Annotated in this window: 57 protein-coding genes, 2 tRNA genes and 2 pseudogenes (1 of these 61 running past the window's edge); 12 read left to right on the forward strand and 49 right to left on the reverse strand. The window is 67.3% G+C overall.

What is annotated here, in order from left to right; genetic code table 11:
• From PJB24_RS11660 to PJB24_RS11675, 5 genes and pseudogenes are all read right to left on the reverse strand, one after another.
• A pseudogene (locus PJB24_RS11660) lies at window positions 1-136 on the reverse strand (NAD-dependent epimerase/dehydratase family protein); the annotation flags it as partial.
• Between the two features lie 5 nt (window positions 137-141).
• A complete protein-coding gene (locus PJB24_RS11665) occupies window positions 142-822 on the reverse strand; it encodes a response regulator (RefSeq protein WP_273846092.1) in 681 nt (226 codons plus the stop codon).
• A complete protein-coding gene (locus tag PJB24_RS11670; protein ID WP_273846094.1) occupies window positions 812-1,888 on the reverse strand; it encodes a sensor histidine kinase in 1,077 nt (358 codons plus the stop codon). Before PJB24_RS11670 ends, PJB24_RS11665 begins: the two co-directional genes overlap by 11 nt.
• 149 nt (window positions 1,889-2,037) lie before the next feature.
• Window positions 2,038-2,244, reverse strand: a pseudogene (locus PJB24_RS15935) (PAS domain S-box protein); the annotation flags it as partial.
• Window positions 2,245-2,314: 70 nt separating this feature from the next.
• On the reverse strand, window positions 2,315-2,551 hold the full coding sequence (locus tag PJB24_RS11675) for a sugar transferase (RefSeq protein ID WP_273846095.1): 237 nt from the start codon (window positions 2,549-2,551) through the stop codon (window positions 2,315-2,317).
• Between the two features lie 329 nt (window positions 2,552-2,880).
• Between PJB24_RS11675 and PJB24_RS11680 the strand changes: the two genes are divergently transcribed.
• Complete coding sequence (locus PJB24_RS11680) at window positions 2,881-3,471, forward strand: IS630 family transposase (RefSeq protein WP_273846097.1); 591 nt, start codon at window positions 2,881-2,883, stop codon at window positions 3,469-3,471.
• Window positions 3,472-3,514: 43 nt separating this feature from the next.
• On the opposite strand, the gene PJB24_RS15985 is transcribed toward PJB24_RS11680, so the two are convergent.
• Window positions 3,515-4,666, reverse strand: a complete 1,152-nt coding sequence (locus tag PJB24_RS15985) for a sugar transferase (RefSeq protein WP_273846101.1) — start codon at window positions 4,664-4,666, stop codon at window positions 3,515-3,517.
• A gap of 212 nt (window positions 4,667-4,878) precedes the next feature.
• A complete protein-coding gene (gene lepA, locus PJB24_RS11690) occupies window positions 4,879-6,660 on the reverse strand; it encodes a translation elongation factor 4 (protein ID WP_273846103.1) in 1,782 nt (593 codons plus the stop codon).
• Window positions 6,661-6,751: 91 nt separating this feature from the next.
• Here lepA and rpsT point away from each other — a divergent pair, with 91 nt between their 5' ends.
• Window positions 6,752-7,027 carry a 30S ribosomal protein S20 gene (rpsT, locus tag PJB24_RS11695; RefSeq protein WP_273846105.1) on the forward strand — a complete coding sequence of 92 codons (276 nt, stop codon included), beginning with the start codon at window positions 6,752-6,754 and terminating at the stop codon, window positions 7,025-7,027.
• On the opposite strand, the gene holA is transcribed toward rpsT, so the two are convergent.
• The 26 genes from holA to PJB24_RS11825 form a co-directional block, all read right to left on the reverse strand.
• A complete protein-coding gene (gene holA, locus PJB24_RS11700) occupies window positions 7,024-7,956 on the reverse strand; it encodes a DNA polymerase III subunit delta (RefSeq protein ID WP_273846107.1) in 933 nt (310 codons plus the stop codon). The genes rpsT and holA overlap by 4 nt on opposite strands.
• 10 nt (window positions 7,957-7,966) lie before the next feature.
• Window positions 7,967-9,544: a ComEC/Rec2 family competence protein gene (locus tag PJB24_RS11705; RefSeq protein WP_273846109.1), complete on the reverse strand. Its 1,578-nt coding sequence runs from the start codon at window positions 9,542-9,544 to the stop codon at window positions 7,967-7,969.
• Window positions 9,528-9,923 (reverse strand): ComEA family DNA-binding protein, encoded by a 396-nt coding sequence (locus PJB24_RS11710; RefSeq protein ID WP_273846110.1) that lies wholly within the window; start codon window positions 9,921-9,923, stop codon window positions 9,528-9,530. Before PJB24_RS11710 ends, PJB24_RS11705 begins: the two co-directional genes overlap by 17 nt.
• 43 nt (window positions 9,924-9,966) lie before the next feature.
• On the reverse strand, window positions 9,967-10,926 hold the full coding sequence (locus tag PJB24_RS11715) for an NAD-dependent epimerase/dehydratase family protein (RefSeq protein ID WP_273846112.1): 960 nt from the start codon (window positions 10,924-10,926) through the stop codon (window positions 9,967-9,969).
• 77 nt (window positions 10,927-11,003) lie between these two features.
• A tRNA-Ala gene (locus PJB24_RS11720) sits at window positions 11,004-11,076 on the reverse strand.
• Window positions 11,077-11,131: 55 nt separating this feature from the next.
• Entirely contained in the window at window positions 11,132-11,533 is a 402-nt protein-coding gene (gene rsfS / locus PJB24_RS11725) for a ribosome silencing factor (protein ID WP_273846113.1), read from the reverse strand.
• Window positions 11,530-12,174, reverse strand: coding sequence for a nicotinate-nucleotide adenylyltransferase (gene nadD / locus PJB24_RS11730; RefSeq protein WP_273846115.1), 645 nt, complete (start codon window positions 12,172-12,174; stop codon window positions 11,530-11,532). The genes rsfS and nadD overlap by 4 nt, the downstream gene beginning before the upstream one ends.
• Window positions 12,171-13,415 carry a GTPase ObgE gene (obgE, locus tag PJB24_RS11735; RefSeq protein ID WP_273846117.1) on the reverse strand — a complete coding sequence of 415 codons (1,245 nt, stop codon included), beginning with the start codon at window positions 13,413-13,415 and terminating at the stop codon, window positions 12,171-12,173. Before obgE ends, nadD begins: the two co-directional genes overlap by 4 nt.
• A 28-nt stretch (window positions 13,416-13,443) precedes the next feature.
• Window positions 13,444-13,704, reverse strand: a complete 261-nt coding sequence (gene rpmA, locus PJB24_RS11740) for a 50S ribosomal protein L27 (RefSeq protein ID WP_273846119.1) — start codon at window positions 13,702-13,704, stop codon at window positions 13,444-13,446.
• 3 nt (window positions 13,705-13,707) lie between these two features.
• Window positions 13,708-13,992, reverse strand: coding sequence for a 50S ribosomal protein L21 (gene rplU / locus PJB24_RS11745; RefSeq protein ID WP_273846120.1), 285 nt, complete (start codon window positions 13,990-13,992; stop codon window positions 13,708-13,710).
• A gap of 92 nt (window positions 13,993-14,084) precedes the next feature.
• Window positions 14,085-15,230 carry a rod shape-determining protein RodA gene (gene rodA / locus PJB24_RS11750; protein WP_273846122.1) on the reverse strand — a complete coding sequence of 382 codons (1,146 nt, stop codon included), beginning with the start codon at window positions 15,228-15,230 and terminating at the stop codon, window positions 14,085-14,087.
• A complete protein-coding gene (gene mreD, locus PJB24_RS11755; protein WP_273846123.1) occupies window positions 15,221-15,733 on the reverse strand; it encodes a rod shape-determining protein MreD in 513 nt (170 codons plus the stop codon). Before mreD ends, rodA begins: the two co-directional genes overlap by 10 nt.
• Window positions 15,727-16,593 carry a rod shape-determining protein MreC gene (gene mreC / locus PJB24_RS11760; protein ID WP_273846125.1) on the reverse strand — a complete coding sequence of 289 codons (867 nt, stop codon included), beginning with the start codon at window positions 16,591-16,593 and terminating at the stop codon, window positions 15,727-15,729. Before mreC ends, mreD begins: the two co-directional genes overlap by 7 nt.
• 6 nt (window positions 16,594-16,599) lie before the next feature.
• The gene (locus PJB24_RS11765) at window positions 16,600-17,625 is read right to left on the reverse strand and encodes a rod shape-determining protein (RefSeq protein WP_273846126.1); all 1,026 of its coding nucleotides are present in this window, start codon (window positions 17,623-17,625) and stop codon (window positions 16,600-16,602) included.
• Between the two features lie 49 nt (window positions 17,626-17,674).
• Window positions 17,675-18,364: a RadC family protein gene (gene radC / locus PJB24_RS11770; protein ID WP_273846128.1), complete on the reverse strand. Its 690-nt coding sequence runs from the start codon at window positions 18,362-18,364 to the stop codon at window positions 17,675-17,677.
• A 6-nt stretch (window positions 18,365-18,370) separates the two neighbouring features.
• A complete protein-coding gene (locus PJB24_RS11775; protein ID WP_337959021.1) occupies window positions 18,371-18,949 on the reverse strand; it encodes a Maf family protein in 579 nt (192 codons plus the stop codon).
• Window positions 18,946-19,350 carry a nucleoside-diphosphate kinase gene (gene ndk, locus PJB24_RS11780; protein WP_273846130.1) on the reverse strand — a complete coding sequence of 135 codons (405 nt, stop codon included), beginning with the start codon at window positions 19,348-19,350 and terminating at the stop codon, window positions 18,946-18,948. Before ndk ends, PJB24_RS11775 begins: the two co-directional genes overlap by 4 nt.
• 34 nt (window positions 19,351-19,384) lie before the next feature.
• Complete coding sequence (locus PJB24_RS11785; protein WP_273846131.1) at window positions 19,385-19,864, reverse strand: double zinc ribbon domain-containing protein; 480 nt, start codon at window positions 19,862-19,864, stop codon at window positions 19,385-19,387.
• Between the two features lie 90 nt (window positions 19,865-19,954).
• Entirely contained in the window at window positions 19,955-21,193 is a 1,239-nt protein-coding gene (locus tag PJB24_RS11790; RefSeq protein ID WP_273846133.1) for a bifunctional folylpolyglutamate synthase/dihydrofolate synthase, read from the reverse strand.
• A complete protein-coding gene (locus PJB24_RS11795) occupies window positions 21,177-23,723 on the reverse strand; it encodes a valine--tRNA ligase (RefSeq protein ID WP_273846134.1) in 2,547 nt (848 codons plus the stop codon). The genes PJB24_RS11790 and PJB24_RS11795 overlap by 17 nt, the downstream gene beginning before the upstream one ends.
• An 11-nt stretch (window positions 23,724-23,734) precedes the next feature.
• Complete coding sequence (gene clpX, locus PJB24_RS11800) at window positions 23,735-25,000, reverse strand: ATP-dependent Clp protease ATP-binding subunit ClpX (protein WP_273846137.1); 1,266 nt, start codon at window positions 24,998-25,000, stop codon at window positions 23,735-23,737.
• 33 nt (window positions 25,001-25,033) lie between these two features.
• Entirely contained in the window at window positions 25,034-25,636 is a 603-nt protein-coding gene (locus PJB24_RS11805; protein ID WP_273846138.1) for an ATP-dependent Clp protease proteolytic subunit, read from the reverse strand.
• Window positions 25,637-25,642: 6 nt separating this feature from the next.
• A complete protein-coding gene (gene tig / locus PJB24_RS11810; protein ID WP_273846139.1) occupies window positions 25,643-27,022 on the reverse strand; it encodes a trigger factor in 1,380 nt (459 codons plus the stop codon).
• A 57-nt stretch (window positions 27,023-27,079) separates the two neighbouring features.
• Window positions 27,080-27,163 (reverse strand) — tRNA-Leu (locus PJB24_RS11815).
• A 102-nt stretch (window positions 27,164-27,265) separates the two neighbouring features.
• Window positions 27,266-28,345 carry a magnesium transporter CorA family protein gene (locus PJB24_RS11820; protein ID WP_273846142.1) on the reverse strand — a complete coding sequence of 360 codons (1,080 nt, stop codon included), beginning with the start codon at window positions 28,343-28,345 and terminating at the stop codon, window positions 27,266-27,268.
• Complete coding sequence (locus PJB24_RS11825) at window positions 28,308-29,114, reverse strand: SGNH/GDSL hydrolase family protein (RefSeq protein WP_273846145.1); 807 nt, start codon at window positions 29,112-29,114, stop codon at window positions 28,308-28,310. The genes PJB24_RS11820 and PJB24_RS11825 overlap by 38 nt, the downstream gene beginning before the upstream one ends.
• A 132-nt stretch (window positions 29,115-29,246) precedes the next feature.
• Between PJB24_RS11825 and PJB24_RS11830 the strand changes: the two genes are divergently transcribed.
• Window positions 29,247-29,588, forward strand: a complete 342-nt coding sequence (locus tag PJB24_RS11830; RefSeq protein ID WP_273846146.1) for an ArsR/SmtB family transcription factor — start codon at window positions 29,247-29,249, stop codon at window positions 29,586-29,588.
• 84 nt (window positions 29,589-29,672) lie between these two features.
• Here the strand turns inward: PJB24_RS11830 and PJB24_RS11835 are convergent, their stop codons facing one another.
• From PJB24_RS11835 to nrfD, 8 genes are all read right to left on the reverse strand, one after another.
• Entirely contained in the window at window positions 29,673-30,020 is a 348-nt protein-coding gene (locus PJB24_RS11835) for a rhodanese-like domain-containing protein (protein WP_273846147.1), read from the reverse strand.
• Complete coding sequence (gene trxA, locus PJB24_RS11840) at window positions 30,020-30,361, reverse strand: thioredoxin (protein WP_273846149.1); 342 nt, start codon at window positions 30,359-30,361, stop codon at window positions 30,020-30,022. Before trxA ends, PJB24_RS11835 begins: the two co-directional genes overlap by 1 nt.
• A 32-nt stretch (window positions 30,362-30,393) precedes the next feature.
• A complete protein-coding gene (locus tag PJB24_RS11845; protein ID WP_273846152.1) occupies window positions 30,394-30,636 on the reverse strand; it encodes a glutaredoxin family protein in 243 nt (80 codons plus the stop codon).
• Between the two features lie 22 nt (window positions 30,637-30,658).
• The gene (locus PJB24_RS11850; RefSeq protein ID WP_273846154.1) at window positions 30,659-31,057 is read right to left on the reverse strand and encodes a DUF302 domain-containing protein; all 399 of its coding nucleotides are present in this window, start codon (window positions 31,055-31,057) and stop codon (window positions 30,659-30,661) included.
• A gap of 115 nt (window positions 31,058-31,172) precedes the next feature.
• Window positions 31,173-31,541, reverse strand: coding sequence for a YidH family protein (locus PJB24_RS11855; RefSeq protein WP_273846156.1), 369 nt, complete (start codon window positions 31,539-31,541; stop codon window positions 31,173-31,175).
• A gap of 1 nt (window position 31,542) precedes the next feature.
• A complete protein-coding gene (locus PJB24_RS11860; RefSeq protein ID WP_273846158.1) occupies window positions 31,543-31,935 on the reverse strand; it encodes a YidH family protein in 393 nt (130 codons plus the stop codon).
• Window positions 31,936-32,004: 69 nt separating this feature from the next.
• Window positions 32,005-34,908 carry a molybdopterin-dependent oxidoreductase gene (locus PJB24_RS11865; RefSeq protein WP_273846160.1) on the reverse strand — a complete coding sequence of 968 codons (2,904 nt, stop codon included), beginning with the start codon at window positions 34,906-34,908 and terminating at the stop codon, window positions 32,005-32,007.
• Window positions 34,909-34,935: 27 nt separating this feature from the next.
• Entirely contained in the window at window positions 34,936-36,558 is a 1,623-nt protein-coding gene (nrfD, locus tag PJB24_RS11870) for an NrfD/PsrC family molybdoenzyme membrane anchor subunit (protein WP_273846161.1), read from the reverse strand.
• A 156-nt stretch (window positions 36,559-36,714) separates the two neighbouring features.
• Between nrfD and PJB24_RS11875 the strand changes: the two genes are divergently transcribed.
• Complete coding sequence (locus PJB24_RS11875) at window positions 36,715-37,161, forward strand: hypothetical protein (RefSeq protein WP_273846163.1); 447 nt, start codon at window positions 36,715-36,717, stop codon at window positions 37,159-37,161.
• On the opposite strand, the gene PJB24_RS11880 is transcribed toward PJB24_RS11875, so the two are convergent.
• Window positions 37,149-38,045 (reverse strand): LysR family transcriptional regulator, encoded by an 897-nt coding sequence (locus tag PJB24_RS11880; RefSeq protein WP_273846166.1) that lies wholly within the window; start codon window positions 38,043-38,045, stop codon window positions 37,149-37,151. The genes PJB24_RS11875 and PJB24_RS11880 overlap by 13 nt on opposite strands.
• Window positions 38,046-38,261: 216 nt before the next feature.
• On the opposite strand from PJB24_RS11880, the gene PJB24_RS11885 reads away from it, so the two are divergent.
• On the forward strand, window positions 38,262-39,563 hold the full coding sequence (locus tag PJB24_RS11885; RefSeq protein ID WP_273846168.1) for an NAD(P)/FAD-dependent oxidoreductase: 1,302 nt from the start codon (window positions 38,262-38,264) through the stop codon (window positions 39,561-39,563).
• Here PJB24_RS11885 and PJB24_RS11890 read toward each other — a convergent pair.
• From PJB24_RS11890 to PJB24_RS11900, 3 genes are read right to left on the reverse strand one after another with little or no spacing between them, the layout of a single operon-like run.
• A complete protein-coding gene (locus tag PJB24_RS11890) occupies window positions 39,546-40,787 on the reverse strand; it encodes an MFS transporter (protein ID WP_273846170.1) in 1,242 nt (413 codons plus the stop codon). The genes PJB24_RS11885 and PJB24_RS11890 overlap by 18 nt on opposite strands.
• Window positions 40,788-40,828: 41 nt before the next feature.
• Window positions 40,829-41,518: an ArsR/SmtB family transcription factor gene (locus PJB24_RS11895; RefSeq protein ID WP_273846172.1), complete on the reverse strand. Its 690-nt coding sequence runs from the start codon at window positions 41,516-41,518 to the stop codon at window positions 40,829-40,831.
• A 59-nt stretch (window positions 41,519-41,577) separates the two neighbouring features.
• A complete protein-coding gene (locus PJB24_RS11900; protein WP_273846174.1) occupies window positions 41,578-42,693 on the reverse strand; it encodes an NAD(P)/FAD-dependent oxidoreductase in 1,116 nt (371 codons plus the stop codon).
• Window positions 42,694-42,786: 93 nt separating this feature from the next.
• Here PJB24_RS11900 and PJB24_RS11905 point away from each other — a divergent pair, with 93 nt between their 5' ends.
• The 4 genes from PJB24_RS11905 (at window position 42,787) to PJB24_RS11920 (ending at window position 47,434) form a co-directional block, all read left to right on the forward strand.
• Entirely contained in the window at window positions 42,787-43,335 is a 549-nt protein-coding gene (locus PJB24_RS11905; protein WP_273846176.1) for a TetR/AcrR family transcriptional regulator, read from the forward strand.
• Between the two features lie 123 nt (window positions 43,336-43,458).
• Window positions 43,459-44,202 (forward strand): Crp/Fnr family transcriptional regulator, encoded by a 744-nt coding sequence (locus PJB24_RS11910; protein WP_273846178.1) that lies wholly within the window; start codon window positions 43,459-43,461, stop codon window positions 44,200-44,202.
• Window positions 44,203-44,223: 21 nt separating this feature from the next.
• A complete protein-coding gene (locus PJB24_RS11915) occupies window positions 44,224-46,647 on the forward strand; it encodes a Lon protease family protein (protein WP_273846180.1) in 2,424 nt (807 codons plus the stop codon).
• Window positions 46,640-47,434, forward strand: coding sequence for a histidine kinase (locus PJB24_RS11920; RefSeq protein WP_273846182.1), 795 nt, complete (start codon window positions 46,640-46,642; stop codon window positions 47,432-47,434). Before PJB24_RS11915 ends, PJB24_RS11920 begins: the two co-directional genes overlap by 8 nt.
• Here the strand turns inward: PJB24_RS11920 and PJB24_RS11925 are convergent.
• Window positions 47,418-47,885, reverse strand: coding sequence for a DUF6691 family protein (locus tag PJB24_RS11925; protein WP_273846185.1), 468 nt, complete (start codon window positions 47,883-47,885; stop codon window positions 47,418-47,420). The genes PJB24_RS11920 and PJB24_RS11925 overlap by 17 nt on opposite strands.
• A 10-nt stretch (window positions 47,886-47,895) precedes the next feature.
• On the reverse strand, window positions 47,896-48,312 hold the full coding sequence (locus PJB24_RS11930; RefSeq protein ID WP_420541936.1) for a YeeE/YedE family protein: 417 nt from the start codon (window positions 48,310-48,312) through the stop codon (window positions 47,896-47,898).
• A gap of 155 nt (window positions 48,313-48,467) precedes the next feature.
• On the opposite strand from PJB24_RS11930, the gene PJB24_RS11935 reads away from it, so the two are divergent.
• The 3 genes from PJB24_RS11935 to PJB24_RS11945 all read left to right on the forward strand — a co-directional run bounded on the left by PJB24_RS11935 (window position 48,468) and on the right by PJB24_RS11945 (window position 54,990).
• Window positions 48,468-49,874 carry an MBL fold metallo-hydrolase gene (locus PJB24_RS11935; RefSeq protein ID WP_273846188.1) on the forward strand — a complete coding sequence of 469 codons (1,407 nt, stop codon included), beginning with the start codon at window positions 48,468-48,470 and terminating at the stop codon, window positions 49,872-49,874.
• 106 nt (window positions 49,875-49,980) lie between these two features.
• Window positions 49,981-54,774 (forward strand): NAD-glutamate dehydrogenase, encoded by a 4,794-nt coding sequence (locus tag PJB24_RS11940; RefSeq protein WP_273846190.1) that lies wholly within the window; start codon window positions 49,981-49,983, stop codon window positions 54,772-54,774.
• A 51-nt stretch (window positions 54,775-54,825) separates the two neighbouring features.
• On the forward strand, window positions 54,826-54,990 hold the full coding sequence (locus PJB24_RS11945) for a hypothetical protein (protein ID WP_273846192.1): 165 nt from the start codon (window positions 54,826-54,828) through the stop codon (window positions 54,988-54,990).
• Between the two features lie 13 nt (window positions 54,991-55,003).
• Here PJB24_RS11945 and PJB24_RS11950 read toward each other — a convergent pair whose 3' ends face one another.
• Window positions 55,004-55,795, reverse strand: a complete 792-nt coding sequence (locus PJB24_RS11950) for a hypothetical protein (protein WP_273846194.1) — start codon at window positions 55,793-55,795, stop codon at window positions 55,004-55,006.
• Window positions 55,795-56,060 carry the 3' end of a CDP-diacylglycerol--glycerol-3-phosphate 3-phosphatidyltransferase gene (gene pgsA, locus PJB24_RS11955; protein WP_273846196.1) on the reverse strand. The gene runs 301 nt beyond the window's last position, so 266 of the gene's 567 nt are visible here — the last part of the coding sequence; the start codon falls outside the window, past its right edge; its stop codon occupies window positions 55,795-55,797. The genes PJB24_RS11950 and pgsA overlap by 1 nt, the downstream gene beginning before the upstream one ends.

Here is a 56,060-nt window from a genome sequence, read left to right on the forward strand (position 1 = left end):
GGTAGATGCACGAACTGCCAAGGAAAAGGAGCTTTTTCACCCCGTGGCGGTGGGCGGCTTCGATGACGTTGAGCTCTATCGCGAGGTTATCGCGGATGAACCCGGCCGGGCAGGTGGCGTTGGCGAGTTTCGCACCCCGCGTCAGATCCCGCTGATCAGGCCGAGCTCGACGCCGCGGACGGCGGCCTGGGTGCGGTCGGAGACACTGAGCTTGTTGAAGATGTGCTGCACGTGGAGCTTGACGGCGCTCACGCTGATGTAGAGCTCGTCGGCGATCTCGTTGTTGGTCTTGCCCTGCGCGACGTGGTGGAGGATGTCGAGCTCCCGCCGGGTGAGCGGGCTGGTCGGCTTGGGCACTCCGCGTGCCGAAACACCCTCACGGGCGAGGCGCAGCAGGAGGTTCGAAGCGAGCTCGCTGTCGAGCGGGGACCGGCCGGAGAGGACGTCCCGGATCGCGGAGACGAGGTCCGGCTCCCTGGCGTCCTTGAGGACGTAGCCGGCGGCCCCGGCCTTGAGCGCCTCGAGCAGGTAGTCCGGGTCCTCGTGCACGGTGAGGATGAGGACCGGGGTCTTCGGGAGGAGGTGCTTTATCCTGCGGGTCGCCTCGATCCCGTCCATGAACGGCATCCTGACGTCCATGAGGACGATGTCCGGCTTGAGGCGCTGCGCGAGCTCGACGGCCTGCCGGCCGTCGGTCGCGTGCTCTTCGAGCAGCCGCACGCCGGGTATGTCCGAGAGGGCGTCGTAGAGGCTCTCGACGTAGTCCGGGCTGTCGTCGGCGATCAGGACCCTGGCCGTACGGGTCGCATTCTCATAGGCCATCCTCGCCCTCCCTGCAGGCGGGGATGGAGGCGCGCACGAGCGTCCCTTCGCTCGGCGAGCTCTCTATCTCGAGCACCCCGCCGGCGAGCTCCATCCTCTCGCGCATCGCCGGGATGCCCACCCCGCCGGGACCGTCCCGCAGCACCCCCTCGAACCCGCACCCGAAGTCGCGCACGTCGAGCCTGGCCCGTCCGTCCTCGACGCGCAGCTCCACGAAGACCGGCGTCTCACCGGCGTGCTTCTCAACGTTGTGGAGCGCCTCCTGGGCGACCCGGAAGAGCGCCACCTCCACGTACCCGGCTAGGCGCTCCTCACCGATCGCCTCGCGGTAGTAGATCTCCCGGCCGTCCTCCCGCATCCGCTCGACGAGCCGGCGCAGCGCCGGGGCGAGGCCGAAGTCCTCCAGCAGCGGGGGGCGCAGGTCCTCTATGAGGTTGCGTCCGGTGTCGATCATCTCGTCGATGATCTCGCCCATCCTCCGGAAGCTGCGCTCCTCCAGCCCGGTCTGCGGGGCGCGGCGGCGGGCGAGGGTCTGCAGGCGGCGGCTCAGCGCGGTGGCGCGCTGGATGATATAGTCGTGGATCTCGTAGGCGATCTTCCGGCGCTCTTCTTCCTGCGCGAGCAGGATGCCGGCGGCGGCGCGTTCGATCAGGGGATCTTCGCCGTCGAGGTAGCGGCCCTCTAACCCCCGACCCACCAGGACACCGAGCCAGGCGGAGATCGCACGCACCCCCGCCACGCTCCCCTCGCTCCCGAGCGCGGAGCCCCCGGCGACCTCGAGCACCTTACCGCCGGATTCCGCGAGCGGCGCATAGACGGCCACGCCACTCTCGTTCTTCTCCACGAGCACATCCCCCGGCCCGAGCGCCGCGACGCGGCCGGGGTCGGGCCGGGGAGCCGACGCCCCTACCTCGCCCCTGCGCACCTCGGCCAGCACCCGGAGCCGGCCGTCCTCGCACGCGCAGATCGCCGCGCGGTCGGCCGGGACGGCCCCGCAGACGAACCCCAGCAGGTGCCGGGTCGCCGCCGAGCGGAACCGGAGGCCCCTCTCGGCAGCACCATCCACCGTACGCGCCGCGTCGAGCGCCTCCAGGAACAGATCCGCGTCTCGGCCCCGCGCGACGGGCCCGCGTGCAGCGAGAGGATGCCGACCCCGGACCCCCCCGCCGGGGAGAAGTCTAGCCAGAGGCCTTCACCCGCGGGATGTCCATCGCCGGCGTCGCGCAGGCCGAGGATCTCATGCAGGCAACTGCCGACCATCTCCTCCTGCGAGATCCCGAGCATGGAACATGCGGCCGGGTTCGCGGCGAACACCACCCCCTCGGCGGATAAGATGATCAGGCCGGCCTCACACCTCTCGAAAGCAAGCCTGTACAGGCCTTCCTGATCGTAGAAGCGAAGCCCCCTCTCTGCAACATCCACGATACGCCCCCTACTTACCTGTACCGGTGATATTTTAGCAATGTTTCTGTAATAAAGGGAAGAACGATATTCAGAATGCGCCCCGCCTGCCCAGGATATGGGAGACGGTGCGGGCCAGTATGACGAGGTCGAGCCAGATGGACCACCGGCGTACGTAATAGAGATCCATCGTCACCCTCCTGTCGAACTCGAGCTCGCTGCGGCCACTCACCTGCCAGAGCCCGGTTATGCCCGGCGCGACCCGCAGGATCTCGGTCTGCGCCCGGCCTACAGCGGTAGTCAAAGCTATTGACCTGTGTGCGATCATGGAGAAATGAAATCCTACTCGGAAGACCTGCGCCAGAAGATCGTTGTTGCCGTCGAACGCGGCATGTCCAAGTCCGAGGCGGCCCGTCTTTTTTGATATGAGCCTCTCCTCGGTCAAACGTTATGTCAGGATGGCAAGCAGTGAGCAGTCTCTGGCTCCAAAGAAGAGGCCCGGCAGAACCCCAAAGGTGGACGAGAAAATCGAAAAGCTTTTGAGCGAGGATATGAAAGATCGTCCTGCTGCGACCATCGCCCAAAGGCGCCGTTTTCTGGAGGTGATCACGGGCAAGCCTCTGAGCTACTCGACTCTCTGGCGAGTATTGAAACGTCTTGGATGGAGTCGAAAAAAGATCGGTGGGTGCATCGGAGCGAGATGAGTTCAAAAGGGCTGCCTGGCGGGTGACAGTCGCTTCACAGATAGATCCAGAGCAGTTGGTATTTGTAGACGAAATGGGAGCCAACACCTCGCTTTCACAGCTCTACGCCTACTCTCGGGTTGGACAGAGGGCGCAATGCTCGGTTCCTCGCAACCGTGGGAAGAACACGACGCTGCTTTCTAGCATTAGCGTAGAGGGAATGGCTCCCTCCCTTGCAGTGGCCGGTCCAACTGATCGTGCAGTGTCTGAAGCCTACTACGTCGAGAAAGTGCTCGCGCCGACTCTACGAGCTGGACAGATAGTAGTGATGGACAACCTTTCTGCTCACAAGGGGGAAAGAGTCAAGGAACTGATCGAGGAGCACGGCTGCGAACTTCTGTACTTGCCATCCTACTCCCCGGACCTCAATCCTATTGAAGAAGCCTTCTCGAAGGTCAAGGGGCTTTTACGAAAAGCCCAAGCCCGCACCCGCGATGCTCTGGTAGAGGCGATGGGTCGGGCACTATCTTGCTATCAGTGCTCAGGATGCACGAGGTTTCTTTGAGCACTGTGGCTACCATCAGCGGGTTCAGCTTCTATGAATAGTGCTATATGTCGGCGGACTCGCGGGGCAGGTAGGGCCTGGGTCCGACGAGGCTCATCTCTCCCTTCAACACGTTGATGAGCTGCGGCAGCTCGTCCAGACTGGTGCGCCGCAGGAAGCGACCCACGCTGGTCACACGGGGGTCGTGGCGCAGTTTGTGGTAACGCAGGTACTCTTCTCTCGCCTCAGGGTCTTCACAAAGAAGTCGCTCGAGCCTCTCCTCGGCGTCCGGGACCATGGTGCGAAACTTCAGGCAGCGGAAGGCCTTCCCTCCCACCCCCATGCGCCGATCGGAGTAGAGCACCGGGCGGCCGGACTCGAGCCAGACGAACCCGGCGAGGACGACAAACAACGGGAGCAGGACCAGGGAGCCGACGAACGCCGCGAAGAGCTCGATGGAGCGCTTCATCATCCTTCCCCCGGGCCGGAGGAGGTTGTGCCGGATCTCTACGCCGAGATCGCCGCCGAACCCCCCGGTGACGCCGAACTCTCCGAGGTTCCACGGGTCGGAGACCACGGCGACCTGCCTGAAGGAGTAGACGGCCTCCGAGATCAGACGCGCATCGGTCGTGCCGGCCAGTACGATCGTATCCATTCCCCTTTTACGGCAGAGCGCCGCGGCCCCGGCGATCTCCTCGGGACCACTCTCGAGCCCGCTCATCACCACCGGGATGAGCCCGGTCTCCCACTCCTCACGCATCCGGCGCGCGACGCGCGAGGCGTCCTCCGGCTCCCCGACGACGAGGACCGGCTTGCCCCACAGCCCGCCCCTGCGCAGCAGCACCCGCACCCCGGCGCGCACGAGCGGCGCGAGCACCAGGAGCCCGGCGAACCCGGCGAGGACGAACAGGCGGGAGATGTTGCTCCCTATGTGCAGGAAGTAGAAGAAGACGACCGTGACGCCCCCCGCGACGAGGGTGGCGTGGCTCTGCCGCCGGAGGCTCTCTACGACCGATAGGCCGTAGCCGGGATAGAGCCCGGCGGCCGCCCTGAGCCCCACCCACAGGATGATTCCGGGCACGAAGACCAGGTAGGTGAGATCGCTCAGGGGCCCGAGCCCTACGAGGATGTGCACCCAGCGCGCCGAAAGCCACACCCAGACGGCGAGCAGGAGGTCCACGGAACCCAGGGAGAGCGCCGCCACGGCCCGGCGCACCGACTGGCGCCTGCGGGTGTAGAGTGCCGCCCTCTCCCCGCATGCGGGGTTGCGCAGCAGAGCGGGACCTTCGACCCCGATATCGTGGTCTGCGATCTGGCTCAGAGAAACCCCTCCCTGCTAAAGCCCGTCCAACGGTCTCCGAACCGATAACCATTCTAGGGGGAGGGGCCGACGCCCCACATTGGCCGGGTGGCCATTTCCTTCGAAGATCAGATACGAATCGCAGCGAGGAAGGCTTCCTGGGGGATCTCGACGTTCCCCACCTGCTTCATCCGGCGTTTTCCGGCCTTCTGTTTCTCGAGGAGCTTGCGCTTGCGGGTGATGTCCCCGCCGTAGCACTTGGCGGTCACGTCCTTGCGGTAGGCCTTGACGGTCTCGCGCGCGATGACGCGCCGGCCGACCGCGGCCTGCACGGGCACCTCGAACTGCTGGCGCGGGATGAGCTCCTTAAGCTTCTCGACGAGCGCCCTGCCGCGCTGGTAGGCCTTCTCGCGGTGGACGATGATCGAGAGCGCATCGACCGGCTCCCCGGCGACGAGCACCCGGACCTTCACGAGGTCCGCCGCCTCGTAGCCCTTCGGCTCGTAGTCGTAGGAGGCGTACCCTTTGGTGCGGCTCTTGAGGGCGTCGAAGAAGTCCGTGAGTATCTCGGCGAGCGGCAGGTCGTAGGTGAGCTGAACCCTCTTCGCCGAGAGGTACTCCATCCCGACCGAGGTCCCGCGCCGCTCGTGGCAGAGGCCCATCACCGCCCCGACGTACTCGTTCGGACAGACGATCGTCGCCCTGACGACCGGCTCCAGGATCTCGTCGTAGTCGTCGGGGAGGTCGCTCGGGTTGGTGATCTCGAACTCTTTGCCCCCAGCGCGCACCCGGTAGCGCACGCTCGGGGAGGTCGCGATGAGGTCGAGGTCGAACTCGCGCTCGAGCCGCTCCTGCACGATCTCCATGTGCAACAGGCCCAGAAAACCGCACCGGAACCCGAAGCCGAGCCTGGAGTTCTCGGGCTCGAAGTAGAGCGAGGCGTCGTTGAGCTGCAGCTTCTCCAGCGCCCCGCGCAGCCGCTCGAAGTCGTCGGCGTCGGTCGGGTAGAGCCCGGAGAAGACCGTCGGGAGCGCCCGCTCGTAGCCGGGCAGCGGCTCCTTTGCGGGCTCGGCGGCGAGCGTGACCGTGTCCCCGACCCGGAGCGCCTCGATGTCCTTGAGCCCGGCGACGAGGTATCCGACCTCCCCCGTCCCGAGCACCTCGAGCGCCTTCGGCTTCGGCGAGTAGCAGCCGACCTCCAGAAGCTCGAACTCCTCGCCGCTGCGCATCGCCCGCACCGCATCCCCCTTCCTCAGGGAGCCGTCGAAGACGCGGGCGAGCGAGATCACGCCCCGGTAGGGGTCGTAGAGCGAGTCGAAGACGAGGGCGCGCGTCCTCTCGCAGGTGCTCTCCGGCGCCGGGATGCGCTCGACGATCGCGTCGAGCAGCTCCTCGACCCCCTCCCCGGTCTTGGCCGAGAGGCGGATGATCTCGGACTCGTCCACCCCGATGAGGTCGACCAGCTCCCCGGTGACCGCGGCCACGTCGGCTATCGGGAGGTCGATCTTGTTTATGGCCGGGATGATCTCCAGGTCGTGCTCCAGCGCCATGTAGAGGTTGGCGAGCGTCTGCGCCTGGATGCCCTGGCTCGCGTCCACCAGCAGCACCGCCCCCTCGCAGGCGGCGATCGCCCGCGAGACCTCGTACGCGAAGTCCACGTGCCCCGGGGTGTCGATGAGGTTGAGGGTGTAGGTCTCCCCGCCCCGGCGGTGGAGCAGCCTCACCGCCTGCGCCTTGATCGTGATGCCCCGCTCGCGTTCGATCTCCATGGTGTCGAGGATCTGATCGACCCTCTCCCTCTCGGAGACCGCGTCGGTGAGCTCGAGCAGGCGGTCGGCGAGGGTGCTCTTCCCGTGGTCTATGTGTGCGATTATGCAGAAGTTGCGCGTGTTCCGTGCGGTGCTCTCCACCCGAGAGAGTCTAACACGATTGCCTTCGCACCCCCGGCATGTTACATTCTTCCGGTCCGAGGTTCTCACCGGAAGAAGGAGGCAGGATACCATGCCGGCACCGTCGAAGAGGGAGCGTCAGAACCGCAGGCGTTACGAGCGCAACCGCAGCGTGCGCACCCGCCTGCGCAACCTCTCCAAGCGCTTCTACCGGGCACTCGAGGCCGGGGAGGTCGAGCAGGCGCGCGCGCTGCGCGACACCAGCCAGAAGGAGTACGCGAAGGCGACGACGAAGGGGATAATCCACCGCAACAAGGCCTCGCGCAAGCTGAGTCGCCTCGACCGCGCGCTCGCGAAGGTCTCCTCACGGGGCGAGAGGGAGGGCTAGGAGGCCCTCTCCCGGCACAGCTCGATCGTGGCGAGCTCGACCTGGAGGCGCGCCTCCAGGTCGCTTCTTCCTTTGAGCCCGCTCTCCAGGGCGAGCAGCACCGAGAGGGCGCGCTCGATGTCGGCGGGGTTCAGATTCCGGGCCTGCTCCGCGAGCTTGCGGGCGACGAACGGCGGCACCCCGAGCTGTCCGGCGAGCTCGCGCGGGGCGGCCCCCTCCTGCACGAGGTCGAGCGCCCGGCCCACCAGACGGAACTGACGTCGCATCATGTACACGACCCGCAGCGGCGGCTCCCCGGTGGCGAAGAGCCGGGCGAGCGCCTCGAGCGCTGGCCGTCGCCTGCCCTCGGCCAGCGCGTCGACGAAGGCGAAGATGTTCGACTGCACGTCCGGCGGGCACAGGGCGTCGAGATCCTCCCGGCTTATCCTCTCCCCTTCCCGGTAGAGCGAGAGCTTTTCTATCTCGGAGATCACGCGCAGCTTGTCCTCCGAGCAGCGCCGCGCGAGCTCGGCGGCGACATCCTCGGGCAGCTCCGTCCCGAGCTCCTTCGCGCGACGCGCGGCCCATCGGGCGAGCGCCCGCCCGGTCGGCTGCTTGAGCTCGTGCACCTCGCCCGCCCTCTCGACCGCAGCACGCAACCTCTCGCGGGCGCCGAGCTTCTCCCCGATGAGCACGAGGTCGGTACCCTGCGCGGGGTTCTCGAGGTAGCGCGTGATGAGTTCCTTCTGCCTGGCGTTCCAGGCGTCGATGCCGCGTACGACGACGAGGCTCCCCTCCCCGAACAGCGGAGCGGAATTGCAGGCGGAGACCACCTCTTCCGGTGAGCGGGAGTCGGCCTCGAAGATTACAGCATCGCGCCCCTTCCGGAGCCTCTCGATGCCGCGCCGCTTGCGCTCTTCGTCGTCCCCGAGCAAAAGATAGACTCCCACGCCCGCTATTCTAACCGGCCGCCCACCCGAGCAGGGCGAGCCAGAGCGCCGACCACAGGAGCGCCACCGCTCCCCACAGCTTCATCCTCCCGCGTCCGAGCGCCCCCGAGAGCGCGGCCGGCAGGCAACCGGCGTAGAGCAGCGCCTCCATCCCCACCCCGACCCCGCCCGTCGTAACCGCGGCGAAAGGCAGCGCGGAGAATCCCCCAGCCACGTGCTCGAGCAGGACGACGAGGAACCCGTTCGCGGCGTTCACCGGGTAGGCGAGCGGCGCCAGGAAGCTCCCCGAGAGCGCCCCGAGCATCCCGAGCACGAGGATCGGACCGGAGAGCGGGACGGCGAGCAGGTTCGCGAGCACCCCGGCGACCGAGACCTGCCCGAAGGAGGCGGCGAGTATGGGTGCGGTCGCGATCTGCGCGGCGAGCGAGACGGCGAGAGCCTCCCTCACCCACCGCACCCGCCCGCGGAATGCAGGTGAGAGCAGGCGCGCCAGGGGTTCGCGCAGGAGCAGGATGCCGCCGACGGCGGCGACCGAGAGCTGGAAGCCCACGCTGTAGAGGAGTCGGGGGTTGAAGGCGAGGACTAACGCGAGCATCGCACCCGTGAAGTGTAGCGGGGAGAGCTGGCGCCGGAAGGTGGGCGCCAGCAGTACGAACCCCGAGGCGACCCCGGCACGCACCGCCGAGGGCGGCGCCCCGGCGATTACTATGTACAGCCAGACGATTGCGAGCGCCGCCGGCCCCCGGGCGGCGAGAGGCAGCCCGATCAGGCGCAGCAGCACGTAGAGCGCGGCGGTGATGACCGCGACGTGCTGCCCGGAGATCGCGAGCACGTGCGCGATCCCGCTGCGCCGGAAGTCCTGCTGCAGATCCTCGGGGATTAGCGACTCGTCCCCGAGGACCATCCCCTGCACGACGGCGGCCTCGCGCGGGGCGAGCCCGTAGCCGAGCGCCTCCCGCGCGCGCCGGTGCACCTCCCCGACCCATCCCCCACCCTCCACGAGCCGCACCGAGCGGGCCTCGAGCACGGCCGAGATGCCCTTCGTCGAGAGGTAGCGCGCGTAGTCGAAGCCGTCATTCCCACTCTCGGGCGGCGAGAGGCTGCCGGTGAGGCGCACCCTGTCCCCGACCCCGGCCGAGAGGTCGCCGGCGAAGACCTCGACCCCGCCCCCGCGCAGCACCTCGCGCCCCCCGTACCACAACCGCTCGACGCGTACGTCGGCCCGGTAGCCGAAGCCCCCGCGTACCGGCGGGGATGCCACCCGCCCGAGCACGGTCACGCCGTCGGGTTCGATGGCGGCGAAGTCCGCGAGCGGGTCGGGAGCCGAGGCGTGGAGGGCGGCCACCCCCCACCCGGCGGCGACGAAGAGCGGGGCGAGGAGGGACATCGGGCGCCACCCTTCGGGGACGATCCCCTCCCACAGGGCGGCTCCTCCTGCCACGGCGAGGGCGGCCAGGACGAGCGCCGGGGCGAAGCGGGGGGCGGCCGTCCCGGCGACGGCGCCGCAGGAGAAGAGCAGCGCCCACAGATCCAGCCGGACCGGCGGGGAGAGGTCGAGGGGGAGATCCGGCTCAGTAAACCGTGGCAAAGGGCTTTATCTTCTCCAGCGTGGCCGGGCCTATCCCCGGCACCTCCTCCAGCTCGTCGAGACTCCGGAACGGCCCGTGCCCCATGCGGTACTCGATGATCGCGCGGGCCGTCGCGGGCCCGACCTCCGGCAGCTCGTCGAGCTCCTCCGGCCCCGCGGTGTTGACGTTCACAAGGAGCGGCTTCTGGGCCTCGCGGGCGGCCTGCTCGAGCGAGAGCCGGTAGACGACGTGCGGAGCACCCCCGGAGGCGTGTGAGGCGTACCAGGCCCCGCCGGCGAGCACGGCGAGGACAGCGAGGCATACGATCAGGTAGTGCCGCAGGCGGGCCGGGCGCGGTGGTTCAGCGCCCCTGGTTCCCCCTGTCTCGAAGCCCCTCATCCTCGGTGGGTTTATCGGACGGGGGCGGGGGTCGCTTTAGCGCTTACCAGCCCGAGACCGCGCCCTTGGTCTGCTCGAGCGAGAGTAGCGCCTCGCGCACGGCCTCGAGCGAGGTGTAGCGGGGCTCGTAGCCGAGAAGCCGCCGGGCCTTCTCGATCGAGCAGTTCGGGCTGTGGGCGATGTGGTCCCAGGTGGCCTCGGCCGCCTCCTCCGAGACGCCGCCGCGCCACTCCTCGAACGGGACGAAGCGTAGATGCGCCTCGCGTCCGAACCACCCGGCGACGGCCTCGGCGTAGCCGCGCAGCGTGACCGCCTGCGGCGAGACGACGTGGAAGCTCTCCCCGACCGAGGCGCTCCAGGAGGAGAGTGCCCGCACGAAAGCCTGCGCCACGTCGTCGGCGTGGACGTGGTGGACGGTCTCGAGCCCCAGGTTGGGGAGCGGGAGCTCCTCGCCGCGGGCGAGGGCCCCGAAGACGGCCGGCTCGAAGTTCCCCTGCGGGTTGACGGGCACCCACCCCTCCCCGACGATGTGTCCGGGGTGCAGGACGGTCGCGGGGAGGCGGCCGCGCCGGGCCTCCGCGAGGAGGTAGGCTTCGATCCTCGCCTTGTTCGTCCCGTACTCGCCGAACGGGCGGCGTGCTTGATCCTCGGTCGTTGGAACCCGCGTGCTGTGCCCGTGCACCCAGATCGTCCCGCAGTGCAGGAAGTGTTCGACCCGCCCGCGCAGCGCCTCCGCGAGCTGCCGGGCGCTCTCGGGGGTGAAGCAGATCAGGTCGATCACCGCGTCAGGGTCGAGGTCTCGCACGAACGCGCCGAAGTCCCCCCTGCTCTCCAGCTTCCCGCGGTCGGCCTCGACCCGCCGCACCCGCCCCCAGGCCGGGTGTTCCCTGTAGGGTTCCCTCCTCCCCCGGCTCACCGCGACGACCTCGTGCCCCTCCTCGGCGAGGCGCGGCACGAGGTAGGTGCCGATGTGACCGCTCGCTCCTACGACGACGACCCGCATGCTACGAAGCTCCTCCCTCGGGTGCACACCGACCGGATGATAGAGGAGGGGAGGGGTGATTGCATGGGCGCGTGTTGTGGAGCCGACGGGGCTCGAACCCGTGACCTCCACGCTGCCAGCGTGGCGCTCTCCCAGCTGAGCTACGGCCCCAAAGGTGAGGCTGGCAAAGTATAAGGGGCATCCCCCCGGGTGTCAAACGGCGGGGCTAGCCCTCCCAGCGCTCCTGCGGGGCGGCGCGCCAGAGGGACTCCAGCCTGTAGTAGTCGCGCGCCTCGTCGGTGAGGATGTGCACCACGACGTCGTAGAAGTCCAGGCTGATCCAGGAGGATCCCTCGTCCGTACGGCTGGAGCGCGGACGGTGGCCGGCCTCCTTCATCCTGCCCACGACCTCCTCGGCGACCCGCCGGGTCTGGCGCTCGGTCCCGGCGCTCGCCACGACGAAGTAGTCGGTGTAGGAGACCATGCCCCGCAGGTCGATGATCGTGACGTCGTTGGCGAGCATGTCGCCCGCGGCCCTCGCCGCAGTGGTGGCCATCTCGCGGCTCATCTCCTCCGGATCCTCCCGGTAGGCCTGCTCGCGGCTGCGGGCCGGTTCGCTGCGGCTCACGGCTTCTCCTTCTCCTTCAAGCTCTCTCCTTTCTTCGAACCGTCGTCCGCGTAGAGGTTCTTGCGCGCCATGATCCTGTAGACCTCCTCCGGTACCAGGTAACGTACGCTCCTCCCGCGCAGCATCCGGCGCCGGATGCCCGAGGCGGAGATGTCCACCCGCGAGCACTCGACGGGGATGATCCTGTCGTAGTTGTTCAGCGCGTCCTCCAGGTGGCTGAGCTTCGAGAGGTCGTAGCCGGGGCGGGTGGCGGCGACCATGACCACCTCCTCGAGCAGCCGGTCAGGCTCCTTCCAGGAGAGGAGGTTGGAGACCTCGTCCGCCCCGGCGATGAAGTACCACTCGACGTGCGGGTGGCGCTCCTTGAGCAGCCGGACGGTCTCGACGCTGTACATCGGGCGCCCGGCCTCTATCTCGATGGTGTCGACCGAGAAGCGCGGGTTGGCGGCCGTCGCGGCGCGCACCATCTCGAGCCGGTCGGCGACGCTCGCCCGCAGGCTGGAGGCCTTCTTGTGCGGCGGGATCCCGCCGGGGACGAAGACCACCTCCTCGAGATCGAGCTCGTCGGCGACCTGCTCGGCGATGATCAGGTGCCCCTGATGGATCGGGTCGAAGGTGCCGCCGAAGATGCCCTTCCTCATCTGAAGTCGAACTCCACCCCGCCGATCCTGACCTCGTCCCCGGGCCGGGCCCCGGCCCTCCGGAGCGCGGCCACGACCCCCCGGCGCTCGAGCTGCCGCTGGAAGTGCTCGACGCCCTCCCTGCTCTCCCAGTCGGTCTTGAGCGCGAGCCGCTCTATCTCCTCCCCGGAGACCTCGTAGTACCCCTCGGAGGCGCGCTCGACCCGCAGCCCCTTCCACCGCGGGCGGAAGACCCGGTGCGCCCGCGTCCCGGCCGCGGAGGCTCCCTCCTCCCGTTCGAGGTGCGCCAGGCGCTCCCTGAAGGCCTCGCGCAGCTCCTCCACCCCCTCGCCCGAGAGGGCGGAGACCTGCAGCGCCCCGGGGAAGGCCTCGCGGAGATACCCGCGCAGCTCCTCGTCGAGCAGGTCCACCTTGTTCAGCACGGTGAGCGTCGGCTTGCGCGAGAGCCCGGCCGCGCGCAACTCGGCGAGGAGCACCTCCCGCGCCTCCTCCGGGCTCTCCCCCGCGTCCAGCACGATCGCGAGCAGCCGCGCCCGGGCCACGTGGCGCAGGAAGCGGTTGCCCAGCCCCCGCCCCTCGCTCGCCCCGGCGATGAGCCCGGGGATGTCCGCCACGACGAACGGCTGCGGGTAGCCACTCTCGTCGACCACCCCGAGCGAGGGCGTGAGCGTGGTGAAGGGGTAGTCGCCGACCTTCGGGTGCGCCGCAGAGAGCGCGCGGAGCAGCGAGGACTTCCCGGCGTTCGGCAGCCCGACGAGCCCGACGTCCGAGAGGACGCGCAGCTCCAGGCGCACCTCGCGCTCCTCCCCCGGCAGCCCCCGCTCCCGGAAGGCCGGCGCACGCCGCGTCGGGCTCTTGAACGAGGCGTTGCCCCGCCCGCCCTCGCCGCCGCGCGCCGCGACGAAACGCTCCCCCTCGCGCGAGAGGTCGGCGAGAAGGCCCGAGGAATCGTACACGAGCGTTCCGAGGGGCACCGGGAGCACCACGTCCCTGCCGCGCTCCCCGGTGCGGTTGTTGCCCGAGCCGTGCCCGCCGCGACCGGCCTTTATCACCCGGCGGTAGAGGTACGGCTCGAGCGTCGAGAGGTCCGCGGTGGCCTCGAGGATGACACTCCCGCCGTCCCCCCCGCGCCCGCCGTCGGGACCGCCGCGCGGCTTGTACTTCTCGCGGTTGAAGGAGACGCTCCCGTCCCCGCCGCGACCGCCCCGGACGACGAAGCTGACCTCGTCTACGAACTGCAAGGGGGCTACATCCCCCCCACCTTCGGGATCAGACCGGCGCCTCCTCGACGACGCTCACCACGCTGCGGCCCCGCGAGCGCTCGAAGCGCACCCGGCCGTCGACTTTCGCGAACAGGGTGTCGTCCGAGCCGAGGCCCACGTTGTGCCCCGGACGCACCTTCGTCCCCCGCTGCCGGACGATGATGCTCCCGGCGGAGACGCGCTGGCCGCCGAAGGCCTTCACCCCGAGCCGCTTGCCCGCCGAGTCGCGCCCGTTGCGGGAGGAGCCTCCACCCTTCTTGTGCGCCATCTGCTATACCTCCGTTATCCTGATCTTCGTGAGCGACTGACGGTGGCCGGTCTTCTTCCGGTAGCCCTTCTTCGGCTTGTACTTGTAGATATGGAGCTTCTCGCCCTTGAGGTGCTCGACGATCTCGGCCTTCGCCGTGCCGCCGAACTCGTAGCTCCCCTCGCCCCCGGAGAGGCTAACCGGAAGCTCGACCACGTCCCCGACCTCGCCCGGGAGCCGCTCGACGAGCAGCTCCTGATCCTTTCGTACCCTGTACTGTTTTCCACCGCTCTTTATGACCACGAACATCTCGTTTCCTCTCTTCTCCGTGAGCTCAATCGGATGAGACCGAACCCAACGTCTCTTCGCAAGGATCGGGAGGTTAGTATACCAGAGAGAGCCTAGATCCCCTCTTCCCGGCGCGGCAGCTGGCGGGCGCGCATCGCGATGCTCTCCAGGAGCCCCACGGCCATCACGTCGACCACCAGGCTGCTGCGGCCGTAGCTTATGAACGGCAGCGGGATCCCGGCGACCGGCATGATCCCCATCGTCATCCCGATGTTCACGAAGACGTGGAACAGAAAGATCGTCGAGATGCCCGCCGCGAGCAGCACCCCGAAGCGATCGCGGGCTATCGTCGCCACCCGCAACGAACGCCAGATGAGTACGAAGAACAACCCGATGATCAGCACGCTCCCGACGAACCCGATCCTCTCCGCCAGGTTCGAGAAGATAAAGTCGGTGTGGTCCTCCGGCAGGAACCCCAGGTTCGCGAGCGTCGTCGCCCCGAGGCCCTTCCCGAAGAAGCCCCCCGAGCCTATCGCCATCCGCGACTGGCAGACCTGGTAGCTGATGCCGCTCGTGCAGTCGTGGTTGAGAAAAGCCGTGATGCGGGCGATCTGGTAGTCGGGGATGAGCCCGAGCTTCACGGCGATCCCCCCGACGACGGTCCCGACGAGGACGAGCCCCCCGAGCTGCCATATCCTCGCCCCCGCCGCGTAGGTGACCACCAGGAAGATCGCGCCGAAGACCCCGGCCGTGCCCAGGTCGGGCTGCAGAAAGACCAGAAACGCGGGCACCGCCGTGAGTGCGAGAGCCTTCAGCAGCACGGGTAGCCTTCCGGCATTGCTCGAGGCCAGATACCCCGCGAGCACCACCACCATGAGCGGCTTGGCGAACTCCGAGGGCTGCACCTGCACCGGGCCCACATCGATCCAGCGCTGCGCTCCACCGGCCGAGACGCCGACCACCAGGACCACCGCGAGCATCGCCAGCACCACCCCGTAGATGGGGCGCAGGAAGCGCCGCCAGACACGGTAATCGACAAGCGCGAGAATTACCGCACCAGCGAGGCCGACGACGAGCCCCTGCGTCTGGCTTATCGCGTAGGCCCGCTGATCGCTCTGCCCCGCGATGTAGGCCGCCCCGATGCCCACGCCACACAGGGCCAGGCAGGTGAGCAGAAGGATCACGTCCAGCGAGCGGAGCCGGGAGGGAAGCCCCTCCGCACTCCGCTGTCCTGCACGCTGCCCGGTTATCAGGTCCATCCGATCCCCCTCACCCTGACACGCCGCAGGAGCCAAATACCGAACAGGTACGCGAGGGCACCGTTTATCACCGCGTCCGGCAGGACGCCGAGAAGGACAAACCTCCCGAGCGGGGGTCCGTTCATCCCCGCCAGTTCGGTGCCCAGCAGATGTATGATATCGTAGGCCGCAACCGAGAAGGCCGCCCCTTGCGTCAGCAGCAGCCGCTCTATACCCTTCACCTGTACCCTCCCGAGCCTGAGCGCGATCGCCGCGGCCACCAGCCCCCCGAGGGAACCCACCCCGAAGAGCCCCTCACCCAGGGCGTCCACGAGCACCCCGCCGAAGAACCCGAGCAGGAGCCCCTGCACCTCCTCGAGCCCGAAGGCGCAGATTACGACCGCGATCAGGGTGAGGTGCGGCGAGATCGTACCGAAGGTCAGGTAAGGCCCGATTATAGCCTCGATGATCGCCGCCACCACGACGAGCAGCACGGACCGGCCGACAGAGGTGCGCTCTACCATCCCGTGATCACCCGCACCTCCTCGAGATCGTCCGGGTGCACCGCGGGAGCCACGACGATCTTCTTGTACTGGTTGATGTCCTGGGAGCTCACCGACTTCACCCGGCCGACCAAAAGCCCCTGCGGGAACATCAGGCGGAAGCTCCCGGCCCTACCGCTGGTGATGACGTAGTCGCCGGGACGCACGTGCGCGCTCTGGTTGACGTAGTCGACCCCGAGATATCCTTCGTAGCTGGCCTCGAGCAACCCCTCGGGCGCGCTTCCCGAGCCGCCGGACTTCCTCGGCACGATCTCGACCCCGGCCTTGAAGCTCTGGTCGGTCACCAGTATCACCTCTGCGGTATTGGCGCTCACCTGCGCCGTCCGGCCGACGAGGATGTTGTCCCCGACCACCACCGGCTGCCCCGGTCTGACCCCATCGCTCGATCCCACGTTTATCATCACCCGGTCGGTGAACTGCCCGCCTATCGGTGAGATCACCTGTGCCAGCGGCGCGTAGCGGTAGTTCGGACGGCTCCCTTTGAGCATCGTCCGCAGCCGGTCGTTCTGCCGGGTGAGCGCAGCCACCCGGGCAGAGAGAGCTTCGTTCTTCTGCCGCAGGCGGCGCACCTCCCGGGAGCTCGCCCGGCCACCCCCGAAGACCCCCGAGAGCGCGTCCCCGGCGGTCTTGAAGGGATGGGAGACGGCGGCGACCGCCGTGCGCCCCGGACGCAGCACCTCCGCCGCACCGAGCTGCACCGTATGCAGCGGCCCCGAGTCGCCCTCCTTCGTGTAGACCGTAAACAGCACCGCACTCGCCACCAGCAGGATGATGAACGCCGGCAGGCCGCCGGAAGAGCGGGAACGCTTGCGTCGCCCCATCATCCCCTAAGCCGGGGAGAGCGCGCCGCGGTAGGAGTCTATCTCCTCCAGGTAGCGGCCGCTCCCGATCGCGACGCAGAGCAGAGGGTTCTCGGCTATGTGCACCGGGATGCCGGTCTCGCGCCGGATCCTCTCGTCCAGGTGGCGCAGGAGCGCCCCGCCGCCGGCCAGGACCATCCCCTGATCCACTATGTCCGAAGCCAGCTCCGGGGGCGTGCGGTCCAGCGTGTCGCGCACGGCGGCCACTATCGCCTCCACCGGCCCGCTTATGGCCTCCCGGATCTCCTCGCTGGTGATCACGACGCTCTTGGGCAACCCGCTGACGATATCGCGGCCCCGGATCTCGGCCGACTCCTCCTCTTCGAGCGGGAAAGCACTGCCAAGCTCCATCTTCAGCTGCTCGGCGGTCTGGCTGCCGATGATGAGCTTGTACTCCTTCTGGATGTAGCCCGAGATCGCCTCGTCTATGTCGTCCCCGGCGATCCTGATCGAGGACTTGGTCACGATCCCCCCGAGCGAGATCACCGCGACCTCGGTCGTCCCCCCGCCGATGTCCACGATCATGTTCCCCTGGGCCTCGTTCACCGGCATCCCGGCGCCGATCGCCGCGGCGAGCGGCTCCTCGATGGTGAACGCCTGCCGGGCCCCGGCTGCCTCCGTCGCCTCCCGGACCGCCCGGAGTTCCACCCCCGTCACCCCCGACGGCACGCAGACCACCACCCGCGGCCCCACGAGCGACTTCAGGGGCCGGCGCTTGGGCTGCGCCTTGTGGATGAAGTAGCGCAGCATCTTCTCGGTGACCTCGAAGTCCGCGATCACGCCGTCTTTGAGCGGGCGCATCGCGACTATGTTCTCTGGCGTGCGCCCGAGCATCCGCTTGGCGGCCGAACCCACCGCCACCACCCGGTCGGTCCTGGTGTCGATGGCGACCACCGAGGGTTCGGAGAGCACTATACCCTGACGCTTGACGAACACCAGCGTGTTCGCCGTCCCCAGATCCACCGCAACGTCGCGCCCAAAGAGTCCTAACATACCGCTCCCCGCCCGCTAAGGTTACCGGCCCCTCGCCCGAGAAACAACCTCAGAGGAGCCCCTGCTCTTTCATGCTGCAGTACCCCTCGCCCAGGATGACGTGGTCGAGAAGCTCTATCCCGACTATCCCTGCGGCCTCCACCATCCTCCTCGTGACCTCCTTGTCCTCCCTGCTGGGCTGGACGTTCCCGCTCGGGTGGTTGTGCGCCAGGATGACGCTGGCCGCGCTGGCCCTTATGGCCGGCTTGAAAACCTCCCGGGGATGGACCAGCGTCGCCGAGAGGGTTCCGACCGAGACCGTGGAGACTTCTATGACCTCGTTCTTGGAGTTGAGCAGCACGGCCACGAAGTTCTCCCGGTCCAGGTTGGCTATGCGCCCCCTCAGGAGCCCGTTCACGTCCGCCGGCGATGATATCACGGGACGGCTGCCGCTGCGAGAGACGCCGATGCGCCGCCCGAGCTCGACGGCGGCGAGCACGATGCACGCCTTGGCCTCCCCGATGCCCTTTATCCCGGTGAGCTCGTGCACCGAGGCGTCGTAGAGACCACGCAAACCTCCGGCCTCGGAGATGACGTGCCCGGCGAGCTCGACGGCGGTCTTCTCGCGGCTGCCGTTGCCGAACAGGAGCCCGAGGAGCTCGGCGTCGGAGAGCGCCCCCGGACCGGCGGCGAGCATCCGCTCGCGCGGCCTGAGCTCCGGCGGCAGCTGCTTTATGGTATATCTCCTCTCCCCGGCCACGGCTATCTAGTACCAGCGCAGCCCGTGCTTTTCAAGCATCCTGAGCGTGAGCGGCAGCGGCAGCCCGACCACCGCGGTGTAGTCGCCCGAGATCCACTCGACGAAAGCCCCGGCCCTCCCCTGTATGGCGTACCCGCCGGCCTTCCCGACCCCCTCCCCGCTGGCGGCGTAGGCTTCGATCTCTCCCCGCCCGAGGGCCCGCATCCGCACGGCGGTGACGGTGTGGGCGAGCGAGAGCTCCCCATCCCCGGCGACGGCGACGGCGGTGTAGACTTCGTGCCGCCTCCCGGAGAGCAAACCGAGCATGCGAAGCACTTCCACAGCATCCTCCGCCTTGCCGAGGACGCCCTCCCCGGGCAGGTAGACCACGGTGTCCGAGCCGAGCACCACGGCCCCATCCTCCCCGGAGGACACGGCGAGCGCCTTGCCCCGGGCGTTCTCCCGCGCGGTGCGCGCCGGATCCTCGAGCTCGACCTCCTCGAAGCCGCTCTCGCGCACCTCGAAGCGGAGCCCGACGCGCTCGAGGAGCTCCGCCCGCCGGGGGGAGGCGGAGGCCAGGACCAGCCCTGGCTTCCCCCGGCTCAGGACCCGAAGAAGAGCTCGAGCTCCCGCCTGGCGCTCTCGGGGGAGTCCGAGCCGTGGACCAGGTTGTCCGGCATGCTGAGCGCCAGGTCGCCGCGGATGGTGCCGGGGGCGGCCTTCGCGGGGTCGGTCGCACCCATGAGATTGCGGACCGCCCCGATCGCCCCCTCCCCCTCCACTCGCATCGCGACGATCGGCAGGGAGGTAATGAACTCGACCAGCTCCTCGAAGAACGGCTTCTCTCGGTGCTCGGCGTAGTGCTTCTCGGCCAGCTCCCGGCTCACCCGCATCATCTTCATCTCGCGGATCACGAGCCCCTTCCGCTCCAGGCGGCCTATGATCTCGCCGACGAGGCGCCGCTCGACGCCGTCGCCCTTGATCAAAAACAGGGTCTGCTCAACCAAACTTTCCTCCCTCCAGAAGAGCCCTTTTTCGGGTTCAGTACTCGATCTTGCCGCTGTTCTGGTTCACGCCGCAATAGGGGCAGATCTTCCAGTCGAGGTCCAGCGGCCTCTCGCACCTCATGCACGGCTTCTTGAGCTGCCAGCTGCACTCCGGGCACACCAGGTAGTCCCGCTCGACCATCGCCTGGCAGTTCGGACACAGAAGTACCCGGCTCCGGAGCTCCCGCTCGAGCACGGCGAGCTCGAGCTCGCGCTCGCGCGAGTCCAGAACGTACTCCGGCGGGCGCACGATCAGGTAAACCAGCGTCCCGACGAACGGGAAGACGATCGCCACGACCAGCCACACCAGCCGCAGAGCCCCGCGCCGGGAGGCGTCGGCGTAGGTCCAGTAGACGAGCGCCAGCCAGACGACCACGATAAAAAGCAGGATTATCTCCCCGGCCATCTTGAGCGCCGGGCTGGAGAGGAAGTTCGAGATGGCCCGGAAGGGATCCGTCTGAGCGAGCGCCATCATCCCACGAACCTCAGCACCAGTAAGTACCCCAGAACGAACGCGGCGGCGAAGACCCCCAGGAGGAGGAGCCCGGCGGCCCTCCAGATGCTCCTACCCCTCACGCAGCCACCTTATCGCCGCGGCGCAGGTGTAGAGCGAGCCGGTCACCAGCACCACCCCCCCCTCGCGCCGCATCTTCTCCACCATCCGGCCCACGGCTTCTCCTACCTCCTCCACCACGACAGCCTCCTTCCCCCGGCGGTCCCTCGGGTCATGCTCGACGATCAGCCGGTGCGGGTCCGCGGCCCGCCCGCTCTCGGGCCGGGTGAGAACCAGCGCGTCGGAGGCCCCGGCCACGGTATCAAGCATACTTGCAACTTCCTTGTCCCGCAAGCACCCGAAGACGACCCCGAGCGGCCGCCCGCCGAAGCGCGCCGCCACGGCCTCTATGGTGGCCCGGATGCCGGGCGGGTTGTGTCCCCCGTCGACGACGACCGGGACCCCCTCCCTCTCGTGCACCTCGAAGCGCCCGGGGAGCACCCCGGCGGCCCGCTCGAGCGCTTCTTTCCGCTCCCGCTCGCCGAGAGCCCTCCCGAGCACGACCTCCGCCACCCGGAGCCCGAGCGCGGCGTCCCGGGCCGCGTAGGGGGCCAGCCGGTCCCACTCCACCGCGCCGCCGGAAGCCGGAACCAGCCACGCCCCGGTCTCCCCGCACCGCTCGCGGGCCAGGCGGACGACCAGCGGGTCTCCGGTCCCGAGCACGAGCGTCCCGCCGGGCTGCACGCTCGCGAGCTTCTCGCGCGCGATCTCCTCGACGGTCTCCCCCAGGTACTCGGTGTGGTCGAGCCCGACGTTGGTCAGCACCACCACCGGCGGACGCACCACCGAGGTCGCGTCGTGGCGGGCGCCCATCCCCGCCTCGAGCACCGCCCACCCGAGCCCGGCCTCCCGGAAGAGGAGCAGCGCTCCGGCCGTCAGGATCTCGAACTGCGACGCCCCGACCCCCATCTCGTCGTCGAGGCGCATCACGCGGTCCATCACCCGGGCGAACTCCTCCTCCGAAACGTACCCCGAGGGCAACAGGATGCGCTCCGTGTAGGAGATGAGGTGCGGTGAGAGGTACGCCCCGGCGGGGTGCCCGCAGGCGGTGAGCGCCGCGGCCAGGGTGACGGTCGTCGTCCCCTTGCCGTTCGTCCCCACGACCTGCACGGTGCCGAAGTCCCTCTGCGGCTCCCCGAGCAGCGAGAGCAGCCGCTCCATGCGCTCAAGGCCGAGCGTTATCCGCTGCCGGGCGTCGAGAGCGGCGCAGACCTCGCCGTAGCCGCGGAGCTTGTTACCGGAGCTCTTCAAGGCGCTTCGAGAGCGTCTCGAGCGTGCGGCGGTTGGTCTCGAGCTTCTCGCGCTCGCGGCCGACCACCTCGGCCGGGGCCCGCTCGACGAACTTCTCGTTCGAGAGCTTCCCCTCGGCGCGGGCGATCTCCTTCTCGACCCGCCCGATCTCCCTGCGCAGCCGCGAGAGCTCGCGCTGCCTCATCTCCTCGGAGAGCGAGAGCTCGACGAAAGACCCGCCCGCCGGCAGCGTGGCCTTCGCCGCACCGTCCAGGCTCTCCGCCGGCCGCACCCCGGCGAGCGCGGTGAAGACCTCGGGCTCCACCCCCTCCGGGACGAGCCCCTCCAGCTCCCCGTCCACCCCGCTCTCGGCCCGGAACGCCCGGACGGCGGAGACCGCCTCCATGGTGCGCCCGAGCGCCTCCTCGGCCTCCTCGTCTTCGAGCGCCGGATCGTAGCGGGGGAACCCCTGCTCCACGAGCATCCGCTCGTGCCCGAGCAGACGGGACATCTCCTCGGTCGCGAACGGCATCACCGGGTGCAGCAGCCGCAGTATCCCGGAGAAGACCTCGCGCAGGACGCGCGGCGTCTCGGCGGAGGGCGCGACCTTGGCGATCTCGATGTACCAGTCGGCGAACTCGTGCCAGGCGAAGTCGTAGACGAGGCGCATCGCCTCGGAGAACTCGCATTCCTCGAGGAGCTCGTCGTAGCGGCGGGCGGTGCGGTTGAACGCCGAGAGGATCCAGCGATCCGAAACGGAGGGTCCCCCCTCCCCCGCCCCCTCGTACCCGGCGATGAACCGCATCATGTTCCAAAGCTTGGTTATGAAGCCGCGGCCCATCTCGGCCCGCTCGTGCGAGTAGGGGAAATCCTGCGTCGAGGACTGGTGCAAAAGCCCGAAGCGCACCGCGTCGGTCCCGTACTCCTCGAAGAGGTCCAGCGGGTCGATCGTGTTCCCCTTGGACTTGCTCATCTTCGTCCCGTCCTCGGCCAGCACGATCGAGTGGACGTTTATCTTGCGGAACGGGATCTCCCCGCGGAACCTGAGCCCCATCATGATCATCCGGGCCACCCACAGGTACATTATCTCGCGCGCCGTCGAGAGGAGGCTCGTCGGGTAGAAGTATTTCAGCTCCTCGGTCTCCTCCGGCCAGCCGAGCGTGGCGAACGGCCAGAGCGCCGAGGAGAACCAGGTGTCGAGCACGTCCGGGTCCTGCTCGAAGCCCTCCCCCGGGGGCTCTTTGGCCGCGACCACCTCCCCGTCGGGCCCGTACCAGATCGGGATGCGGTGCCCCCACCACAGCTGCCGGGAGACGTTCCAGTCCTGGATGTTCTTGAGCCACCGGATCGTCTCGCGCCGCCAGGAGTCGGGGTAGACCGTGATCTCACCCTTCTCGAGCGCCTCTATCGCGGGCCTCGCGAGCTCGCGCATCGAGATCCACCACTGCTCGGTGAGCCAGGGCTCGATCACGGTCCCGCACCGGTCGCAGTGCCCGACGCGGTGGGTGTGGTCCCTCACCTCCCCGAGCAGCCCCTCCTCCGCCAGCGCCCGCACGACGGCCTCGCGCGCCTCTCCGCGGTCGAGCCCGGCGAAGCGCCCGCCGTTCTCGTTGATCGTCCCGTCGGGGTTGAGGACGTTCACCGGCTCCAGCCCGAGCCGGCGTCCGATCTCGAAGTCGTTCGGGTCGTGCGCCGGGGTGACCTTCAGAACCCCCGTCCCGAAGGACGGGTCCACGTAGGGGTCGGCGAAGACCTCGATCTCCCGCCCCACGAACGGCACCGCCACCCGCCGCCCGACGAGCTCCCGGTACCGATCGTCCTCGGGGTTGACGACGAGCGCCACATCCCCGAGCATCGTCTCCGGGCGGGTCGAGAAGACCTCGGCGTAGGGCCTGCCGTCCGGGCCGGGCCCCTTACCGTCGACGAACGGGTAGCGCAGCCCGTAGAGCTTCCCCTCGACCTCCTCGTAGTTGACCTCCAGGTCGCTGATCGCCGAGCGGTCGCGCGGGCACCAGTTGGTGATGCGCTCCCCCCGGTAGATGAACCCGGCGTTGAAGAGCTCGATGAAAGCCTCGAGCACCGCGTCGGCGTAGCGCTCGTCCATCGTGTAGCGCAGCCGCCGCCAGTCCACCGCCGCCCCGAGCCGCTCGAGCTGCCCGAGGATCCTGTGCCGCGACTCGTCGGCGAACTCCCGACACAGCTCGACGAAGCGCTCCCGCCCGACGTCCCACTTGGAGAGCCCCTCCTCGCGGGTGAGCTTGCGCTCGACGACGTTCTGCAGCGCTATCGAGGCGTGGTCCACGCCCGGCAGCCACAGCGCCTCGTACCCCTTCATCTTCGCCCGCCGGATCAGGGCGTCCTGGATCGCGCCGTTGAGCGCGTGCCCCATGTGCAGCGCCCCGGTGACGTTCGGCGGGGGCATGACTATGCAGTAGGGCTCTCTCTCCGGGCTCGGGTCCGCCTCGAAGACCCCGGCGCGTCGCCACTCCTCGTAGACGCGCCGCTCGACCGAGGCGGGGTCGTAGGTCTTGGGGATCTCGCTCTGCTTCAACTCTCCTCTTCTTAGGCCGTCTCTTCCTCGTCGTAGGTGTACTTGGACTCGCCGGAGTGGGTCACGAGCGTGGGCTGCACCCCGTCGGTGACGGTGTCGGCGTCCACCACGCACCGCGCCACGTCCGACCGGCTCGGCAGCTCGTACATCGTCGGCAACAGGGTCGCCTCGATGATGCTCCTGAGGCCCCGCGCCCCGGTGCCGCGCTCGAGCGCCTTGCGCGCTATGGCGGCGAGCGCCTCCTCGGTGAAGGTGAGGTCGACCTTGTCGTAGCGGAAGAACTGCCGGTACTGCCTGACCAGCGCGTTCTTCGGCTCGGTGAGGATGCGCACCAGGTCTTTCTCCCCGAGACCCCGCAGCGTCGAGATGACCGGCAGCCTGCCGACGAACTCCGGGATGAGCCCGTACTTCAGAAGATCCTCCGGCTGGACGTGGCGCAGGATCTCGTCCGGGTCCTCCTTGCCGCGCGCCTCGAGGCTGCTGCCGAAGCCGATGCTCTTCTTGCCGATCCGCCGGCGGATTATCTCCTCGAGCCCGCCGAAGGCGCCGCCGCAGATGAACAGGATGTTCTTGGTGTCTATCTGCAGGAAGTCCTGGTGGGGATGCTTCCTGCCCCCCTGCGGCGGGACGCTCGCGACCGTCCCCTCCAGGATCTTCAAGAGCGCCTGCTGCACGCCCTCCCCCGAGACGTCGCGGGTTATGGAGGGGTTGTCGGCCTTGCGGGCGATCTTGTCGATCTCGTCGATGTAGATGATCCCGGTCTCCGCCTTCTTCACGTCGAAGTCGGCGGCCTGGATGAGCTTGAGCAGGATGTTCTCGACGTCCTCACCGACGTAGCCGGCCTCGGTCAGAGCGGTCGCGTCGGCTATCGCGAAGGGGACGTTGAGGATGCGGGCGAGCGTCTGGGCAAGCAGCGTCTTGCCGCTGCCGGTCGGCCCGATGAGCAGGATGTTGGACTTCTGCAGCTCGGTGCCGTCGGGCGACTCGGAGCCCATCTGGATCCTCTTGTAGTGGTTGTAGACCGCCACCGAGAGGACCTTCTTCGCCTCCTCCTGCCCGATGACGTACTCGCTCAGGATGCGGTTTATCTCGCGGGGCTTGGGGAGGTCGTCCTCCTTGAGGACGTCTGGCGAGGAGAATTCCTCGTCTATTATCTCGTTGCAGAGCTCGATGCACTCGTCGCAGATGTAGACGCCAGGACCGGCGATAAGCTTCCTCACCTGCCGCTGGCTCTTGCCGCAGAAGGAGCACTGCAACTGGTCGGACGGGTCTCTCATCGCATCCTCCCCAGGCTCTCGCTCGTCATGCCGCTAGTGACGCCGGATGATGTTGTCTATGACGCCGTACTCGACCGCCTCCTCCGGGCCCATGATGTAGTCCCGGTCGGTGTCGCGCTCGATCCGCTCGTAGGGCTGCCCGGTCCTCTCGGCGAGGATCTCGTTGAGGCGGCGCTTGGTCCTCACCAGCTCCTGCGCGTAGATCTCGACGTCGGAGGCCTGCCCGCCGATGCCCTGCGTGCTCGGCTGGTGCAGGAGTATCCGGGTGTTCGGGAGCGCGTTGCGCTTGCCCTTCGCCCCCGCGGCGAGCAGGAAGGCCCCCATCGACGCGGCCATCCCGAGCGCGGTCGTGACGACGTCGGGCTGGATGAACTGCATCGTGTCGTAGATCGCGAGCCCCGCCGTCACGCTCCCGCCGGGGGAGTTTATGTACAGGTTGATGTCCTGCTCGGGATCCTCGCTCTCCAGGTGCAACAGCTGCGCCATTATGGCGTTGGCGACCTGGTCGTCCACCGGCGTCCCGAGGAAGATGATCCTGTCCTTCAGAAGCCGCGAGTAGATGTCCATCGCCCGCTCGCCGCGCGGGCTCTGCTCTATCACGTAGGGGATGACCCCCTGTGGGTCGAACCTCTGCATCTCCTCTTACTCCTCTCCGGTTGCGCTCTTCTCCGCGGCCCCGCCACCCTCGGCGGCGGCCTCGACCTTCTCTTCTTCCTCTTCGGGCATCTCGGTCGGGACGGCGTTCTCCACCAAAAAATCGAGCGCCTTCTGCCGGGCGAACTCCTCCTCGAGGATCTGGTAGGTGCCGTTCCTGCGCATCGTCTCGGCGACCTCTTCCGGCTTGCGACCACCGTCCTCGGCGATGTGGCCTATCTCGTGCTCGATCTGCTCCCTGTCGGGCTCGATGCCCTCGGCCGCGACGACCGCGTCGAGCACGAGCTCCTTCTTGACCGTGTCCGCGGCGTCGTCCCGGACGCGCTCCTTCATCTCGTCCCGGCTCACCCCGGCCATCCGGTAGTAGCTCTCGGGGTCGACCCCCTGCGCCCGGATGCTCCGCTCGAAGCTCTCGACCATCTCCTCGGCCTTGTCCTCGACCATGACCTCGGGAACCTCGACCTCGGCCTCCTTCGCCACCGCGTCGAGCACCGCCGTGCGGAACTCGCCCTCGACCTGCCGCCGGGCGGCCTCCTCGAGCTCCTCCCGGATGGCCCCCCGCAGCTCATCGAGCGTCTCGAACTCGCTCGCCTCCTTGGCGAACTCGTCGTCGAGCGGCGGGAGCTCGCGCTCCTTGATCTCCTTGACGTGCACCCGGAAGAGGACCGACTGCCCGCGCAGCGACTCCTCCTCGTAGTCCATCGGGAAGGTGACGGCGAACTGCTTGCGCTCCCCGGCCTTCATCCCGACGAGGTTCTTCTCGAAGTCCTCCAGGATCTCGCCGCTCCCGACTTCGAGCATGTAGTCCTCGGCCGAAGCCCCGGGCACCTCGCCCCCGGTCATCTTCTCGCCGTTGAAGTCCAGGATGACGAAGTCGCCCTCCGCGACCGGCCTGTCCTCGACCGCACCGAGCGTGGCGAACTGGCCCCGGAGCTCCTCCAGGCGCGCCTCGACGTCCTCCTCGGTTATCTCGACCTTCCTCTTGGGGACCTCGAGTCCCTTGTAACGGCCGAGCTTCGCCTCGGGGCGCACGGCCACCGTCGCGGAGAACCGGAAGCCCTCCTCCTCGTCGAGCGGCTCGTCGAAGTGGATCTCGGGCCGGTCTATCGGGCGGAGGTTCTGCTCGATGACGGCCTGCGAGTACCAGGAAGGCAGCCGGTCCTGCAGCGCCTCCATGTAGATGTAGTCGCGGCCGAGATGGCTCTCGAGCATCCGCCGGGGGGCCTTGCCCGGCCGGAAACCGGGGACCCGCACCTTCTGGCGCAGCTCCCTGACCTTCGCCTCGACCCCCTCCCTGACCGCCTCGGGTGGAACCTCCACCTCGATCCGGACCTTGTTGTCTTCCAGTTTGGTTACGTTCGCCGTCATTTACTCCAACTCTTCTCGTCTACAGGCCGCTTCTTCAGCTCGTCGCGTCATGCGCAGTGCGAGAGGCGGGATTTGAACCCGCACGCCCGTGAAGGGCACTAGATCCTAAATCTAGCGTGTCTACCGTTCCACCACTCTCGCACTCCCGAAAACATAAACCGCAAACGATTATAACAGCAGCCCTGCCCCCGCCCCGCCAGGCCCCATGGTTTACGCTACGGGCGCACGAAGGACGCCGGGGCCTCAGATCATCTTCTTCCAGTACAGGTAGAAGATCATCGCCACCCCGAGCAGCATCATGACCCCGCTCACGATGTACATGCCATAGGGGTTGTGCTGCGCGAGGAAGTTCTCGTGGCTGAAGTTCATCCCGTAGACGCCGGTGATGAAGGTGAGCGGGAGGAAGATGGTCGAGATGGCCGTCAGCCGCTGCATGGTCTTGTTTATCCTCTGGGTCTGCTGAGTGGTGTAGATCTCGAGAGACCCCGCGAGGTAGTCGCGCATGGTGTCGATCATGTCCACCACCCGGTCGAGGTGGTCGCGCACGTCGTCGTAGTGCATCCGGCTCTCCTCGGGGATGAGCCGGGTGGTCGGCCGAAGCAGCACGCTTATCACGTCGCGCAGAGGCACCGCGAGCCGCCTGAGGGCCGTCAGCTCGTGCTTGAGGTGGAAGAGCGAATCGAGCACTGGAGAGTCCGCGTCTGCCTCCTCGGCCAGAAGCCTGTCCTCTATGCCGTCGACCATCGCCGAGAGCCGGTTCATTATCGGGAGGTACTCGTCGACTACCGCGTCGAAGACCGTGTGCGCGACGTTGGCCGGCAGCGCCGAGACGAACTCGTCTCCTTTGAGCAGCCGCCTCCTCACCCGCTCGAGCTCGCGCAGGGGCCGCGGGTGGACGCACACGACGTAGTTGGGCCCCACGTACATGTCTATCTCGACGGTCTGCACCCGGCGGGTCTTCTCCGAGAGGTGGAAGGAGAAGAGCGCGATGAACAGGTAGTCGTCGTAGATGTCCACCTTGGGCAGGTGGCTCCTGGTGAAGCAGTCCTCTATCGTGAGGTCGTCGAACTCGAAGACCTCGCGCAACAGCTCGCCGTAGCGCCCGTTCTGCCCTCCCTCAACACTGTAGATGTCGCACCAGATCAGCGCCTCGGGATCGGCGAGATGCTCGGGCAGCTCGTCGATCCCGACGTCGGTCCGCAACGTCCCGGACCCGTCGAGGACCAGGATGTCGACGCTCTCGGGCAGGTTCTTGGTCTTCGTATACTCCACGACGTCACAGATTCTACCAGCCCGCCCCCCGTCGAAACGATCGTTCTCCACCCCCTCTCTTCCTGCCGGATCCGCCGATCGCCTCCCGTACGCCGGCGGCGACGAGGGAGGCGTATAACCTGGCCCCGAGCGGCGTGAGGTGCACACCGTCGGGTGCGAAGTACTCCGGATGTCCGGCGCTCGCCGCGTGCCAGTCGACGAGCACCGCCCTGGCGGGATACCGCCTCACCCCGGCGGAGATCACGGCGTTGTTCGGGGGTATCCATGGCCTCGGCGCCGCATCGTCGACGAAGACGACCCCCCGCGCCCCATCGAGCACCCTCATGATGGTGTCGAACTCCCGGGGCGTTATGGTCCCATTGGTCCCGAGGTGCACGACGACCACCCCGCCCGTGAGCCCCCGGGACCGCAGCCGCTCCAGAATGCCGATCGCGGGCTCGACCTGCAGGCCGACCCGCGCGTCGACCGCGACGAGGTCGGGGATGTCCCGCTCGAGATAAGGCACCGCATCCAGCATCACCGACTCACCGACGGCCACCACCGGAACGTAACCCCTGACAAAGGAACCTCTCCAACCGGAGCCGTCCCGTCCCCCCACGGCCGTCCGACCCCCTCGCGCGGTACGTAGGGTGCCCCCGGATCCCACACCACCGGTCGTGCCGCCGGGCGCGCTCGACTCCCGCGTCGAGGCCGGCACCCGCGCGGAGGTACCGCCCGTCGCCGCCTCGACCCCTGATGTCTCACCGGGACGAAACCGGTGCCCGTCACAACCGGTGGCGAGCAGCACGGCGACGAGGACACATACCACCCCGATGCCCATACTCCACCGCACAGCACGCGCTATATGTAATCCACGCTCCCGCACGAAGACCACACCCTCTGGCATTGCCGTATAATCATCAAGGTATCATCGAGAGGTAGAGGTTCCAAGCATACGAACAGCGAGGTGGAGATGGCAGGGGCTCACAGACGCAGGCTCTCCGACGAAGGCTTCGAGCTCGTGGCCGAGCAGTTCAAGGTCTTCGCCGAGCCGATGAGGTTGAAGCTCGTCTACGCGCTCATGGACGGCGAGAAGAAGGTATCCGAGCTGGTCGAGGAGACCGGAGGGCTGCAGGCCAACGTCTCTAAACACCTGGGGGTGTTGCTCGATGCCGGGGTCGTCAGACGGCGCAAGCAGGGTACGAGCTCCTACTACCGCATAGCGGACGAGAAGGTCTACGAGCTTTGCGATCTTATGTGTGGCTCGGTGGAGAGTCGGCTCTCCGGCCGTCTGGAAGGTCTCGCCCTCTCCTGAGGATTATCTGCAAGACAAGAAGAGGGGGCGGGTCGTAGGACCCGCCCCCTCTTTCGTTCCAGAATCGGCCGGGGATGCCTTCTCTCAGGCCACACGCCCTTCGAAGGGGAACCCCTCCTTCTTCCAGTCCTTTACGCCCCCCGAGACGTTGGCGACGTCGATACCATCCCCGGAGAGCATCTTCGCCGCCATCGCGCTGCGGCTCCCGGAGCGACAGATCGTCAGGATCCTACGTCCCTGCGGAAGATCCTGGCGGCGCTCCTGCAGCTCGCCGAGCGGGATGTGCAGCGCACCGGGGACACGTCCGGCCTCCCACTCGTCGCCCTCGCGCACGTCGAGCAGCACGGCGTCGTCGGAGGAGAGCTGCTCGTAGGCCTCGCGCGGGGAGAGGTCCGGCACCGAAGACCCGCCGCCGAAGAGCCACCCGAACATCAGGCGGCCTCCCCGGCGAAGCGCGCGAGCCCGAAGGCCTCCTCTATCATCCCCTTGGGCAGGGCCCCGACGACGGCCTGCGGCTGCTTACCCGGCTCGAAGAAGGCGATCGTCGGTATGCTCGATATACCGAACCTCCCCGCTGTACCGGGCTCGGCGTCGATGTTCACCTTCGCCACCTTGACCCGGCCGTCGTACTCCTCGGCGATCTTCTCCATCACCGGCGCCACCGCCCGGCAGGGAGCGCACCACTCAGCCCAGAAGTCCACGATCACGGGGACCTCGGAGTTTATAACCTCCTCCTCGAAATTCTCTTCTCCGACCTGTACCGGAACCGCCATCTCTCTCGAAAACCTCCCGTCTCTGAAAATCTTCACGAAGCCCGGCGGGCGAGCTCCTGGTCGATGCGCGGCCGGTCGAAACCGACGATCCACCTGCTGCCGATCTTTATCACCGGCACGCCGGTAGATCCGGTCTTGCGCGCCAGATCCCGCGCCGCCGCCGGGTCGCGCTCTATGTTCACCTCCTTGAAAGGAACCCGCCTCTCCTGCAGATATCGCTTCGCCCTCCTGCACCACGGACAGCTCGACGTCGTGAATACGATCACCTTCGACATACCGCTCCAGACCTCCTTAGTTCTAATCACCGGCGAGCTCGCCCACGACGCGCTCGAAGTCCTCCCGGACCCGCCGCGCGATCGCGTCGAGCCTCTCGTTGCCTACTACGGAGAGCATGACCTCAGGCTCTACCGCCGCAACCACCGTACGCCCATCCCGCCGGTAAACGGCCAAATTGCAAGGCAGAAGCGCCCCGAGGTCGGGCTCGACCCCCAGAGCCTCGCTCGCCAGCGGCGGGTTGCAGGCCCCGAGGATCACGTACGGCTCCCTCTCCACCCCAAGCCTCTCCTTGAGCTTCGCAGCGACGTCTATCTCACAGAGTACCCCGTAACCGGCCTCCGCCAGCAGTGCCCGCGCCCGCTTCACGACCTCCTCGAAAGGAAGCGCGGTCCTGCCAGAGATTACATACCCTTCACGCATCACGCCCGTCCTCCTCAACAAAACATCCGCCAGAGATCGCCATCCAGCTTTATATTACCACATAATCATAAATACACAAAAGATTCATCCCTGGTGTGGTGTTCGTATGGAGGCATCAGGCGAACGCTATGTAGGCGATGAACGCGGTTCCGAAGAGCAGGACGCCGAGGGCGACGAGGAGGTAGAGGGCGGCGGAGTCTGTGAAATATCCCTCCTGTATGTTCCTTCTGAACCTGACGAAATGAACAAGGGCCGCGACTTCTATGAGGCCGCCGAGCGCGACCAAGGCCAGCCCGACTGCCGAAAGCCCGGATGGGGGCTGATGGACAGAGGGCAGAAGCACGCCTGAGGTGCGGGCGATCGCGTGCAGCAGGATGCCGAATCCTATCGCGTTGAGGCCGGTGCGCACCCAGGAGAGGACGGTGCGCTCGCCCGCGAGCTCCTCGCGCCAGAGGGTCTCGCCTTCGGGGATCTCGCCGCGCAACCTAGCTCCCCTCCAGGAGGGCGTAGACGATGAAAGCCATGGCGAGCAGTAGGCTGCCGACCACGACGACCATGTAGGGGGTGGCGCTGGCCAGGAAGATCCCCTCCCGGATCATGCGACGGGTGCGGAAGAACTGGAGGGAGCCGGCGATCAGGGTTATGCAGCCCAGCGCGACCATGACGACGCCGAAGCTTTCGGAGGCGGCGGCCCCCCCGCCCGAACCGGCCACCAGCGCCCCGGCCCGCTCGACGACGAAGCCCACCGAGATCAGGCCGACCCCCGTCCTGACCCACGCGAGGAGCGTCCTTTCGTTGGCCAGATGCTCCCTTATCTCGGTGTCCCGTTTGGGGCGCTCAGCCTTCTCCTCGAAGCCCTTGCGCCGGAAGAGCCTCAAACTCCACCCCCGGATCCGCCGCGGCCAACTGCCACCTCGCAAAGCAATGATATCACCGGCGCATCTTCCTCAGTCTCTCCCGGAATGGACGAAGAACATCTCCCTCGCGGGACGGAAGGGACGGTCGAAGACCTCCGGGCGCCTGAGGCCGTTCTCGAGCGGGCCAGGCCGGGTCATCGCGAGCCAGCGGCGGTAGACCTCGAGGCTCTTCTTCGTATCCACGCAGACGTCCCCGTAGCGGTCCCCCTCGCGGGCCTTCTCGACGAAGACGGCCTGGTGCCAGCAGTGCATCCCGCTTATCGGGTCTGGATGGACCGGGAAGGTGAGGTTCTGGTGCACCCCTCCGTCCCCCCAGAAGATGCGCCTGGTGTCGGGGTCTGGGGAGTCGTAGGGGTGCGGGCCTTCAAGCTGGCGCATACTCCAGATGCCATCGCCGGTGCGTTCGATCTCGATGACCGCGCCGGACCAGTGCTCACCTCCCGCATCCTGCCTCCTGCGCCAGCGGCCCAGGTGATGCGAGCAGGCGACGACACCCGGCGTTATCCCCTCGGTGACCCACGCGTGGTTGACGGAGTAGCCGATCTCGGTCACGACCCGTACCAGGTCCCCGGTCTCTATGCCGCGCTCCCCGGCGTCCTTCGGATGGATCCAGAGCGGGTTCTTGTTGGAGATCTCGTTGAGCCACTTGGAGTTTCCGCTTCTGGTGTGGATGAGCGTGGGCAGACGGAAGGTGGCGTTGAGGACGAGCTGCCCCTCCTTCAGGTTCTCCGGGTGGACGTGGCTCTTCTCGTAGCAGGGCGTGGCGTACTCGGGCCAGCCCCACTCGGCGAGCGTCCGGGAGAAGATCTCGAGTTTGCCGCTCCTGGTCGGGAAACCTTCGCGGGGTTCACCTTTCACCTGCACCCCGACGTGCGGCAGACGGCGTTTCTCCCTTATGACCCCCTCGCTGCGGCTCTCTTCGGTGGTGAGGGTGCCGTCCGGTTCGACGCGGGCACCCTCCACCTCCTCGGGAGAGAGGATGCGCATGTGGCGCTCGTACGTCTCGCGCTTTACCTCGAAGGCCCCGTAGCGTCTCATGTACTCGAGCGGCGTGAGCCCCTCCCCGGCGGCCTTCTCCGGCAGGCCGGGTACGGCGTTCTCGAAGATCCAGCGGTAGTACTCCTCGACGGTGAGCTTCTCGCCGGGCCGGTAGGGGCTCTCGAAGTGTTCCCGGATGCCCAGAGACCCGTCCGGGTCTATCTTCCAGGAGAGCTCGATCCAGAACTCGTCGTCCTCCCAGACCTCGCCGGGGTTGGCTTCGTAGGTGTAGGTGATCTTCTCCCCCCGCCGCCTCGCCGCCTCGCGCAGCACGGGCTGGCGGAAGGAGATCCAGGTCCCCGAGTGGGTCTCCTGGCTCATCAGGTCGTGACGCTCCGGGCCGTGCCCCAAAGGAAGCACGTAGTCGGCGAAGTACGCCGTCTCGTTCCACGTCGGCGTCAGGGCCACGTGGCAGCCGACGTACTCCTCGTTCTGCAGGACCTCCATCCAGCTGAAGCCGTCCGGGAAGGTCCACACCGGGTTGATGACCCGGCTGAAGTACACCTCCATCCTCCCACGCCCTTCCATGAGGAAATGCGGGATGAGGAAGCTCATCTCGTAGTTGGCGAGCGGGTATTCGTCCGGGTAGTTGAGAGAGTTCCACGCCTTCTGCGGCTCGGGGTGCTTCCAGAACTTCGGCACCCACTTGCTCCAGCCGTTCGGGTTGGTCCCACCCTTGCGGCCCCAGCTCCCGGTGAGGACGTTCAGGAAGACGAGCGCCCTGCCGGCCATCCAGCCGTGCAGGTTGGCCGCCGTCGCCGCCCGCCAGGTGTGCGAGGCGACGCGCGGCGCGGCCTCCCCGATGACCCGGGCCACCTCGACTATCTTCCCGGCCTCGACCCCGCTCTCCCTCTCGGCGTACTCGGGGGTGAAGAAGGCGTAATCTTCTTTCAAAGCCTCGATGAAGGCGTCGAAGGAGTCCTGCTCCCTCTCCGGGTGTTTGTTCTGCATGTACTCTGGCCAGCTGGTCCAGTCGCGCAGGTACTCCGCGTCGTAGAGGCCCTCGTCGAGGATGATCTCAGCCATCGCAAGGAAGAGGGCGGCCTCCGAGCCCGGGCGGGCCGGCAGCCAGTAGTCGGCCATCGCCGCCGAGTTGGAGAGGCGTGGATCGACGACGATGAGCTTCGCCCCCTTCATCTTGCCCTCGATGATGCGCTGGGCGTGCGGGTTGAAGTAGTGACCAGACTCCAGATGGGAGCTCATGAGGATAATCGCCTGGGCATTGGCGTGGTCGGGGGAGGGCCGGTCGAAACCACTCCACACCTGGTACCCGAACCGCCCGCCGGAGGAGCAGACGTTGGTGTGCGAGGTGTGGGCGTCCACGCCCCACGCCTTGAAGACGCGGTCCATGTGCTCGAGCTCGAAGCCGGGCCGGCCGACGTGGTAGAAGATCTCGTCGCGCCGCCCCTCCACGATGGCCCGGCGCACCCGCTGCGCTATGTCTTCGAGGGCTTCATCCCAGGAGACGCGCTCCCACTGTCCCGACCCGCGCGGTCCCTTCCTCCTCAAGGGGTGGAGGATACGGTCGTGGTCCTTTATCTGGTTGATGGTCGCAGGTCCTTTGGCACAGTTGCGCCCGCGGCTCCCGGGGTGCAGCGGGTGCCCCTCGAACTTGCGGACCTCGCGGCTCTCTTTGTCTATGTAGGCAAGCAGCCCGCAGGCGGCTTCGCAATTGAAACAGACGGTCGGGACGATCTGGTAGCTCTTCTTCTGTCGGCGGGTCCACCCTTTCGCCTCGTACTCCGTCCAGTCGTCCCACCGCTCGGGCGGGGGATATCCGGTGAGCGAGCTGCCCGGCGCGAGCCGGCGCACGTCCCCCCGCTCCGGCTGGTCCACGTCGGGGATGATGTGGAGCTTCGTCGCCACCCGCTCGATGAGCGGTCTTTTCGGTTCCACGCGAGTCACTCTCTCCTCCTCCTACCTTCAGGCCAGCGGGATGAGCTGCGGGGCCTCGACCCAGGCGTGCTCGGTCGCGAAGATCCCGGCGAGCGCGAAGACCCCGGCCGCGGCCGCGAGCACCGGGACCCCGAAGAGCGCCGAGAGCCCGACGAGCCCGAGCGGAACCAGGCTCCCCAGCCCGACCGAGACCCCCCAGAAGAGCCTCCGGTAGCGCCCCTTGTAGATCATCTCGGCCGCGCGCGCCGCATCGCGGTCGGGGTGCCTGACGCCGAGCTCGGCCCAGAAGACCAGCAGCCCGACGAGAAGCCCCGCCGCGAGCACGGCCGAGAGCGTGCCCTGCAAAGGAGCGAGCCCCCCGACGAACAGCGAAGCGATCAGAAGGGCAGCGGCCCCGGCGACCGCGGCGTGGGTGAGCATGTGAACCGGGAGCGCCGGGCTCTGCCAGAAGCTGCGCCCCCTGGACTGGGCGAAGAGGTACGCAGTGTAGACGGCCGTCGCCCCGGCGGCGACGACGAGCGGCCAGGCGAGCACGGCGGTCGCCTCCTGCCCCACCTCGTCCGGGAGAACCCCGAAGAAGGCGAGCGCCTCGGCGACCATCCAGAGCCCGAGCAGGGCCCCGAAGCCGGTGATGATGTACGCACCCTTTACCAGCCAGCTCCTCCACTGCGGCCGCAGCAGGACGTAGTGGAAGCGGTCCGGCCGGTCGAGGTCGAGGATGAGAAGCGCCCCGGTGGCGAGCAGGAACACGAGCCCGAGCAGCGCCCCACTCCACAGGGCCACCCCCGAGAGCGCCACCCCGAGCCCGGCGGCGAGGAACGTGATCCCGGCCGCACCGGCAGATATCGCCTTGGTCCAGACGTAGGCGGGAACCTCCCGGCCCCACATCACGCCCTTGTTCGGCTCGTCGTAGGTGCGCCGCGCCCGCTCGGGTTGGGGCTCCGGCTCGCCACGACCCGGCTTCTTCCCAAGCGGGATGATCCCCTGCAGCACACCCCCTCCGCCGGCGTTCGGGCTGTCCGGGGCGTGATGCCCGACGCCGCGGCGCTGGTTGGACCACATGTAGTCCGACGCGACGGGGGCGTCGTCGGGGGTGAGCGCGGCCTCGTCCCCGTTTATGTAGAAGAGCTTCGGCTTCGTACCCTTCTCCGGCCTGCGGGTGGTCACCTTCTCGCGGGAGAGGAGGCGGCTGATCTCGGTCGTCGGATCGTCCATGTCCCCGCTTATGATCGCGTGCTCCGGGCAGACGTTTACGCACGCGGGCTCGAGGCCCATGTCCACCCGGTGGGCGCAGTAGTTGCACTTGGCCGCCGTGTGGCTGTCGGGATCTATGTACAGGGCGTCGTACGGGCACGCCTGGGTGCAGGCCTTGCACCCGATGCACCGGTCGCTGTTGAAGTCCACGATCCCGTCGTCGCGGATGTACAGCGCCGTCACCGGGCAGGCTTCGACACAGGGCGCGTCCTCGCAGTGGTTGCAACGCATCACGTGGAAGGCTCGCTGGGTGTCGGGGAATTCCCCCTTCTCGATGTACTTCACCCAGGTCCGGTTCACCCCGAGCGGCACCTCGTGCTCGGCTTTGCACGCCACCGTGCACGCGTGACAGCCGATGCATTTTCGGTTGTCTATTATGAAGCCGTAGTTCGCCAAGGAACCTCCTCCCGACTCATTGCGCGAAACCATGCTAGCAACGCCCCGAGAGCCGAACCATACTCGCCCCCCGAACGAGCCATAGGCTCCTCCTATACAACCGCCTTCACCGGGGCACTATACTTCTGGCGGGTACGGATTCTCGGGGAGCAAAAGATGTACGAAGAGCAGGGAACAGGCCTGAAGGTTCGCAACGGCAACCTGGAGATCGCGCGCCTGAACGCGAAGGTCGCCTCCATAAAGCTCTCCATCCGGGCTCTTCTGGGGTGGGGGGCGGCGATACTCCTGATCTCGGGGCCGCTCTCCGCGCTCACGCACCTGTGGTGGCTGGTGCTGATCTTCGGGGCGATCCTCCCGCTCGCGGTCGGGGCCGGCAGCCGCCTCTCGGGACTCGCTCAGACCAGGGCCCGCCTCGCCGCCGAGGCCGACGGCGAGAAGGAGCTCCTGCTCGCGCTCGAGCGCTGCGGGTCGCTCACGCCCGCCCGGGCGGCGATAGAGACCTCCCTGAACGTCTCCGAAGCGGACCGCCTGCTCGGCGAGCTCGCCGCGGCGGGTTACCTGGAGGTGCGCGTCGAGGATGGCAGGATCACCTACACCCTCTGAGAGAGATCCCGCCGGCAGAGCCCGAGCAGGTACTCGAAGAACTTCCGCTCGGTCGGGTTCAGCTCCGCCGAAGGGTTGCGGATCATGGTGAACCGCCGCGGGATCGAGAACCCCTCCGCAACCGCCAGATGCCCGGCCTCTATCTCCAGGCGTATCGTCTCCCGCGAGAGCAGCGAGAAGCCGAGCCCGGCCTCTATCGCTTCCTTGATCGCCCCGGTGCTCCCCAGCTCCATCCGCACGTCCAGCACGATCCCCATCTCCGAGACCGCCCGCTCTATCACCTCCCGCGTCCCCGATCCCTTCTCCCGTGAGATGAACGGCTCAGAACCGAGCTTCCCCGCCTCCACACCCTCCCGCACCCACGGATGGCCCGGCGCGACCACCACGACCAGCTCGTCCTCCAGCAGCGGCACGCTCTCGAACGCCCCCCGCACCTCACCACCCTCTATGACGCCGAAGGCAACCGTCCCCCGTCCCACCAGCGACAAAACCTCCCTGGTGTTGCCCACGAAGAGCTCCGGCAACACCCCCGGCTCCCGCTCCCGAAACCCCCGCAGCCACGCCGGGAACAGATGCTCCCCAAGCGTCGAACTCGCCGCCACGTACAGCCGGGAATCCCTCCGGCCACGCAGCGTGTGCAATACCTCCTCCACCCCCTCCACCTCGTCCAGCGCCCGCCGCGCCTGCTCGTAGAGCAGCCTCCCGTGCTCCGTAGGTTCCACCCCCCGCCGCGAGCGCTTGAGAAGCGGCACCCGCGCCTCCCGCTCGAGCTCCGCCAGACGCTCGCTCACGCTCGGTTGTGACAGGTACATCCGCTGCGCAGCCCCCGAGACGCTCCCCTCCTCCACCGCCGCACAGAACGCCTGCAGAGACCTGAGCTTCATGACCCCTCTCTCATTTTCGCTTTTATTTCATATATTACTATACTGATATAGGCTGAATCTATGGGCTGCCTCGCGACCGGTGTATCCGACTCGGAGACGCATAGGTTTCTCCTATGCTTACATAATAAAATCCATTACATGTGGTGGTGGATGTCATCGGGATGATTGCTAGCATTTCGGGGGAGGAGGCATAGAAGCCTGCAGGAAGGAGGAGTCATGCCGGGAGCGAGGGGTGCGTTGCTGGCCGGTGGTGCGCTTGCGGTCGCGGCTCCGGCTGCTGCGGCCGTGGCGAGCCGGGAGCTCAAGAGCGAGGCGCGGGGGAGGGTGGTCATCGTCGGCGGGGGGACGGCCGGGCTCACGGTTGCGGCCCGTCTGGCGCGCAGGCTAAGACATCCTGAGATAACCGTTATAGAGCCCTCCGAGCGGCACATGTACCAGCCGGGCTGGACGCTGGTCGCCTCGGGGGTCTTCCCGAAGGAGCACTTCATCAGGAAAGAGGAGGACTACATCCCGCGGGGGGTCACCTGGATCCGGGAGAGGGTCGAAGGCTTCGAGCCGGAGAAGGACCAGCTCGTAACCGAGAGCGGGCGCAGGGTCGGCTACGACTACCTCGTCGTCTGTCCCGGGCACCAGCTCGACTACGACAGGATAGAGGGTCTCGACGGACATCTGGGCCGGGACGGGCTCTACAGCAACTACACCGCCGAAGGTGCACAGAAGACGTGGGAAGGCATCCGCAGCTTCCGGGGTGGGACCGCGATCTTCGTCGAGCCCGCCAGCCCGATAAAGTGCGGTGGCGCACCGCAGAAGATCTGCTACATGGCCGACTCCTACTGGCGGCGCGCGAAGATCCGCGAGCGGGTGAACCAGCTGTTCGTGAACGGAAAGCCGGTGCTGTTCTCGTCACCGTACTACCGCGAGGCGCTCGAAGGCGTGATGAGGCGCAAGAACATACAGACCCTCTTCAACCACAACCTCGTCGCCGTGGACCCGGAGAAGAAGGAGGCTTACTTCGAGGTCAAGGAGGGCGAGGAGACCAGGCGGGTTGCGATGTCCTACGATTTCCTGCATTTCTGCCCGCCGCAGAGCGCCCCGGACTTCATCAAGAACAGCCAGCTCGCCAACGAGGCCGGCTACGTCGAGGTGGACAAACACACCCTGCAGCACGTGCGCTACCCGAACGTCTTCGCGCTCGGCGACGCGAGCAGCCTCCCCACGTCGAAGACCGGCGCGGCCATACGCAAGCAGGCCCCGGTCCTGGTGTACAACCTGGTTAGGGCCATGGAGGGCGTGGACCTCAAGGTAGACTCCCACGACTACGACGGCTACAGCTCGTGCCCGCTCGTCACCGACTACGGGAAGATGATGCTCGCAGAGTTCGACTACACCCTCAAGCCACGTCCCACCGTGCCGCCGTGGGAACACGACTCCCGCAAGGAGACCTATACGAACTGGCTCATCAAGACCCGGGCGCTGCCCGCGATGTACTGGAACGGGATGCTAAAGGGCGTCGCCTGACCCTGGCTTCTCCTCGAGCAAGAGGGCGACCACAAATCCCGAGAGTGCGGTGAGCGCCGCCACGAGCCCTATCGCCCACGAGAGCCCCAAAATGTCGGCGATTATCCCCGCGGCGAGTGCTCCCACCGCGTAGCCGAGATCGCGCCAGAACCTGTAGACGCTGAGGGAGCGGGCACGCCACGCGGGCCGGGAGTGGTCCGAGACGGCGGCGATGAGCGTCGGGTAGACCATCGCGGTGCCAAGTCCCATGATCAAGCTACCCACGAGCCACCACCCGAAGCCGCGGGTCGCGAGGATAATGAACATCCCCACCGCCTGAACCCAGAGGCCGCCGGCGATGAGCCCCTTGCGCCCGATGCGGTCGCTCAAGGGGCCCGTCACGACCTGCAGCACGCCCCAGACGAACGGGTAGACGGCTTTGAGTACGCCGATGCGCTCCACGCCGAGCCCGAAGGCTGCGAAGAAGAGGGGAAACACCCCCCAGCTCATCCCGTCGTTGAGGTTGTTGACGAGCCCGGCCTGCGAGCAGGCGAAGAGGTTGCGGTCCCTGAAGGAGGTCGCAGAGAAGACCTCCTGGAAGGTCGGCTTATCTTCATCCTCCGATCCGGTCTGGCTCGCCTCCAGCCGGACGTGCTCGCGGGTGTCACGCACCAGGAATACGGAGAGCCCAAGCCCCGCGAAGACGTAGAACACTCCCAGGTAGAAGGGCTGGGGCCTGAGCGCATACGCCGAGGCGATGTAGCCGGTGAGGAAGGCCGTTATGCCCAGGGAGGCGTAGCCGGCGAACTCGTTCATCCCGGTGGCGACCCCCCGGAAGCGGGGACCGACGAGGTCTATCTTCATGTTGACGGTCATCGACCAGGTGAAGCCCTGGTTTATCCCGAGGAGAACGTTGGCGAAGACCACCCACCCCCATGAGGGAGCGAGCATCAGTATGAAGGGGACCGGGACGCCGAAGATCCAACCTGCTACCAGGATCTTCTTCTTGTTGAAGAGGTCCACGAGGCTGCCTACCGCGAGGTTGGAGAGGGCCTTGACCACCCCGAAGGAGACGATGAAAGAGAGGATCGCGCTTTTGGCGACGAGCCCGAAGACCTCAGAGCCGATGAGCGGCACCACCGTACGCTCCAGGCCTACCATCCCCCCGACGAAGGCGTTGACGAGCACCAGGAGCGAGAACTGCCCCAGGTTCTCCTTCAAGCCCAGCCGGACAGGGTCTCTCACGAGACCCCACCGCCCCGCCGGAGCCGGCGGGCCCGGAAGCGTCAGCCCCAGGACGTCTCGACCGGGAAGCCGGCCGCCCGCCACTCGGGGAACCCCTCGGCAAGCCGGACCGCGCTGTAACCTCTCTCGCGCAACATCTCCACCGCCTCGTCGGAGAACACGCAGTAAGGCCCGCGGCAGTAGGCGACGATCCGCCGGTCCGGAGGCAAATCTCGCAGACATCTCTCCAGCCGCTCTTCGAGCTCCTCCACGGGTAACGAGCGAGCTCCGGCGATGTGCCCGGCCCGGTACTCTTCCTCGGGCCGTACGTCGAGCACGACCACCTCCCCTCCACGCATCATCTCCCGCAGCTCTTCCGCGCTCACCTCCTCCAGAGATGCCCGATCCTCGAGGTAGTCGCCGACGAGCCGGTCTATCTCAGCGAGGCGCTCCTCCCCGATCTCCCTGAGCATCCTCCACAGCTCGAAGACCCGCCCGTCCGCCAGCCGGTAGCGGACGTAGAGCCCCTCCCGCCGCGCCTCGACCAGCCGCGCCCGACGCAAGACCTGCAGATGCTGCGAGACGTTCGCCACAGGCAGCTCCATCTGTCGCGCGATCTCCTCGACCGTCCTCTCCCCCTGCGCCAAGAGGTCGATCATCTCCAGCCGCCTCGGGCTCGCCAGCGCTTTCCCCACCCGCGCGAACTGCTCGTAGAGCAGATCCTTGAACTCCCGGTGTTCCCTCCTGTTCATGTATTCAACATAATAATTGAATAAAAGACGCGCGTCAAGGGAGGAGGTGGTTCCGGGGGCTACGAGCGGAGGGAGCGCCAGTTTTCGAAGGCTCGCTCGAAGGCGGGTGCGATCTCTGTGGAGGGTCCCTCGAGCGTCACCCTGGCGCGGCCCTGGGGCGGGAGGCCGTCCGGGTAGCGCAGCGAGATATGGCTGTAACGTCCTGAGCCGTGGCCGACGAAGCATTCCGGTGCGGGGAGGTGGGTCTCCGGGGAGTCGAGGATGCCGAAGCGTTCGAGTATCGCATCGGCTGCGGTGCGTCCCGCGGCGGCGGCTCCGTCGGCGGTACGGGGCAGCGCGGTGGCTGCGGCGTCCCCGATCACGAAGAGGTTCTCCTCGGTGGTCTCGAAGGATCGGGAGATCTCGACCAGGGGTCCATCACCTGGCAGGTGCGCGAGTAGCGGAGACCTCCGGTGCGGGGGTACGACGAGCGCGAGATCGAAGCGGAGGTCGCGTCCGTCGGCGGATCGGAGGGCTCCCTCCCCGAGCGAGGTGAGGTCGGGTTCGAAGCCGGTGAGGATCTCCACCCCTTCGGCGGAGCAGGAGGAGCGGAGGAAATCCGTCATCTTCTGTCCGAGCGACTGCAGGGGCTCCTCCTCGGGGGTCGTCAGCACGACCCTCACCGGGCGGGAGGTACCGCGGTAGAGGTTCGCGAGCTGCATCGCCATCCCGTAGGGCGCCGGAGGACACCGGTAGGGCAGAGAAGAGATCACGACCGCAACCACCCCGCCTTCGAGGTCCCGGATCGCTTCCGAAGCACGCTGTGCCCCTTCGGGGTCCCAGAAGCCGAAAACACGGGAGGAGGAAGGAAGAGCCTCGAGGTCGAGCGCGAGCCCCGGCGCGGCCACGACGGCGTCGGCTCCGATCTCTTCATCCTCGAGCCTTACCCCGCTCCCCGAGACACCCCGGGCCTCGCCGTAGACGACCTCGACCCCCTCGAGCGCGAGAGGAGCCCTCCAGCGCGAAGCCGGCCCCTCGCCGAGCAGGGTGGGGATCGTACCGGGCAGGTAGAGCGGACCACCCGGTCGCTCGACGAGCACTACTTCTACCCCTGAGGACGTACGCCTCCGCAGGCGCCGCGCCGCGGCCACGCCCCCCGGCCCCGCTCCGAGTATCACGACCCTCCGTCCGGACATCCCTCACGTCCCTTCAAGATGCGGCCCCGAACACCTTACTGTCACGTATGATCATATACTGATGGTTCATTCCACGCGAGAGGAAGAGGTGAGATGAGCGATCGGCTGGAGGAGCGGCGGACGAGCAGGCGCAGGCAGATCCTGGAGGCGGCGTGCCGCTGCTTCGCCCGCAGGGGGTTTCGCGAGACGGCGATGCTGGACATATGCCGGGAGGCGAACCTGAGCATAGGCACGATCTACCGTTACTTCCCGGACAAAGAGGCGCTCATACTCGCGGTGGCCGAGTTCGTCTGCGGCAGGGACACGCTCGTCCTGGAGAAGGCTACCGGTGGAACGGACGGGGCGGAGGGAGCCTGCGGGAGCGTTCAGGGCATGGAGAAGAACCTGCGTGGGCGGGATCCCAGGTGGCTGGGCCGGTTGAGGATCGAGCTGTGGGCGGAGTCGCTGCACAATCCTCCGGTGCGGGCGCTGGTCAGGCGGTGCATGGAGCGCATGCTGGACAGTATCGGCGAGGGACCCTCCGGCGAGGATCCACACGAAACCCTGGCCCTGCTCCAGGGGCTCATCATCCAGCGCGAGATCCTGGGTGGCGCGGGGACACGCCCACGTTCCAGTCGGGAGTATATCCGGGTGGAGGGGTAGGTTCGGACCGCATTCGAAGCCGGAGACCCGCCGCCCGGAAGCACGGCGGTGTAACATCAGCAGCCGGGATGGCTGGGTGGTCGGAGCCGGAGGCTCCGGGAGGACCAGGGTCCGCGAGGAAGAATGACGGGGCTGGAAACATCGGGCAGTCTCCGGGAAGCGGAGTGGCGCAGGGTCATGGAGGCCGCCACCGGGATGGGATTCGGGCTGAGTCGCAGACATCACGAGCGTGGAGAGCCCGTGTACCGGGACGAAGAGCCGGCCGACGGCCTGTACGTGATCACCACGGGTGCCGTCATGGTGACCCGGGAACATTCTGGAGGCAAGGAGGCCACGGTCAGGATACTCGGCCCCTGGGATCACTTCGGGCACGCCCTCTTCCCGGAGGGGACAGCCGGAGATCTCCCCGTACAGACCCACGCCAGGGTATGTTCCGGACGGTGTGAGGTAGTCAAAATCCCCAGGATATTCCTGCGCAAAGCCTGCAGCGTTCGGCCCGGGCTGGTCCTGAGCCTGGTGACGCTCGACAACCTCAGGCTCGCCGAGCAGCAAGAGATGAGCAGGTGCCTGCTGCCACGGCGCGTGAGGAGCAGGCTGCTGGAGCTCTTTCCCATACTGATCAGCAAGTTCGGTGCAGCGTGCGAGGATCCGGAGTACATGGAGATAGTGCTCCATCTGACCCACCACGACCTGGCCGGAATGGTCTCCGCGAGCCGGGAGTCCGTCACGGTGGCGCTCGCGGAGCTGTGCAGGGAGGGGGTGGTCCGCACCTCCAGGGGACGCCTGCAGGTCCGGCTCTCCCGGCTGCAGGGGTTCCCGCGCGAACCCGCCCCCACTCCCCCGGCCACGGGCGATGGCATAGAATGACGTAGGGAGAGAAGAGGAGGTATGCGCCAGTTGAAGGACGGGCTTGAACCATCGAGGCTCTACCATCACTGTGATCCCGAGAGCCTGCCCTTCACGACGACCGAGGAGCTCGATGACCTCGACGGCGGGATGGGCCAGCCGCGGGCGGTGGAGGCCGTCCGCTTCGGCATCGGGATAGACCGGCCCGGGTACAACATCTACGCCCTCGGTCCGCCCGGAACGGGCAAGCACACGCTGGTCAGGCACTTCCTCGAAAAGGAGGCCGGGAAGAGATCGGCCCCCTCCGACTGGGTCTACGTCCACAACTTCGAGCACCCCTACAGGCCGCGGGCGATAGAGCTACCTCCAGGGATGGGGGTGCGGCTGCGCCGGGACATGGAGCAGCTCGTCGAGGAGCTCAGGCCGTCGCTCTCGAGCGCCTTCGAAGGCGAGGAATATCAGGCCCGCCGCCGGGCGATAGAGGAGGAGTTCTCCGAGCGTTCCAACCGCGCCTTCGCCGAGCTGAGGAGGAAGGCACAGGAGAGAGGGCTCGCGCTCCTGCAGACCCCGATGGGATGGGTCTTCGCACCGCTGAGGGAGGGACAGGTGCTCTCCCCGCAGCAGATCCAGCAGCTCCCCGAGGAGGAGCAGCAGCGCCTGGAGCAGGAGGTGGAAGAGCTGCAGCAGGAGCTGCAACGGGTGCTCTCCGAGGAGATCCCGCGCTGGCAGCGTGAGATGCAGCGGAGGCTGAGGGAGCTCAACCGGGAGGTGACCAACTTCGCGGTGGGCGCGCGGATAGAAGAGCTCAAGGAGGAGTACGCCTCCTTCGAGGCGGTGAGGCGCTACCTCGAGGAAGTGCGCCGCGACATCGTCCAGAACGCGCAGGAGATCCTCTCCCCCGGACAGGGGCACGAGGACGGGGAGAGGCAGCAGGAGCAAATGCACGTCCCGGCCGCCCGCCGCTACCAGGTCAACGTGCTGGTCGACCGCAGCAGGCTCGAAGAGGCTCCCGTCGTCTACGAGGACAACCCTACCTACCAGAACCTGCTCGGGCGGGTGGAGTACATGGCCAGGATGGGCGCGCTGGTGACGGACTTCAACATGATCCGGCCCGGCGCGCTGCACCGGGCCAACGGGGGGTATCTGATCCTCGACGCCCGCCGGCTGCTCACGCAGCCCTTCGCCTGGGAGGGGCTCAAGCGGGCGCTGCGCTCCCGGCTCTTGCGCATAGAGTCGCCGGGGCAGATGGTCGGGCTCATCAGCACGATCTCGCTCGAGCCCGAGCCCATCCCGCTCGACGTGAAGGTGGTCCTCCTCGGGGACCGTCTGCTCTATTACCTGCTCTCCGCGCTCGACCCGGAGTTCGGTCAGCTCTTCAAGGTCGCAGCGGACTTCGACGAGGAGGTGGACCGAAGTGAGGAGAACAACCTCCTGTACTCACGGCTCATCGCCTCCATCGCCCGGCGGGAGGGTCTGATGCCCTTCGACCGCACCGGGGTGGCACGGGTGATAGAGCACGCCTCCCGCATGGTCGGCGACTCGCGCAAACTCCTGGTGCACGTCGAGAGCCTCGCCGACGTCCTGCGCGAGGCCGACTACTGGGCGCGCCAGAACGGGAACGGCGCGGTCACCGCCGCCGACGTCCAGAAGGCCATAGACGCCCGCACCTACCGCTCGGACCGGCTGCGCGAGAAGGTGCAGGAGCAGATCCTGCGCGGCACCCTTCTGATAGACACCGAGGGCGAGCGCGTCGGGCAGGTCAACGGGCTCTCGGTGATAGAGCTCGGCGGCTTCGCCTTCGGGCGTCCGAGCAGGATCTCGGCCCGCATCCGCATGGGGCGCGGCGAGGTCGTGGACATCGAGCGCGAGGTGAAGCTCTCCGGTCCCATCCACTCCAAGGGCGTCATGATCCTGGCCGGCTTCCTCGGGGGGCGCTACGCCACCCGCCGCCCGCTCTCACTCTCGGCGAGCCTGGTCTTCGAGCAATCCTACGGCGGCGTGGAGGGAGACTCGGCCTCCTCCGCCGAGCTCTACGCGCTGCTCTCCGCGATAGCCGGGCTGCCGGTGAAGCAATCGCTCGCGGTCACCGGGTCGGTGAACCAGCACGGCGACGTGCAGGCCATAGGCGGGGTCAACGAGAAGATAGAGGGCTTCTTCGACATCTGCCGCATGCGTGGCCTCAACGGGGAGCAGGGCGTCCTGATCCCGGCCTCCAACGTCGACAACCTGATGCTGCGGCGCGACGTGGTCGAGGCGGTCGAGCGCGGAGATTTCCACATCTACCCGGTGGAGACGATCGATGAGGGGATCGAGCTTCTGACCGGGGTTCCGGCCGGGGAACCGGACGAGGAGGGCAACTATCCGGAGGACACGGTGAACGGCATGGTGGAACGAAGACTGGCCGAACTCGGGGAGAGGATGCGGGCTCTGGCCCGGCAGTCCTCCCGGGAGGAGAACGATGGCTGAGCGCCACCCGCTCGCACGGCGGGTCGTCGTGGTCCTCGACGCCTCGCCGGAGAACCCCTCCCTGCTCGAGGCAGCAGCAGATCTGGCCCGCCGCCTGCAGAGCGAGCTTCTGGCGACCTTCGTCGAGGATGCGAACCTGATGCGGTTGACGGAGCTGCCGTTCTTGAGGGCCGTGGACCCGTTCTCGGGCGCGGCGCGGGAGCTGAACAGCTCCACGATGGAGCGGGCGGTGCGGGCCTACGCCACCCGCGCCGAGGAGACGCTCAGCCGCATCGCCGCCGGCACGCGTATCAGATGGTCGTTCAGCACCGTGCAGGGTACGGGCTTCTCGGGCGTGCTCTCCTCGGCCTCGGACTCGGATCTGGTGATCCTGGGGGGCACATCCGGTGCGGCGACCCTCTTCTCGCACGAACCTCCCCCCCACCGTCCCGGCCCGGTGCTCGTCCTGCGCGGCCGGCTCCGCCCGGGAGCCCCGGTCGTGGTGCTCTACCCGGGGCCCGAGACCGGCTCTCAGCCTCTGCAGGCGGCGACGTTCCTGGCGGAGGTCTGGGATTCCCCGCTCGTCCTGCTCGCCCCGCAGGAGGTGGACACACGCCTCCCTTCCGGCCTCTCCGAACGACTGCAGGTGAGGCTCAGGAGCCTCCAGGAAGCCGATGCCACTTCGATCCTGGAGGCGATCCGGGAAGAGGGCGATGGAGCCCTGCTCGTCCTGCCCGTGGGCACGGACCCGAAACTCCTGCGCGAGCTCCTGGAGTCCGGCCGCTGCCCGGTCATGATCGTTCCCTGAACCTGCCGCGCACCTGGAAGGTCTCCCGCCGGGATGAGCCTTCCCCCTCGAAGAGGATCGCGTGGAGCGCCATCCCGGCGAGCATGGCGGCGACGAAGGTGAAAACCGGCCACACCCCGCTCACGAGAGCCACCACCGCAGGCCCCGGGCAGAAGCCCCCGATCCCCCATCCGATGCCGAAGACGGCCGCGCCCCCGATGAGCCTGCCGTCGATGGCCTTCTTCTCCGGAAGCTCGAAGCTCTGCGCGAAGACAGGCCGCCCCCGGCGTATCGTCAGGCGGAAGGCGAAAAACGTCACGATCACCGCCCCGCCCATGACGAACGCGAGCGTGGGGTTCCAGCGCCCGGCGACGTCCAAAAACCCGATCACCCGGGCCGGGTTCGTCATCCCGGAGACCGCGAGACCGAGCCCGAAGACAAGCCCGCTGAGAAATACCGCGAGGTTCCTCATGCCGCCCACCCTAGAGAACGTGGCGCGTGACGAAGACCGTGATCATGGCGACGACCATGAAGACGAGCGTCGCACAGATCGAACGCCGGGAGAGCCGCGCCATCCCGCACACCCCGTGCCCGCTGGTGCACCCCGATCCGAGCCGGGTCCCGAAACCCACCAGGAGCCCCGCGACGACCATCGCCGGCACCGACGCCTGCAGCTGGACCCGCATCCCCCCACCGAATACCTCGTAGATCACCCCACCGGCCAGAAGCCCGGCCACGAAAGCGGCCCGCCAGCCACCCCTCCATCCCAAAGGCCTCAAAAGCCCCCCAACAATGCCGCTTATCCCCGCAATACGCCCCTCGAAGAGCATCAAAAGAGTCGCCGAAACCCCGATGAGAATACCCCCGACGAGCCCATCGACGGGCGCGAAACCTCCCATCATCCAGTCTCCTTCCAAAACTCTCTTCCACATCGAATAAGAATATAGGCAAATACTCGAAAATACAGGTGACGCGTGCAGCATTGCTGTATGCCGGTTTGATTTACTACATAGTGATATGATTCAGTTGGAACGGGAGATGAACGGAGGAGAAGATGCTCTTTGAGAGGGTCTACGACGAGGATCTCGCGCAGGCGAGTTACCTCATCGGGTGTCAGGCGAGTGGCGAAGCGGTGGTGGTGGACCCGAGGCGGGATATCGGGGTCTACCTGGAGATGGCGGAGAAGAACGGCCTGCGCATCGTGGCGGTGACCGAGACGCACATCCACGCCGACTATCTCTCGGGCTCACGTGAGCTTGCCGAGGCGACGGGGGCCACGCTGTACCTCTCGGACGAGGGGGACGAAGACTGGAAGTATGGCTTCGGCGACGAGAAGCTGCATGATGGGGACGAGATAAAGCTCGGCAACATCACCATACGGACGGTGCACACTCCCGGGCACACGCCGGAGCACGTCTCGTTTCTGGTCACGGACGGGGCGCTGACCGACGAGCCGGGATATCTGCTCAGCGGCGACTTCGTATTCGTAGGGGATCTCGGGCGGCCCGACCTGCTGGAGGAGGCTGCGGGCATCGCCAACACGCGCGAGAAGGGCGCCCGGGAGATGTTCGCGAGCCTCCGGGACAGGTTCATGCCGCTGGCCGATTACGTGCAGGTCCACCCCGGGCATGGGGCGGGGAGCGCGTGCGGGAAGGCGCTCGGCTCCGTTCCGAGCAGCACGGTCGGCTACGAGAAGCTGTTCTCGTGGTGGAGGCGGTATGTGGAGTCGGGCGACGAGGACGGTTTCGTCGAGGCGCTGCTCGAAGGCCAGCCGGACGCGCCGGCCTATTTCGGGAGGATGAAGCGTCAGAACAAGGAGGGGCCCGCGCTGCTCGGCGAGCTCCCGCAGCTCGAGCGCTACGACGCGGCGGAGCTCGCCCGGCGGCTAAGGAACGGCGAGATGCTCCTGATAGACACGCGTCCTCTGGAGGAGTACTACCGGGAAGCGATCGTAGGGGCGATCGTCGTCCCCGGCGGGGAGCATCTGGCGACCGCCGCCGGGTGGGTCATAGATCCCGAGCGGGACGACAGGCCGATCGCGCTCCTCGCCCGGGACGGGGAGGACGCAGAAGAGATGCGGGACCACCTCATCCGGGTCGGGATAGACAACGTCCGGGGATATGTGACGAGCACAGAAGGGCTTCCCAAGGAACCCGTCAAGCTCGTCACCCCGGAAGAGCTGGAGAAGATGGATGGAGGGGCCTCGGTCCTCGACGTGAGGGCCAGGAGCGAGTACACGGAAGGGCACATCCCCGGGGCGATCCAGACGCACGTCGGGAGGGTAAGGTGGAAGCTCAACGAACTGCCCCCGGGTCGCCCGCTCGTCGTACACTGCCAGTCCGGGAGGCGCGCGGCCATAGCCGCGAGCACGCTGCGACTGCACAATGTGGATGGGGTGCTCGAGCTCGAGGGCAGCTACGAGGGGTGGGCCGGAGCCCGGAAGGAGACCAGGACGGTCTAGGCGCACACGCCGAGGACGAGCACCCGGCACGGCCCGTACAGCGACGCTATGATAAGTTGCGGGACAGGTCTTCGGAAGAGGAAGCCTAGATCACGGAGGAGCCGGGATGCTCGCCAAACGGAAACTTCTCGATGAGCTGATCTCGCACGCCCGGGGGCAGCTTCCGCGGGAGGATCTCCCGCAGGCCGGACGGTTCATAAGGCAGTACTACGAGTGGGCTTCCCCCGAAGACCTAAGGGAGCATCCGCCCCTGGACCTCTACGGGGCGGCGGTCGCACACTGGAAGTTCGCCGGCCGCCGCAAACCCGGGGAGACCAGGGTACGCGTGTACAATCCCCGATTCGAGGACGACGGCTGGCAGTGCACCCACACCGTCGTCGAGATAGTCGCCGACGACATGCCCTTCCTCGTCGACTCCGTCCGAATGGAGGTGAACAGGCAGGGCTTCTCCGTCCACCTCATCCTGCACCCCATCATGCGGGTGCTGCGGGACGAGGAGGGCCGGCTGCTGGAGATCCTGGGACCAGAAGAGAAGAGCGAGGGCGCCATTCCAGAGTCGATCATGCACGTGGAAGTCGACCGGCACACCTCACCCGAGGCGCTGGAGTCCCTGCGCAGCGGCCTGTCCCGCGTGCTTTCGGACGTCAGGGCGGCGGTGGAGGACTGGCCCGCGATGCGCGAGAAGGTGCGCGAAGCGGCGGAGAGCCTGAAGAGCGGAGAACCGCCCGCGACCCCCGAAGAGGTCGAGGAGGCCCATGCGTTCCTGGAGTGGCTCGACGCCGACAACTTCACCTTCCTGGGTTACAGGGAGTACGGGGCGAAAGGAGAGGCCATCGAAGGCTCCGGGCTCGGCATCCTGCGCGAGGGACGGGAAGGCAACCCGGACAGCCTGCCCGCCGTGGAGGGACGGCATCCCGGCCTCATGACGCTCACCAAAGCGAGCTCGCGTGCGACGGTCCATCGGCCCTCGTACATGGACTATGTGGGCGTGAGGATCTTCGACGGGGACGGCCGGGTGATCGGGGAGCGGCGCTTCCTCGGGCTCTACACCTTCTCCGCCTACAGCGCGAGCGCGATGGAGATCCCGATCATACGCCGCAAGGTGCGGGAGGTGTTGCGGAGGGCGGGCTTCCCTCCGGCGAGCCACAACGAGAAGGATCTGGTGGAGATCCTGGAGACCTACCCCCGCGACGAGCTCTTCCAGATCTCCACGGAAGAACTCTTCGAGATCTCGATAGGCATCCTGCACCTGCAGGAGCGGCAGCGGGTGCGCATGTTCGCCCGGCGCGAGGAGTTCGGTCGTTTCTTCTCGTGTCTGGTCTTCGTGCCCCGGGATCGATACAACACCACGACCCGCCAGCGGATGCAGGAAATCCTCAAGGAGGCCTTCGGGGGCACGCACGTCGAGTACGACGTCAGGCTCTCGGAGTCGGTCCTGGCGCGGCTGCACTTCATCGTCTACACCCCGCCGGGCAGAGAGGTCCCGGAGTACGATCCGCAGGAGACAGAAGAACGCCTCGCCGGCGCCGTACGCTCGTGGACGGACGACCTCTACGACGCCCTCGTCGAGCAGTGCGGCGAGGAGGAGGGGGTGGAGCTGTTCCGCCGCTACCGGGACGCCTTCCCGCCCGGCTACCGGGCGGGATTCCTCGCCCGCGCCGCCGTGGGCGACATCCGCAGCATCGAAGATCTCGCCTCCGAAGAGGACATTGGGATGAGCCTCTACCACCCGCTGGAGGAACCCGATGACTTCCTCGGATTCAAGCTCTTCAAGAAGGGCGAGCAGATCCCGCTCTCCCGGGTGATGCCGCTACTCGAGAACATGGGGGTGGAGGTCGTCGACGAGAGGCCGCACCGGGTGGAGCCCGCGGGCGAAGAGCAGGTCTGGATCCACGACTTCGGCCTCGTGCACCGATCCGGCGAGGATCTGAGGTCCGCCCGGACCAAGCGGCTCTTCCAGGAGTGCTTCGCGCGCGTCCTGCGCGGGGAGGCCGAGAACGACGGGCTCAACCGGCTGGTGCTCCTCGCCGGGCTCTCGTGGCGCGAGATCTCGATGCTCAGGGCCTACTGCAAGTATCTACGCCAGACGGGGACCACCTTCAGCCAGCGCTACATGGAGGACACCCTGGCGGACAACCCGCACGTCGCCCGGCTCCTCGTCTCCCTCTTCGAGCACCGCTTCGACCCGGAGGATGCGACAAGGGAGGAGGCGGCGGCGAGGCTCCAGGAACGGATAGAGGAAGAGCTCGAGGAGGTCGCGAGCCTCGACGAGGACCGCATCCTGCGCAGTTTTCTGCACCTCATCCTTGCGACCCTACGCACCAACTACTTCCAGAAGGACGCCGCGGGCAAAGAGAGATCTTACCTCTCTTTCAAGTTCGATCCCTCGCGCGTCCCGGACCTCCCGCTCCCGAGGCCGCGCTTCGAGATCTTCGTCTACTCGCCCCGCATGGAGGGGGTCCACCTGCGCGGCGGTGAGGTCGCCCGGGGCGGCATCCGGCACTCCGACCGCCGGGAGGACTTCCGCACCGAGATCCTCGGGCTGATGAAGGCCCAGATGGTCAAGAACGCCGTCATAGTCCCGGTCGGGGCCAAGGGAGGTTTCGTCGTCAAGCGACCACCCGACGACGGCGACCGGGACGCGATGCGGCGCGAGGCCGTCGAATGCTACAGCACGCTCATACGGGGCATGCTCGACCTCACCGACAACCTCTCCGACGGCCGGGTCGTCCCGCCCCCCGACGTGGTGCGCTACGACGGCGACGACACCTACCTCGTCGTTGCGGCGGACAAGGGCACGGCGACCTTCTCGGACATCGCCAACGAGATCTCCCGGGAGTACGGCTTCTGGCTCGGCGACGCCTTCGCCTCCGGCGGCAAGACCGGCTACGACCACAAGGAGATGGGGATCACGGCGAAAGGTGCGTGGGAGTCGGTCAAGCGCCACTTCCGCGAGCTGGGCAAGGACATCCAGAGGGAAGACTTCACCGTGGTCGGCATCGGGGACATGTCGGGGGACGTCTTCGGCAACGGCATGCTCCAGAGCGAGCACATCTGCCTGGTCGGGGCCTTCGACCACCGGCACATCTTCCTCGACCCCGACCCGGACCCGGAGCGCAGCTACGCCGAGCGCAAACGCCTCTTCGAGATGCCCCGCTCCTCGTGGGACGACTACGACCGCTCGGTCATCTCCGAGGGCGGAGGCGTCTTCCCGAGGACGGCCAAGTCCATCCCCCTCTCCCCCGAAACCCGGAGGCTCCTCGGGGTCGAAGAGGAACGCCTGACCCCGAACGAGGTGATAAGCGCCCTGCTCAGGGCCGAGGTGGACCTGCTCTTCAACGGCGGGATAGGCACCTACGTAAAGGCCTCCGACGAGACCAACGCCGAGGTCGGAGACCGCTCCAATGACGCGGTGCGGGTCGACGCCCGCGAGCTCAGGTGCCGAGTCGTCGGGGAGGGCGGCAACCTGGGCTTCACCCAGCGCGGGAGGATCGAATACGCGCTCGCGGGCGGCAGGATCTACATGGATGCCATAGACAACTCCGCCGGAGTGGACACCTCCGACCACGAGGTGAACATAAAGATCCTGCTCGACTCGGTGGTCGAGGCCGGAGACATGACCGAGAAGCAGCGCAACGATCTCCTCGCCGGGATGACCGACGAGGTGGCCCGGCTCGTGCTCCTGCACAACTACCGCCAGACGCAGGCGATAAACAACTCGCTCGCCCAGGCTGCCTCGATGGCCGATGTGCACGCCCGCTATATCCGGGCGCTGGATTCGTCCGGAAGGCTGGACCGGAAGCTCGAGTTCCTACCTGACGACGAGGAGATAGCAGAGCGCCGCTCCCACGGACTCGGGTTGACCGCACCCGAGATCGCGATCGTTCTTTCCTACACCAAGCTCACACTTTACCAGGACATCCTGGCTTCCGAGTTGCCGGACGACCCCCACCTCATGCAGGAGCTGGAGGAGTACTTCCCCACCCAACTGCGCGAGCGATTCAGGGAACGGATGCGCCGCCACCGGCTGCGCCGCGAGATCATCGCGACCAGCCTGGTGAACGGCATGGTCAACCGCTGCGGCACCACCTTCGCCTACCGGCTCGGCGACGAAACCGGAGCGTCCCCGGCAGAGATCGCCCGCGCGTACGTGGCGGCCCGGGAGATCTTCGACACGGACCGGGTGTGGGAGGAGATAGAGGCGCTGGACAACGTCGTCGGGACCGGGATCCAGACGCGGATGTTCCTCGACGTCAGACGGCTGGTCGAGCGCGCGACGCGCTGGCTCTTGCGCAACCGGCGCCCCCTGGACATCAACCAGACGGTGCGCAGGTTCTCCGGCGGCGTCTCGGAGCTCTACGAACGTGTGCCGGAGCTGATGCCGAGCGAGGAGCGGGTAGAGCTGGAGCGGGAGGTCGAGGAGCTGCGCGGCGCAGGTGTCCCGGAATACCTGGCCAGGAGAGTGGCCATCTCGAACGTGATGTCCTCCGCGCTGGACATAGTAGACGCGGCCTCGGAGCACGACGAGTCGGTGTCGGACGTCGCCTCGGCCTACCTCACCCTCGGCGACCGGCTGAGGCTGCACTGGCTGCGCAGGCACATAGAGATCCTACCCCGAGACAACCGCTGGCGGACCCTCGCGCGAGCAGCGCTGCGCGACGACCTCTACCTGCAGCAGGCGATGCTGACCGCCGCTGTCCTCTCCGATACACCGAAGAGCCTGCCCGCTCCGCAGAGGGTCGATCGCTGGATAGAGACTAATCGGGAGCCGGTGGAGAGAACCCTGCAGGTACTGCGGGACATAAACTCGAGCGGCACCTTCGACCTCTCGACGCTGCCGGTGGCGCTGCGCGAGGTGCGCAACATGATCACGTCCTCGGGTTCCACGCCTCGTGCCTGAGCATCCATCCGCCTCCTGGTTTAATATCTGTCCGGGATGTCTCTGCCAGGCATGACAGTGGTGCCAACCTACGCGGCGATCGTCGCGACGGTCGCCGTGATCGTCACCCTGATCGCGCTCTACACCACCATCTCATCCCTCGTCGACGTTGCGCGCGGCGCCCCCGGGCGGGAAGACCACACGGAGGAGGCGGACGGTCAACCCACGGAGGAGTAGAAAGAAGGGCGCGCTAACCCTCCGGCCAAAGCCGGATGATGTCTCCACGATCCCCTCGGTGGCTGGCGAGGCGTCCGTCGAGCAGGCGCAGTAGCGTCCGGCGCACCTCCCGGCGGTTTTTGTGGTACGCCGCCCTGAACCCCAGCATCGGGAGCGCAAACGCCGGTATCACGCCCAGAAAGTAGACCGCATCCTGGAATCCCCCCATAACCGGCAGGACCGCGAGCGTCGCACCGACGATCCCGCCGAGGGATAGCAGGTGACCGCGCTGCCCCTGCAGCGTGGCGATGACGCTCAACCGACTCCAGCCATCAGGCAGACGTTCGGCCCGCACCTCGACACGACCCGCTCCGCAGAAAGTCCTCCCTCTGCTCCCGGCCCCTCCGGCGGCTGAGCCCTCCGCGGCCTCCTCCCCCGGCTCCCAGACCGAGCCGGTGTCACTCCGGTAGGAGGCGTGCAGACCTTCCGCAGCCAGTGCTCCCTCGACAATCTCTAGCACCTCTTCCACCGGGCGCTCCACCTCCCGCACAACGCGCACGGCCCCGGGACCGTAGAGCCTTCGAGCCAGCGAGGGAGCCTCGGCGACCGGCCCGGTGCCGAGTTCACCCAGCGCCCTCCTGACATCCTCTTCCCGGATTCCGGCGGTGGCAGCAACCCGGACCACGACGTCCAAGGGAACCTCGGGCGAGACCTCGAGCATCGCCCTGCCGCGGGCCGCGTTCAGCTCGGCCGCCCGGCGCAGCACGACCTCCACCTCCGCAGGCCTCAGACCCTTCGGTCCGAACTCGCGTCGCTGCAGCGCCACTACAGCCTCTGATCCCTGCGAGCCTGCACGGAGAGGATCCTGGGAGCATCCCTGAGGTAGGACCATCCTGAGAGCAGCGTCAGGATCACCGCGGCGAACATCACCCACCAGCCCACCTGCGTAAGGGTCCGCCACGGTCCGATATGCGCGTAGGCCAGGAGCAAAAGAAAGACACCGAGGCTCTGCGCGTTCATCTTGGCCTTCCCCCAGCTGTTCGCTGCTATGACCTCTCCCCCCTCCAGAGCCGCCATCCTGAAACCGGTGA

This window comes from Rubrobacter calidifluminis, assembly GCF_028617075.1.
GTDB classification, from domain to species: Bacteria; Actinomycetota; Rubrobacteria; order Rubrobacterales; family Rubrobacteraceae; genus Rubrobacter_E; species Rubrobacter_E calidifluminis.

Bases quoted from the DNA above. Each gene is read 5' to 3' on its own strand.
- PJB24_RS11665 (WP_273846092.1), bottom strand. From the start codon at position 822: ATGGCCTATGAGAATGCGACCCGTACGGCCAGGGTCCTGATCGCCGAC.
- PJB24_RS11675 (WP_273846095.1), bottom strand. From the start codon at position 2,551: ATGATCGCACACAGGTCAATAGCTTTGACTACCGCTGTAGGCCGGGCG.
- rpsT (WP_273846105.1), top strand. From the start codon at position 6,752: ATGCCGGCACCGTCGAAGAGGGAGCGTCAGAACCGCAGGCGTTACGAG.
- PJB24_RS11710 (WP_273846110.1), bottom strand. From the start codon at position 9,923: ATGAGGGGCTTCGAGACAGGGGGAACCAGGGGCGCTGAACCACCGCGC.
- PJB24_RS11715 (WP_273846112.1), bottom strand. From the start codon at position 10,926: ATGCGGGTCGTCGTCGTAGGAGCGAGCGGTCACATCGGCACCTACCTC.
- nadD (WP_273846115.1), bottom strand. From the start codon at position 12,174: ATGAGGAAGGGCATCTTCGGCGGCACCTTCGACCCGATCCATCAGGGG.
- rpmA (WP_273846119.1), bottom strand. From the start codon at position 13,704: ATGGCGCACAAGAAGGGTGGAGGCTCCTCCCGCAACGGGCGCGACTCG.
- rplU (WP_273846120.1), bottom strand. From the start codon at position 13,992: ATGTTCGTGGTCATAAAGAGCGGTGGAAAACAGTACAGGGTACGAAAG.
- rodA (WP_273846122.1), bottom strand. From the start codon at position 15,230: ATGGACCTGATAACCGGGCAGCGTGCAGGACAGCGGAGTGCGGAGGGG.
- mreD (WP_273846123.1), bottom strand. From the start codon at position 15,733: ATGGTAGAGCGCACCTCTGTCGGCCGGTCCGTGCTGCTCGTCGTGGTG.
- mreC (WP_273846125.1), bottom strand. From the start codon at position 16,593: ATGGGGCGACGCAAGCGTTCCCGCTCTTCCGGCGGCCTGCCGGCGTTC.
- PJB24_RS11765 (WP_273846126.1), bottom strand. From the start codon at position 17,625: ATGTTAGGACTCTTTGGGCGCGACGTTGCGGTGGATCTGGGGACGGCG.
- PJB24_RS11785 (WP_273846131.1), bottom strand. From the start codon at position 19,864: ATGATGGCGCTCGCTCAGACGGATCCCTTCCGGGCCATCTCGAACTTC.
- clpX (WP_273846137.1), bottom strand. From the start codon at position 25,000: ATGAGAGACCCGTCCGACCAGTTGCAGTGCTCCTTCTGCGGCAAGAGC.
- PJB24_RS11805 (WP_273846138.1), bottom strand. From the start codon at position 25,636: ATGCAGAGGTTCGACCCACAGGGGGTCATCCCCTACGTGATAGAGCAG.
- tig (WP_273846139.1), bottom strand. From the start codon at position 27,022: ATGACGGCGAACGTAACCAAACTGGAAGACAACAAGGTCCGGATCGAG.
- PJB24_RS11825 (WP_273846145.1), bottom strand. From the start codon at position 29,114: ATGGGCATCGGGGTGGTATGTGTCCTCGTCGCCGTGCTGCTCGCCACC.
- PJB24_RS11830 (WP_273846146.1), top strand. From the start codon at position 29,247: ATGGCAGGGGCTCACAGACGCAGGCTCTCCGACGAAGGCTTCGAGCTC.
- PJB24_RS11835 (WP_273846147.1), bottom strand. From the start codon at position 30,020: ATGTTCGGGTGGCTCTTCGGCGGCGGGTCTTCGGTGCCGGACCTCTCC.
- trxA (WP_273846149.1), bottom strand. From the start codon at position 30,361: ATGGCGGTTCCGGTACAGGTCGGAGAAGAGAATTTCGAGGAGGAGGTT.
- PJB24_RS11845 (WP_273846152.1), bottom strand. From the start codon at position 30,636: ATGTCGAAGGTGATCGTATTCACGACGTCGAGCTGTCCGTGGTGCAGG.
- PJB24_RS11850 (WP_273846154.1), bottom strand. From the start codon at position 31,057: ATGCGTGAAGGGTATGTAATCTCTGGCAGGACCGCGCTTCCTTTCGAG.
- PJB24_RS11875 (WP_273846163.1), top strand. From the start codon at position 36,715: ATGTACGAAGAGCAGGGAACAGGCCTGAAGGTTCGCAACGGCAACCTG.
- PJB24_RS11880 (WP_273846166.1), bottom strand. From the start codon at position 38,045: ATGAAGCTCAGGTCTCTGCAGGCGTTCTGTGCGGCGGTGGAGGAGGGG.
- PJB24_RS11885 (WP_273846168.1), top strand. From the start codon at position 38,262: ATGCCGGGAGCGAGGGGTGCGTTGCTGGCCGGTGGTGCGCTTGCGGTC.
- PJB24_RS11895 (WP_273846172.1), bottom strand. From the start codon at position 41,518: ATGAACAGGAGGGAACACCGGGAGTTCAAGGATCTGCTCTACGAGCAG.
- PJB24_RS11900 (WP_273846174.1), bottom strand. From the start codon at position 42,693: ATGTCCGGACGGAGGGTCGTGATACTCGGAGCGGGGCCGGGGGGCGTG.
- PJB24_RS11905 (WP_273846176.1), top strand. From the start codon at position 42,787: ATGAGCGATCGGCTGGAGGAGCGGCGGACGAGCAGGCGCAGGCAGATC.
- PJB24_RS11910 (WP_273846178.1), top strand. From the start codon at position 43,459: ATGACGGGGCTGGAAACATCGGGCAGTCTCCGGGAAGCGGAGTGGCGC.
- PJB24_RS11915 (WP_273846180.1), top strand. From the start codon at position 44,224: ATGCGCCAGTTGAAGGACGGGCTTGAACCATCGAGGCTCTACCATCAC.
- PJB24_RS11920 (WP_273846182.1), top strand. From the start codon at position 46,640: ATGGCTGAGCGCCACCCGCTCGCACGGCGGGTCGTCGTGGTCCTCGAC.
- PJB24_RS11925 (WP_273846185.1), bottom strand. From the start codon at position 47,885: ATGAGGAACCTCGCGGTATTTCTCAGCGGGCTTGTCTTCGGGCTCGGT.
- PJB24_RS11930 (WP_420541936.1), bottom strand. From the start codon at position 48,312: ATGGGAGGTTTCGCGCCCGTCGATGGGCTCGTCGGGGGTATTCTCATC.
- PJB24_RS11935 (WP_273846188.1), top strand. From the start codon at position 48,468: ATGCTCTTTGAGAGGGTCTACGACGAGGATCTCGCGCAGGCGAGTTAC.
- PJB24_RS11940 (WP_273846190.1), top strand. From the start codon at position 49,981: ATGCTCGCCAAACGGAAACTTCTCGATGAGCTGATCTCGCACGCCCGG.
- PJB24_RS11945 (WP_273846192.1), top strand. From the start codon at position 54,826: ATGACAGTGGTGCCAACCTACGCGGCGATCGTCGCGACGGTCGCCGTG.